Origin of the sequence: Treponema sp., assembly GCF_052169735.1 — a bacterium.
Lineage (GTDB): Bacteria > Spirochaetota > Spirochaetia > Treponematales > Treponemataceae > Treponema.
In genome coordinates, this window is record NZ_JBQNBW010000006.1 from 1 (window position 1) to 57671 (window position 57671).

Here is a 57671-nt window from a genome sequence, read left to right on the forward strand (position 1 = left end):
AAGAAAGAAACCGCTAAAAAGGACACGGCAAAGGCTGAGACGGCTAAAAAAGACATCGGAAAGAAAGAGACAGTAAAAGCTGATACAGCCAAAAAAGAGACGGTAAAGAAAGAAACCGCTAAAAAGGACACGGCAAAGGCTGAGACGGCTAAAAAAGACATCGGAAAGAAAGAGACAGTAAAAGCTGATACTGCTAAAAAAGAGACGGTAAAGAAAGAAACCGATAAAAAGGACACGGCTAAAGCTGAGGCTGCCAAGAAAGACATCGGAAAGAAAGAGACAGTAAAAGCTGATACCGCCAAAAAAGAGACGGTAAAGAAAGACACCGCTAAGAAGGACACGGCTAAGGCTGACACTACAAAGAAAGAAACAGTGAAAAAAGAAACTGCTAAAAAAGATACCGTGAAGGCTGACACAAAAAATACGGCGCAGGAGCAAGATGCATCACGCCAGAATGCTGCAATGTCTGATGCCGTAAACACAAAGACTCAGGAGACTGTGCAGAAAGAAGAGGCTCCATATATTGCTTCGGCACAGATTGTTGATGCCTCGTGGATGATTGAGCAAGCAGATGTTTCTTTTGTATCCAAGCAGTATAAGGGCAGCGGAAAGATGTTTGTTACCATTCTTGCGCAGTACAAGGGAGAGTTAACAGCTAAGGATTTCCAAGAAGCAGCTTTTTTCTCGCCCACCGATATCTGGAGTCTCGATGCGGAAACTGCACAGACTTTAATGGAAATTGATACCAAAAACAAACTGTTGACCTTTAAGCATCTTGCAGCAGGAGATGGGGAAGGGGCCGTTTCTTTAGGAAAATGGTTTGTGTCGATCACCCTTGCAGGACAAAAGCCTTTTGAGAAGGAACTGAATGTTACCGGTATTGGCGGTCAAACGATCACTATCGACTCAAGTGCCAGTGCGGGCAACACTACAAAAAAGATCGTTCCGATGGTGGTACCGGTTGTACAAGCTGCCGGTGAACAAGCCGCACTTGAATTTCCGGTTATTCAATCTGTTTCCCGCGATACTGAAACAATTGAAATTATTTTTTCCATCAACGATGAACGGGTAAAAAATGCTTACTTTTATTTTGACATTCCTGATGAAGAATACTACCGCGACTCCGGTTCGATGATTGATCCGGCTGGACTGCCGGTAAACGGATGCCGGGTGTTTTCTACCGATGGAAAAAAATGTCAGTATATACTGCGGAAGGACGAAAACAATAAAAGCTGGTTCAATAAGGCAACACGCTGTTTCCTTGTTGTTTCCGATGTAAATCGTGTAGCGTCCCCGTGGGAAGAGCGGCACCGGACAATCGGAGCTGCAGCACAAATTTCACGGTAAGGTTTTGCGGACGCGGCAATGCTAAATTCACCGCCGCGTTCAATTTGTTCGATAACTGCGTTTTTGAACAAGTTGACGAGTTCTCAATCGCACAAAGAGTTCGATTGAGAACATCGCATTTCAAGATAATCTGTTGTCACCAAACGGCAGTTTCCGTTAGGGCAAATACTCGGTATTGATGTTCCGTAGCGCATCGAAGAACTTGCGCTTGAGTTCATAGCTGCCGCCGGTGAGTGCCTCAAGCCGGGAGCGGGCGCTCTTTCTGCCTGAATTTGCCTGATAATTGCAAGTGCAGGTAGAAGAGATATACCCCTGCATTTCAGCATGGCGGACAATCATAGGAATGTCTGCAAGACATAGCGGGCGGATAAAGGTAACCGGAAACTTTTCGAACGTGAGCACCGGCGGCATTGCTGCCAGCTCTCCCTTGGTGAGGGCATTCATCAGAACTGTTTCCAGTATATCATCCAGATGATGCCCAAGCGCAATCTTATTAAATTGATGTTCCTGAGCATATCTGCTGAGTTCGAGTCTGCGCTGACTTGAGCACCACCAGCAGTTCATTTTTTTTCCTGCCTTTAGCCGTTCTAGTACGGAAATTGTTTTAATTGTTACATCTATTCCCCAGTCGCGAAAACGATCTGCCAGTGCCGGTGCAAAAGGCGAGCCTATATCTGTTGCAATATGCAGAGCTGCTGCTTCAAATACGGGATGTTTTCGTTGAAGCCGTGCAGCAAAGTACTCGGCAAGAGCTGTTGAATCTTTTCCGCCTGATGCAGCAATGAGTATTCTATCACCGGGTTCTATCATGTTATATTCTGATACAGCCTTATCAATTGTTCTAAAGAGCTTTGGATTCGCCATAAGTAGCCGGTAGTGTATAGAACCTGCTGCTAAAAAGCAACAGGTGATCCCTAGCATGAGCTTTTGAGCACTGATGGTTTCGGATTTCCCGCTGCCTTTACTTTTTCAGCATATCATAGTATAATGAGGCGAATTTTTGGTTTATCAACAACAGTCTGTAAGGAATCCTGAACCGTGGAAGAGATAAAAACGCCGGAAGGCGGGGTATTAATCCCCATTCCGATTGAAACTGAAGTAAAACGTGCATATATAGACTATTCGATGTCGGTTATTGTGAGCCGTGCCCTGCCTGATGTGCGGGATGGCTTGAAGCCGGTACACCGCAGAATCCTCTATTCAATGGAAGAGAAGAGTTTGCGCTATTCGGGACCGACGCGCAAATGCGCTAAGATTGTCGGTGATGTACTGGGAAGTTACCATCCGCACGGCGATGCCTCCGTATATGATGCACTTGTCCGCTTGGGGCAGGATTTTTCCCTTCGGTATCCGGTAATCCATCCGCAAGGAAACTTTGGTACCATCGGCGGCGACCCGCCTGCAGCCTACCGTTATACGGAAGCAAAGATGGCACGGCTTGCAGAGTCGATGGTAGAGGATATCAAAAAAGATACCGTTGATTTTATTCCGAACTTTGATGATTCTACGCAGGAGCCAACCGTTCTGCCGGGCAAATTTCCGTTCCTATTGGCGAATGGTTCAAGCGGTATTGCCGTCGGTATGGCAACCAATATGCCGCCGCACAACCTACGCGAAATTGCTCAAGCGGTATCCGCCTATATCGACAATCCTGATATTACCATTGATGAGCTTGCCAAGTATATTAAGGGACCTGACTTTCCGACCGGCGGCATTATCTTTGGTAAAAAGGGCATCCGGCAGGCGTTTAAAACCGGACGCGGGAAGATTTTAGTCCGCGGCAGGTTCAATATCGAGGTTGATAAAAAGGGCAAGGAAACGATTATCTTTACCGAAGTGCCTTATCAGGTAAACACCACGGCGCTCGTTGCGAAGATTGGCGACCTTGCCCGTGAAAAAGTGATAGAAGGGATTGCAGCAGTCAACGATGAAACCTCAGACCGCGCCGGCTTACGGCTGGTTATCGAGCTGAAGCGGGGAGCAATCGCAAAGGTGGTGCTGAACCAGCTCTTTTCCAAGACGGCGCTCCAGTCCTCCTTCGGCGTTATCAACCTTGCGTTGGTGGATGGGCGTCCGCAAACGCTGACGCTCAAGCAGCTGGTCGGCTACTTTGTTGCGCACCGGCAGGAGGTTGTTACCCGCCGCGTCCGCTTCGACCTCAAAAAAGCTGAAGAGCGCGCCCATATTTTACGCGCTCTTATCGTCGCCATCGACAACATTGATGAGGTGATTAAGATTATCCGCGGCTCCCGCGATACGGCAACAGCGAAAAATGCATTGATGGAGCGGTTCTCGTTTGACGACATACAGGCGCAGGCCATCGTTGATATGCAGCTCAAGCGCCTCACCAGCCTCGAAATTGAAGACCTCCGCAAGGAATTGCGGGAGCTTGAACTGCTGATTGAGCATTTGAAAGACCTCTTAGCGCATCCTGAAAAGATTCTTGCGCTTATTAAGCAGGAAACCTCTGAGCTTGCAGAAAAATTCGGCGACGACCGCCGTACCGATATTGTCAGCGATGAGGTAGAAGAGATTAACATCGAAGACCTCATCAAAAAAGAGCAGATGGTAGTGCTGGTTTCCAATCTCGGCTACATCAAGCGGGTGCCGGTTACCGCCTACAAGCGGCAGAACCGCGGCGGCAAGGGTTCCAACTCGGCAGCCTTGGTTGAAGATGACTTTATCGATCAGATTTTCACCGCTTCTACGCACGACTACATTATGTTTATCACCAATGAGGGGAAGGCGTACTGGGTTAAGGTACACGAAATCCCCGAATCGAGCCGCTCAAGCCGTGGTTCTCATATCAAATCGTTGCTCGCCGTATCTTCCGACGAGGAAATTACCACGATTGTGTCCTTAAAAGAGTTTAGTAGTGACACATACCTACTGATGGCGACAGCAGGCGGTATTGTGAAGAAGGTGCAGACCGATAGCTTCCAGAATGCCAAAACCCGCGGTATTATCGCGATTAAGCTGGATGAAGGGGATAAGCTGGTGAGTGCAATCCTTACGACCGGTAAAGATGAGCTGATGCTGGTAACCCGGCAGGGGCAGGCGCTCCGTGTTTCCGAAACCGAAATACGCGATCAAGGACGTGCTTCGCATGGTGTTATTGGTATTCGGCTGTCCGGCGGGGATGAGCTGACCGGAGCGCTCCGTGTGAATGACGGCAGACTTCTCGTGATGAGCGAGAACGGCTACGGCAAGCGGGTTGACTTTTCCGAGTTTTCTCCGCATGGGCGCGGTACCGGCGGGCAAAAGGTGTATACTATTACTGAAAAAACCGGCGAGGTTGTCGGGCTGCTTGCAGTTGCCGATGATGACGAAATTGTCTGCATCACCGGGCAGGGAAAGACTATCCGTGTGCAAGTTTCTTCCATCAATGTGATGGGGCGCGCCGCACAGGGTGTTAAAATTCTTGATATTGAAAGCCCCGATCTGCTCATCGGTTTGGATGCTGTTGCGCGAGAGGATGAAGACGATATTGTGCCGTCCGCTTCGGAAACGTCTATGAGCGGAGAGCTTGACCTCGACGGCGGAGATGCGGAATAAGAAAAATGCGGAAAACTCGATACTGTTTGGAACCACTGCCATCTTGTCAGTACGCGATGGATTGCGCTCCATTCCCCATTATTTTAGCGCTTCCACTTCTGCTTGGCTAAGGCCGGTCATTTTTTCGATAAACGGTATTTCACAATTGGCTTGCTTCATCAACCGCGCTGTTTCAAGCTTTGCTTGGCGGGAGCCGCGTGCTTCACCTTCATCAAAGGCATCCATCAATACTGCCGGTAATATATGGTATTCTTTCCTCAGTTGTTCGTTGCGTTTTACGGTTTGTATCATCTGTTCTATCCTCCCTGTATATGCTGTCGTTACTTTGCCTGTTTTTACGTACAGTAAAAAGCCTTGTAATTCTTTATTACCTGTTTCTTTAAATGCACCCGCATTTAGTATAATCTTTTTAGTTCCATCTTGTAAGAGAAAATCAGGGGAAGACCTTTCTTTTTTTTCGATAAAAAGAAAGGTCTTCCCCTACGACCCCATCTAAAGAAAAATGGCGACTTAGGGTTTCACCCTAAGAACCCGCCGTGGTTCTAAAGCTTATTCTAAAATAAAAGCTGAGCAGGTATGCTTTTTACACAACTCCGTTTCAGTACCGCCAAGGATGGCGGTGATTTCAAGCAGCAGCGACGTTTTGCCGAATGGCAAAACTCGTGTTCTCCGCTAGACACGGATGTCTAGCGGAGAACGACATCTCAATATCGTAGGATGTATCCGAACCGTCTTTTACCAGTACATCCAGCCGGACGGTTTTTGCTCCGGAATTGGCTGTAACGGTGTTCTGAGACGATAGATACGTAATTTTCTCGATCTTAGCACTAAAAAGCATTTCAAGAAATTCTCTACAAATAGGCTCATATTCCATAACCTTGCAGAACATGAAATCATCGGAAATAGTTAGTTCTTCAAAAGGTTTTTGTGTCATTCACACCTCCATGCTTCATATAGCTTGTATATACAGCACGGATGGCAAAATGGCTAAGAAAATCAGCAGATAATCATGTTTTTTCTATAAATTCGCCTTAGAGACGCCAAGAACGCAGCGTATAAGTGCTGAGGGGAACTTGGTAATGCAATAACGGGAAATTAGACCGGTACGGCTGCTGTTGCGCACATATACGGGCGGGCTTCAGCATTCACCGAAGCCCGCCCGCGTGCTTTTGAAGTAATAGGTGTGTATGATCGCCTACGCAGCTTATTTTAGTGTATAGTCAATTTTAAGACTGCCGCTCTGTAGGTCTGCAGCCCGTACGGTGTAATAAAAGCTAAAATAATGCGGTCGCTCGTTTTCTTTCATATTATCGTTGACCGTCCACTTGTCAATCTCCTGTCCGCTAGACAGTATCGGCGTAAAGATCAGCTCGTCATTTTCATAAACTTGGGCACCGGGGGCAATGGGGTGATCGTTTTGCGTGCAAGTCATTTTGCTCTTATCAAATTGAACAATTCCTTTCGCTGCTGGTTTTGTCGTATAGTCAATGGTGAGCAAGCCGTGTTCCGCATCCTGAGCCTTTACGATGTAATAAAACCGCTGCCCTGTTACAGGCTGTTCCTTGGTACCGATCTTCCACGCGTCAACCTGCTGTCCTGTAGACGGTGTCGCAATAAACTCCAGCGCGTCACCTTCCTGAACTTGGGTGCCGGGGTGAATTTCGGAACCGAGAGTTCCACCAGGCTTCCAGCACCACATTTTGCTATGATCAAAGTGAATGGTAATTGACGTAGTTTGCCATTTTGCATACAGCGTAATATCAGCAGTAACGGTATCGGTCGCAAAGTTCCACCGCGTTGTACATTCTCTTTCTTTATACCAGCCGCCGAAAGTAAAAGAAGCTTTTACCGGATCAGCCGGTTTCGTAACTGCTTTACCATGTTCTACTTTGACAGAAGCTACCGTAGAGCCTCCTTGCGTGTCAAAGTTTACCGTATATTGGTTTGCCGCATATTGTTTTATAAACATTACCGTTACCGAACTGTTTGCTGTTACAGTGAGCGTTGCAGTCTTCTTATCAGGGCTCGCTGCTGCCCCTGTCCATGTAGAAATATCATATCCGCTATTCGGTTCGGCGGTAAACACAAGATTTGTTCCTGTTTCTATTTTTCCTCCAGAACTAAAGGCCGTACCGTCTGAATATTTTGCACTTATTGAACCGCCTGCGGCAGGTTCGGCTTTATAATCAACAGTGAAAAGTTGTGTTTCCGGAGCGCCTTGTGTTTTAAATTTAACTATTGCCGTTATATTTTTATCAGCTTTTACCGTAACGGTTGTACCGGATTTTTTTTCTCCGTTAATCAATAAATAATCAACTTCGTACCCGGTGCTCGGGGTGGGTGTAAAGGCAACATCGGTATCTTTTTTTACCGATGCGGGTGATGTCAATTCCGTATTACCGGCTTTTGCTGTAAGTGTACCATTCCCGCCTTTCACCGTAAATGTTACGGTAACGGTTGCAGGAGGAATCGGCGTCCATTTTGCATACAATGTAATGTCTGCGGTAACGGTATCGGTTGTAAAGTTCCACGGCGTTGTACATTCTCTTTCTTTATACCAGCCGCTGAAGGTAAAAGAAGCCTTTATCGGATCAGTCGGTTTTTCAATTGTTTTACCGTGTTCTACCGTAAGCGACTCTACCGTAGAGCCGTCTTGCGCGTCAAAGCTTACCGTGTAGAAAGTTGGGGTGGAATTGGAAGCGGGCCCTTTACAATTCAGCACAAGGCTTAATCCCGACATCATAAGAAGCAGGAAGGGAATGCTTCGTAACAGGTTTCGCATTTTCATAGTGATACTCCTTATCATTTCTTTGTGAGGCTGCATACAATTCCGATTAATCGAAGCAAGTAACCGAATCATTTGCATGACGCTCTTAAAGAATAAACTTTCTTCCATAATACCCCCCCCCCCCTTCAAAAGTCAAGTGTGCAATTTCAATTTAGTTTAGTGTTCGATTTTGTATACTTTGTGATTATGGTTTTGATTTAGATGGGACAGTGTATGCAGGGATGTATGTTGCTCACCAGCGATTCTTGCGTGAAACTAAAAAATGCGCGTGTGATGCGTTAGCCTACTTGTTTTGAAATAGAAAGAAGCTGTAAGTCTTTTGCAAAGCGGTAACGCAGATGTACGTGTATTTACAAAAGACTTAAAATGCAGCTGTTTTGTTAGAATAGTTCTCTTCTATGCAAAAAGAGATAAAGACTATTGATGATAATCAGCGCAGATGCAAGCAACATTACGGTTGGTTTTGTATAAACATTGCAGTGCATCGCAGGATTCTTACAGGTCCCGATTACAACCGTTGTCAATAATAGTAGGCAAATACCAATGCCGATATGTGCAAATGCAAGACCTATCCTCGATTTTTGAATAAGTACAAAGATAATACCGAGTGCTGCAGTCAGTCCTCCGAGCATCCGGACGGCTTCTCCCATCCAATGGCACTTCATAAAGCTGCCGTCAGTTTTGGGAAAGCACACGTGTGTAAAACCGAAGGGAGCAAATAATAGCAGCAAGCCAATAATAATAATGAGAACACCGGTGATATACTTTTTCATGATAAATCCTCCTAATAACAATTTTTTATAACCGTGATCATAAAATGGCAAAACTTTTAAAAATAACAGTTTTTAGTCATATATTACAATTTCAAAAAATATGCTAGATAGCGGCTAGTATACTATGGTAGGAACTGTATGTGATATTTCTAGTGGGATTGTCCTGATCGGAATCTAATCGTACCTTTTAGTTTTATTCAGGATATGGTATAGTAGTAAACCTGTTCGGACACTTCCGTTTCTGAACAGGGTACCTTGAAATGCGATGTTCTAAATCGTGCTATTTGTGCGATTTAGAACTCGTCGCCCTATTCGAAAACGCAGTTATCGAATAGGGCTAGTGTGTCGATGCGGCAGCGCGGCAATTACGGGACTCGGAAGGCTGTGTTACGGGCTGCTCTCACGAAAGCATGGAAAAACTTTTTCAAAAGCCATTCACTATGGAGGAATACTATGGTTAAAACAGTGAAAGATGTAGATCTGCATGGCAAGCGTGTTATCATGCGGGTAGATTTTAACGTACCGATGAAAGACGGTGTTGTACAGGATGATACGCGAATTGTAGCGGCTCTTCCGACAATTACCTATATTTTAGAGCAAAAACCGCGGTCATTGGTGCTGATGAGCCACCTGGGCGACCCTGCAAAAGATTCAAAAAAAGCTGCTGAAAAAGCGGCAAAAGACGGCAAACCCTTTGATAAAGATGCCTATATTGCCGGCAAGCACAAGATGAAGCCGGTTGCGCTGTATCTTGAAAAGCTGTTGGGAAAACCGGTGCAGCTCGCAGATTCCTGCAAGGGGCAAAAGGTTTGTGTTGATTCTCTGCCTGAAGGCGGTATCTTAATGCTGGAAAACACACGGTTTCACCCGGAGGAAACAGCAAAAGACTCGGCAGAGCAGGAGATACTTGCCAACGAGCTTGCTTCCTACGGTGATGTCTACGTGAATGATGCCTTTGGAACAGCACACCGTGCGCATGCCTCTACTGCAACCATCGCTCAATTTATGAAGGTAAAGGTTGCCGGTTTCTTGATGGAAAAAGAGGTACGCTATATTGAACCGATGGTAACCAATCCTCCAAAACCGATGGTTGCGATTATCGGCGGAGCAAAGGTTTCATCAAAAATTGCGGTGTTGGATAGCCTGCTAAAAAATGCTGCTGCCTTGATTATCGGCGGCGGTATGGCATATACCTTCTTAAAAGCTCAAGGACATTCAATCGGAAAGTCTTTGGTAGAAGATGATTTTATCGACACTGCAAAAAAACTGTTGTCCGATGCCAAGGCAAAAAATGTGAAAATCATTTTACCGGTTGACCATCTCTGTGCTGAAACCTTTGCTGCCGATGCAAAACCCGTAGCAATAGACGGCTGCGATATTCCCGATACCCTTATGGGTATGGATGTCGGACCCAAGACGCTGGAACTCTACAAAGCTGAAATCCTCAGCGCAAAATCCATTGTATGGAATGGACCCGTCGGTGTGTTTGAATTTGAATCCTTCGCGCACGGCACCGAGGCAGTAGCACATCTTGTTGCAGAAGCAACCGGAAAAGGCGCTGTTACTGTAGTAGGCGGTGGAGATTCTGTGGCAGCAGTCAATAAGTTTCATCTTGCTGATAAAATGAGCCATGTTTCCACGGGCGGCGGTGCATCTCTTGAATTCTTGGAAGGTAAAACTCTGCCGGGCATTGCCTGTCTCGATAATTAAGCCCTCAAAAAAACTGCCTGCTGCTGCCGGAAGCGATCGGTCTTTGGTAGCTAGTTTGTACTCTTGCTACCGTTGTATGCTTGGAGTGTTTTTGATATACTCAGCCGTATATGAATCGTATTGTGTTTACCGGCGGCGGAACGGGGGGGCATATTTTTCCCGGAATTGCCGTTGCAGAGGTGCTGCAGCAGGAGCGCCGTGTTGCTCTTTTCTGGATCGGTTCCAATAACGGCACCGATCAAAGCTATGTGCGCAGCGCCGGCATTCCTTTTTATGGAATACCAGCGGGAAAACTTCGCCGCTATTTCAGTTTTCAGAATCTCGTTGATGTGTTTAAAATCATCGGCGGTTTTTTCGCATCGCTGATTATCCTATTAAAGCTCAAGCCTGATTGTCTTTTTTCAAAGGGGGGCTTTGTCTCCGTGCCTCCATGTGCAGCTGCGCGGCTCTTAAAAATCCCGGTTATCACGCATGAGTGTGATTTTTCTCCGGGACTTGCCACCAAAATCAATACACGCTTTGCATCACGTATCTTTGTGTCATACGCAAAAACCGCGTCGTTTTTTCCGGCAGCGCTCCAAAAAAAGATTACGGTTACCGGTAATCCGGTGAGGATGCAGTTTTATGCAGCAAATTCTGAAGCGGGCAAAGCGTTTATCCGCTATTCAGGGGATAAACCCATCCTATTTGTGCAAGGGGGGAGTCTCGGCGCTCTGCAAATTAACCTGCTGATAGAGCAAACTATTTCTTTTTTAGCCGAGCATTTTTTTGTAGTGCATCAAACAGGCGCTCAGCACCGTTTACAGGGAGAAAATATTGCAGCACGCTTGGCTCAAGATCACCCCGAATTAAGCGGCCAGTACCGTGCTTTTCCGTTTATCGGTTCACAAATGCCGGATGTGCTTGCTGCGGCTGATCTCGTACTGGCGCGGTCGGGAGCAAATACTATTTGGGAAGCTGCCGCTGCTGGAAAACCGCTTATCCTTATTCCGCTTGAAAAAGGCAGCAGTCGCGGTGATCAGATTGAAAACGCTGCTTTTTTTGCCCAGGAAGGAGCCGCTCTAGTACTTTCTTCTCGTGATGCTGTCCCGGCTGTTCTCTGCGAAAAGCTGACACAGCTGGTGGAGCATCCTGATCAGCTGCGTGCTATGGCACAGGCTTCTGCAGCTTTGGCTGGTGATAAACCGGCAGCCAAAATTGCGCATCTTTTAGAACAGTGGGTATAATGATGAAACTCAGTGCATTCGATATTATGCTGCTTATTATTGCAGCTGTTATAGTGATTAAGGTATGTATGCGGGGCTTTGTTGCAGAATTTTTTTCGCTTGCTGCCTTTTTAGCGGGACTTGGTCTCGGAATCCTCTTTTTCCGTCCGTTTGCAAAGCTCCTTCCTTTGACCGGTATGTCTCCAGCCCTACGGCAGATAATCGCATTTTTTATCATATTTATCTCCGTATTTCTGGTAACCAAACTGATTCAAATGCTGATTGCTGCCGTATTCAAAAATCAGATTTTAGCAAGCCTTGATCATGCCTTAGGCTTCTTTCTCGGTATTTTTGAGGCATATATTATTGTTGTTATTCTGCTTGCAATTTTACAGCTGCAGCCTTTTTTCACTTTGGATGATCTATTTTCAAAAAGCATCATTGTGCGGGCAATAGCTCCCTTTCCCATTGGGGTTGATGATGTTCTCTATATGATCAAGGGGAGCGGTATTCTCTAAATCATAGAGAATAGACCTGTCCGGAAACGGAAGTTTCCAAGCAGGTTTGATAAAGCAAGGAGTTTCCGGTTTTATGTTTGAAAACGTCCTCGGTCAGCCCGCTACCAATCTTTTATGTGAAGCGATAAAGCGGAATAATCTTGCTCCCGCCCTTCTTTTTATCGGGCCTGATGCAAGTGCAAAACTTACTACAGCGCTTGAAACTGCCCGTGTTCTTTCGTGTGAAGGAGACGGCAGCTGGACTTGTATGTGCGGCTCTTGTAAACGGCATAAGGATTTAGCCTCCGCTGATCTTTTGATCATGGGAACACGCGATACCGTGCTGGAAACAAAGGCTGCTGCCCGTGTCCTCTGCACACATAAAACACCGGCAGCCCGTTACCTTTTTGCCCGGGCTGTGCGCAAGCTGACAAGCCGTTTTGATGCCCGTCTATGGGATACCGATGAATCGCGTTTTTTGAAGGCGGCGCCGCTTCTTGCTGAACTCGATGAAGAGCTTTCCGGTTTACTGGAATATTATGATCAAATTACAGCATGGTCAGCCGAAGATGAAAAAAAACTGGAAAAGCAGACAGGAAAGATTATCGATCTATGCGGAAAACTCCAAGATGAGTGTTTGTATGACTCCTTACCCGTTAATCAAGTTCGGAAAGCATCTGCATGGGTACGCCTGATGCCTACCGGTAAAAAGAAGGTATTGATTGTCGAAAATGCTGATAGGATGCAGGAAGCTGCACGGAATGCTTTTTTGAAAATTTTGGAAGAGCCTCCTGAATACGCGGTCTTTATTTTAACTACAACGAGGCGTGCTGCTATCATTCCGACTATTTTATCTCGTGTTCGTCCCTATACGTTCACTGAACGGGAAGCAGTGCATCAGCAAGCGGTTATAGAGCGGGTTTTTAGAGATACATCGTTTTGTGCAAGTCTGCCCCCAGATCAGCAGCCTCGTATTATGACCTATCTGCGGAGCTTTTTGCCGGTCTCAGCCGAGCAGCTGAAGGAAGCCGCTGCATTGCTGTGGGGTTATTGCGTGCAGCGCATGGAGCGCGAAAATCGTCCGTCGCTTCCCGTTTTGACCGAGATGCTAAACAGCGGCTTTGGCGGTGTCTCTTCTGTTGAGCCGAGTCTTGCTGCCGTACTCAAACTCATACACAATGGGAAACCGCACTGTGTGTATACGCTTTTTTTAGAATCGGTTATCTCATTTTTGCAAGCAGCTTTACATACCGGCAGCTGTAGTGTTGAAGAGCTGGAACACTATGCAGTATTTTCCCGTTTTATCCAAGCGGCAATTCAGTCTGTTGATGTCTTTAACAGCAGCCCCCAAGCTGCATTGGAAACATTGGCAGAAGAAATCGTTACATCAATGGAAAACTAAACAAACATGATGCAGCCGTTAACAAAAAACTACGCACAGTACTTATTGGAAGAATCCTTGAAGTTAAATCCCGGAAAATGGGGTGCGCATTCTTATAATGTAGCAAGGGCTGCTGCGTGCATAGCTGAAAAGATAGTATATTTAGATAGTCAGACAGCGTATATTTTGGGACTATTGCATGATATCGGGCGAAGATTCGGTGTTGGACATATAAAACATGTATATGATGGAATGATGTACATGGAAGCGCTTGGATATTTTGATGTTGCAAAAGTTTGCCTTACTCATTCATTTCCTATCAAAAACATAGCATCCTATAATGGTGCCTTTGATTTACCGCCGGATAAGATACAGTGCTTAGAGCACCGATTACAGACGGTAGAATATGATGATTATGATAGACTGATACAGCTTTGTGATGCAATTGGTGCAGCCGATGGTTTTTGTGTATTAGAAGTCCGTTTGATTGATGTTGCAATAAGAAACGGCATCAATCAGTATTCAGTAGAAAAATGGAAACAATTTATATATTTGAAACACTACTTTGATGAAAAATGTCATGAAGATATTTATACGTTATTAGGTGTATAATGCTTTGGTACGCATTCCGAAGCTTTTAAAGCCTTACGGCTGTCTTGCCTCTTACTGCTCGCTATAGAAGATTGCTTTTCCTTGTGTTTTCCTTTATACTTACTTTCTATTATGACAGTGAGTGCGCGGCTGAAGTCGGTATTTTTTGATAGGCAGTTTCTAAAAACTGTGTCAGTGATAGCGCTGCCTATAATGCTCCAGAATTTTTTGAGTGCCTTTGTTAATATTCTCGATACTGTGATGATCGGTAAACTCGGTACTATAGAGCTTGCCGCCGTCGGTTTGGGTAACCAGCTCTTTTTTTTATTGAATCTCATTTTATACGGGATTGGGTCGGGCAGTATGGTGTTTACGGCACAATTTTGGGGAAAGAAGGATTTTAAGGGTGTTCAAAAAACATTTGGAATCTCGCTGATTGTTGCCGTATTTTTTGCTCTGGTATTTACTGTCTGCTGTATCAGTATGCCGGAAAGAATTTTATCGCTGTATACAAAAGACCGTGCGGTTATTGACACCGGGATAGCGTATCTGAGGATATCGGCATTATGTTTTTTACCGTTTGCAATCAATTTTATGCTGATGATTACCCTCCGAGCTATTGAAAAAGTAAAGGTTGCTGTTGGTTCAACCTTGGTTTCTATTATTGTGAATACAGTACTGAATGCTATTTTGATTTTTGGTCTTTTCGGAGCGCCGGCATTGGGAGTCAAAGGGGCTGCGATTGCGACGGTTGCCGCCCGCTGTGCTGAAGTCGGTATTACCTTTGCTATTACAAAGTACCGGAAATATCCCGTTTTGGGATCCCTAAAAAACCACTTCAATTTTGACGCAAAGTTTCTCAAGATATATTTTTTAGTGGTAATGCCGGTGCTGTTAAATGAATCGCTGTGGTCGTTCGGTATTACATTTCACCATAAGATATTTGCCGGCATGAATACCTTTTCTTATGCGGCATTTAATATCACAAATACCATTTCTCAGCTGACCTGGGTTATTTTTATTGGATTTGGAAATGGTATTAGTGTGCTGATTGGGAAAAAAATAGGGGAGCGCAGGTCTGATGATGCACGGCTGTACGCAGGAAAGGTACTTTTGTTTATTCCGGTGGTTGCTGTCTTTGTCGGAGCAGCCCTTATCCCGATTTCCTATCTGGTGCCGTTTATTTTTAACGTGGAACCGGTCGTTTTAGCAACTGTAGAGAACCTTTTTACTGTGTTGGCTTGTTGTTATCCGCTCAAAGCATGTAATATGTGCATTCTCATCGGCTTATTGCGGGCTGGAGGAGATACCCGCTTTGGTATGATCTGCGATACCTTTATCATGTGGCTCATCGCTATTCCGCTTGCCTTCTTTGTATCTACCCATACAGCACTGCCGCCGTGGGTTGTGTACATCTGTTTATTTAGTGAAGAACCGCTCAAACTGCTGTTAGGCTTGTGGCGGATCCGATCGGGTAAATGGCTTCACTCTGTAACCGATTAGTAAACCTATTCTGAACCTTATGTTTCTGAACAGGTCTAGTATACTGTGATTCATTATTGTCATATTTGCTTTGCTATGATATGCTTATGTCCTATGAAAGATATACGCCGAATGCTTCTGATTCCTCTCATTTTCTTATTGACGGCAGTGTTCTGTTTTAGTGATGCTCTTACTGACGGTATCTATGCCCGTGAACGGCTTATGCAGGTTTACCGTGATGAAATAGCAACGGCATCTGCCAACGAAATTACTGCAAGTGCAATCGGCGAATGGTATGAAATTATCGAAACCTCTCTTTTTATGTTGATGCGGAGAACTGAACTGTTCCGCGGCTCTATGCGTCTTATTATTACCGATCAGCAAAATGCCCGCTGTATGCTCTACCCGGACGGTACCTTTCTCATTAGCACGGGGTTGCTCGACTATATCGATTCGCTTCTTTTTACTGATATATCAGGTTCTGCACGGCGGATACGGAGTTTTAATACTGAGCGGGAAAACTTTTTTGCCCCGATTGCTGCAGTATATGCAGCTCAATTTGCATTGAATTACTATAGCACAGCACAAAATACTGCGCTTTCTCAAGAAAATATTTCTACCATTGACATATTGGCAAGTGTTTTACTTGATATTGCGGGCTATCCTCAAAGCTTACTTGAAGTATGGCTGAATAGGCTTGTTGCTATTCAAAAGGATAGCAGTACGGCACGGCTGTTCCGCTCATTTGAAACAAAGGGGGTAAGCGCTCAAGACCGGCTGGATCAGCTTTATAATAACAGCGAAGCGGTAACACATCTCTATGAAGAGGTTTCAGGCGTTCTTTTTGCACTGCAAAACCGAAAGGGTACAGCCGATGCGCGGACTGTACTGGAGAATTTGCTCCAGCTGTTTCCGGATAGTCTCTATATCAATAGATTAAATGCTCTTATTTCCCATCAAGCGTGGCTTGCTAGTCTTGATAAACGGGATCAGGAATTAGCTACTATTTTGCCGGCAGCCGTATACGACAATGCTGCCGTATTTTCCTTCTTTCAAGCTGCGGATTTTATGCGCGAAGATGAAGAAACTGATGATGAAGAAAGTGATTATTTTTCTAAAACGATGCCTGCAAAAGGAAACTCAAAGATTTATAGTCAGGCAAAAAAAGCCTATAATGACTATTTGAGTTTGATGTACGAAGCAGGTACCGCATCAAGTTATGCGCATCTGCTTGCCTCATCACCGCTTGCTCATGAACGGGCAACGGTACTCAGTATTGCTGAGCAGGCTGATCTTTTTCATGCAGGGGCGGATGATAAAAGTGCGCGGGCAAATTATGCGGCATTGCTCTATCTTGTTGGAAAAGATTACACCAAGGCGCAGCTGCTGTTGACAGATTGCTTGACCGGTTCAGCTAAAAAAAATACTAAAAAGCTGTTCTTAACTACCGGTTTCCCAGCAGACGAGCGGCTGATTCGCTGTAATTATTTCCGCATTTTGAAAAAAGTAAAGGATAAAACCGGTGCTGCAGAAGAGCGGAAATGGCTTGCCGATATTTTGAAGGAGCCGGAAGAAGAAACCCCGATTATTCTCCGAAATGTTTCATTAGATACCACTGTTGATGATCTGTTGCTTGCGTGGAATCAACCCTCAACCATTATCTACAATTATTACAGCGAGCGGTGGCTCTATCGCCTCCTGAATACCGAAGTTATCATCCGTGCAAAAAACGAAGGCGGTGTTGTACTGCAAATAAGTGTCGGCTTTCCATCTTCTTTAACCCTCTTTAATGATATACGCACCGGCGATACTGCTGAAGCTTTTGAAAAACTATGCGGAAAACCGCTTTATCGCAGTTGTGATGCACTTGTATACCACCGCAAAGGTAATGTGCTTCACGTGATATACGGCAATAGTAAGATACGGAATGTAACTATTCGGAAGATAAATCAATGAAAAAAAACAACCTTGTCCTTTATAAAAATCAACCTGCACTCATTACTGATGTTCAAATTGATAAATTTGAGATTACTCTGGAATCCGGCACAAAGCGGGTACGGGGGAAAGACGTGGTACTGCTCCATCCGGGAGAGTGCCGAAGTCTTAAAGCAGCGCTGGAAGCGTCGGTGCCTCCCGTAGACTTTGCGGAAGCTGCTGAATTTTTTGCAGGAGAAGCGCCTTCTTTTTCTGAATTGACTGAACTGCTGTGGGGAAATTATGCAGCAGAACAAAGTTGGCAGTGCTGGCAGGCGCTATGTGCCTCTCCGTATTTTATCTGTACTACGCCGGCTGAACCTATCGGCATCCGTACTCAAGAAGAAATTGAGCGGCTGCAGCAAAAGCAAACAGAAAAGGAACAGACGGAAAAGCTGCGGCAGGTCTTTATTGATGCCCTTCATGCTTGTATGCAAGGTGCTTCTTTCCCTGCTGATATGGCAGGAGCTGTTCCTTTTTTTCAAGAAATTGAAGCGTTGGCACTCGGCAGCGCTTCCGTGTCTAAGCTCTTAAAAGAAGCAAAGATTGAACAGACTCCGGAGCAAGCGCATGAGGTACTTTTAAAGACCGGATTCTGGCAGATCGAACGGAATCCCTATCCCTCTCGGTTTGGGCATTCGCTGCATTCTTCAAAGGTGGACATCCCTGCACCGGTACAGCCGAAAGATGTACTCGATTTAACCGCTGTTCCTGCATACGCAATCGATAATCCCGGAAGTACCGATCCTGACGATGCGGTTTCTTTTGACGGCACCTATCTTTGGATACACATTGCCAACCCTGCCGACACCATTCAGGCTGATACACAAAGCGATAAAGATGCGTGTGCCCGCGGCGCTACCCTGTATACCCCGGAAGGCGCATCCCGGATGCTGGGTGAACAGGCGGTTGACTATTTTGCGCTTGGGCTGAAACCGGACTCCTATGCGCTTTCGTTTAAGCTCTTGCTGGATGCTGATGGTACAATTCAAGAGGTAGCAATCCATCGTACAAAGCTGAGTGTTATCCGGCTGACGTACGAAGAGGCTGACCGGCAAAAGGATACACCTGCCTTAGCGCCGCTTTTCGCCATAGCGGAAAGGAACCGCATCAGGCGGGATGATGCCGGAGCTGTTACCATTGATTTCCCGGAAGTAACGATTCGATTGGAAGAGCAGGACGGCAAAAAGCTGGCAGATGTGCGCCCGGCGGTACCCACCGAAGCTGCTGCAATGATAAAAGAGATGATGCTGCTTGCAGGAGAGGCTGCCGCACGTTTTGCATTCCGGCACAGTATTCCGTTTCAATACATCAGTCAAGAATCGCCGGAGCTGCCCGCATCGCTGCCGTCGGGACTTGCCGGAGAGTACAAAAAACGGCGCGCCATGCGTCCGCGCAGCGTGGGGACAATCCCTGCGATGCACGCTGCGCTCGGGCTTGCTATGTATGGTCAGGTAACAAGCCCGCTCCGCCGCTATGGAGATTTGGTAAGTCATCGGCAGCTTTTAAACTTTATTGACGGCAAACCGCTGACACCTGCCGATGAGCTGATTTTAAAAATAGCGGCGGGGGACGAAGCAGGGCGCGCCTGTGTTGCTGCTTCCCGTGCATCACGGCAGCATTGGACACTGGTGTATCTACTGCAGCATCCTGAATGGCAGGGTAGGGCAGTAGTGCTTGATACAATGGGAAAAAAAGCCCATATCTTTATCCCCTCCATCGGCTACGAAGGGGATATCAACCTCAATGCTGAAGCGGAGTTAAATCAGGAATTTACGGTGAAGGTGCGCCGCATCCGCTTGCCGTATCTGCAAGCTGTTTTTGAGCAGGTGTGTTGAAAACAAGCTCTAAAAGCGGGCGTGCTGCTTATTTTCAGGCACTTATACCAAGGATTTTATTCGTACGGAGTATTTATAATGGGGATCAGTATGCTTTTTCTACCAGGATTCAATTCTTGAACCTAAATTATGAGGGACACCAACAAGCTGAATATCAAATTTTAAGGACGGCTCAACCCATTCGCTTGCATTATGAATTCTAAGCGAAAGAGTCCAACCATTATCACAGATTATCTGAACAGTATTTGTAGAATTCTTCTTAAAATCCATTTTTAGAATTTCGGTTGGCATTTTTAAACGAGTGATTTTATATATTTCCTTTTGGACTTTTGTAGAGAGACCAAGCGTACCATAAATATTGAACGGTTTTACTTCTGTTGTTCTTTCTTTTGTATGTTTTATTACCTTATAGAAGTCATTCCTACCAAGCAAGTAATTTAACAATTTTTCAGGAACATCGGAATATAATGTATTCAAAGATGATAATTCTTCTACGAAAGCTTTTAAAAGCGGAATATAAAATTTCTCATCTTTCTTGTCGATTTCTGCCCAACGTACCTTTTTAGATTTTAATTCGTCAAGTTCATCAAAAAAATGATTTCTACACCGCGTAACGCTGCGAGTAAATGCTCTTCTTTTTCTGATTCGGTAAGTTGTTCAAACGCTGATCTGGTATTATTGAAATTTACATCTTCTAATAATTGTACATCTGTTTGAGTTCTCAGTTTGTCAAACAATACTTTTATACAAGCATATTCAAAAGCTTTTCCTGCTATTTCCTGACTAGGCATAATTTTTCTCCAAAATAGGATAAAGAGATTGTGCAACAATTTCTGCAAGTTTTACAGGTACTGCATTTCCAATCTGTTTGTATTTACTTGTCAAATCACCTTTGAACTCCATGTTTTTGGGAAAAGTTTGAATTGCTGCCGCTTCTCTGTAACTTAATCGACGTGTTTCGCCATCATCACCAAATCGCCATAAATTGCTTTCAATTTTGACCATATCTGGAGATCCTGGATATAAAGTAACTTGTTTAGCCATTGCAGGAATTGTGAATGACTGTTCGTCCCAATTTCTTTTTCTATTGCGGCTCATATAACGAGAAGAGTATGGATCATTACAAACTTCATCCTTTGTGGGTGAACAAATATCTTTTAAAACTTCTTGCAATGTTATTCGTTTATTCGAAGGTTTGGGAAATGTATATTTTATTCCTAAGTCTTTTTTTATACCAACTATGATTATTCGATGTCTATCTTGCGGAACACCATAATCAGCGGCATTTACAAGTGTAGGTACAACCTCATAACCTTTTGACGAAAAATCTTCTAAAATTGCCTCGATGATTTGACCCTCTCCGAGCGTTAAAATGCCTTTTACATTTTCCGCAACAAACGCAAGCGGTTGTTTTTTCTCAATAAGTTTTACAAAATAGCGGTAAAGTAAATTCCTCTTGTCGTCTAATTTTCTTGGACCTGCCAAAGAGAAACCTTGGCAAGGGAAGCCGCCAATAATAAACGGTGTTTTAGGAATTGAATTAAAGTTTATTTGTCCGATGTCTCCTTGTACAACTTCCGCATCAGACCAAGCCCGGTGAGTTTCACAGGCATCTTTATCGAAATCGTTTGCCCAAATAGTTTGAAAACCTTGATTTTCAAATCCCATATCTAATCCGCCGGCACCACTAAACAGTGATACCAACGGAATTTTCTTTTTGTCCATACAAATACCTCCATTCGAGTATAAACATGACAAACTGAACTAATATTGTTGATTCCACGGTCTTTTCAACTGCGGGCAGCTCGAAAGACTGTCTGCAGTTTTGAACTATCCATGCTGCATTTAAAAACAATCCCCCTCTATTTCTGCGTCAGGCTGAATACGCCGTCCCAGTTGTCTGCCGGAGGCTTTTGGATAAAGGTTTCGCACTTACGCAAATAGGCTTCGGAAGGACCGTCAGTAGGCCGTTCTTTGTACAACGCTTGGAACATTTGAGAGGCTTTTTTCCAATCCTTTTGGTTAAATACGGTGAGCGCTTCTTCAAAACGGCGCAAAAAGTCAAGGGTTTCAGCATCGACAGCCTCTTTTAGCTCCACTAGTTCCCATAGCTGCACCGGGGTATTGATACCGACAACCCGTACACGGTCAAGCCGGCGGGTAATAAACTCATCTCCCAGTTCATTTTTTGTCATATCGGAAATCAAAAGCCACGTTCCGTATTGTTTATTCACTCCTTCAAGCCGTGCTGCAAGGTTTACTGCATTTCCCATGATGGTGTAGTCCATTTTCCGCTCGGTTCCCATGTTCCCGACAACCATGTCGCCGGTGTTAATACCGATACGGGTCAGCAGCGGATTGGGAGTCATTCCTTCGCGCATAAATAATTCGTTGAGTTCTGCTTCTTTGTGCTTCATCAATACCGCAGCACGGCAAGCGAGGCGGGCGTGTTCTTTATAATCTACCGGCGCTCCAAAAAATGAAATAATGGCATCTCCTTCATACTTATCAATGGTGCCTCGCTGCTCAAGGATAATATCGCTCATCCCTGAAAGGTAGATATTGAGGAGTTTTACGAGCTGCTCAGCATCAAGGGCTTCGCTAATTGTTGAAAATCCCCGGACATCGGTGAACATTGCAGTAATCCATTTTTTCTGTCCGCCGAGCTTGAGCATCGAAGGGTCTTCAATCATCTCATTGATAACATCGCCTGAAAGATAGGTTCCGAATGCCTTGCGCAAAAAGCTCTTTTCCCGCTCGCTTACGAGGAATGACATCAAGGAATACGTGAGAAATGACACAAAAAGAGCTAACACCGGAGAAATAATCAAAATATAGACACCGGTAGCGCTAAAGATAATATGATTAAGAATGAGAACAGCAAGAGATAATGCAAATCCGGCAATAATTTGCACAAGGGTACTGAACGGATGGATAATAAAAATGATACTAACTGCAAAAAATAATGCAAGGAGCGCCGAGACCCACAACGGAGCTTGGCGTAAAAAGTCTTGCTGCAAAATTGTGTTTGCTACTGCGGCATGTGTTCCGACATTCACGTATTCGCTATGGAAGGGGTTGACTCCGATATCGGTTGTACCGGTACTCGACCAGCCGATAATACAGAATGCGCCTTTGAGTTTTGATTCCAGTAGTGTTTTCAGTTCGGTGTGGGCATTGTAAGCTGCGGCAGCATTTGCATACAGCTGCACAAAATCAGCTTTGACTTGATCATATAATGCTGCATCTTCGGGATTACCGGCTGCCTTTGCTTCATCAAATAAGGCTGCAACCGCTGTATCATAGTCTGCCGCTAAAAAAGAAGCTACCGTGTCCCAATAGGAGGCTAAAACGGTCAGCCACTGCTCTTTATCTTCCGCAAGACCTGATTCAAGGGCTTGATGCCGTAAGTCTTCAGCGGTAGTCCAGAGTTCCAAACAGGTGTCGATGGGCGCATAGCCGGGACCGAGATTCCAGCCTTGGTTTGCCCGTAAAAGCCTGAGTTGTGTTGCTGTTTTCTCTCCGCTTGCAGCATAATCGATCAGTAAATAGAAAGGAACATGGGTAAAGCTATCCTGGTATGTCTTTTTCGGCCAGCGGATAAGCATTCGCCCTTTTGAATCGAGCGGAATCGATACATTCTGTTTCTTTCCATTGTATAAAGCATTATTCAGGGTGATATTGCCTTTGTTAAATACTACTTCGGGAGAACCGAGCTTCCGTAACAGCGGGGAGAACGATAGCTGCATAAATACTGTGTCTCCAATATGGTTAGCAAGCTTAATCCGCCGCCGCACACCATCACTATCGATATGTACATTGGTAAATCCGGCTCCTGCTGCCATGCGGCTGATCTCCGGTATCGGGATTAATGCGCTTGAATGCTCATCCGGGAGCGGAGCGGCAATTTTTATATATGGATAGATAAAATGCTCTTTTGCAATCGTATACAGCTCTTCACTTTCTTCGGAAGGGGGATCGGTTTGCATATTTACCGTAATAAAGGTTGATCCGAACATACGCATGGCTTTTCCCAGATAGCTGTCGTTTTCTATCGCAACTTGTTTCGTATGTCTATAGAGCGTATCTCGTGATTGGTCAATCAGTTCTACTAGTTCTCCGCCGTAAATACCGGCCTCCGGTAAGGTAATCTGATTATTGACAAGGGCTGCAAAAATATCCTGCACATTTGCCCCTATTTCTTCAAAAGAAGCGGCAAATTCTGCCTTTAACGCCCCGTTTAAGTAGGAAAAATCGACACTCATAGGGCTTTTGTCGATATATTCAATATCGAATACGGCAAATTCCGCTCCAAGCTGCGTCAAGGCTTCCGTGCCCTGTCCGATGGTATTCCGCGGCCATGGGTATAAACCTACTTGTTCGATGGAAACATCATCTATGTCGAGCAATACGATAGAAGAATCTTCCTTTACATCGGACTTTAGACCTAAAAAGAAATCGTAGAAGCGGTTTTCAACGCCAACCCAAAAGGGAAACAGATAAAGTCCCGCACATAAAAGTCCAATGGCGCAGGCTATCACAACAGAAGGTATATATGTTTTTTTCTTCACTCTTTACTCCATTCCAAATATATAGTAAAATAGAAGTGATACGGTATCTTTTTATAGAGGTTACTAAACTTTCAATGTTCTTTAAAGATGACCTTATAGTAGCTTATATTGCTTGAGTATACAAGAGCAGTTGCTGAAATACGCAAAATCGGAAGAGTGTCTCAGAAATTCAAGCTATGTTTTAGAGAAACACTAATATATTAAATCTGTTCGGAAAATTTCGTTTCTGAACAGGTTACCTTGAAATGCTTTTGATAAAAGATACATTGTACGGTAAAAAGAGTATACTAACAACTGAATGAAAAAAAAGGAGGATGGGGATGAAAAGGATCGTGTGCGGCGTTCTTGCAGCCTGTGTATTTGTTGCAGCGCTTTTTGGTCAATCAGCCCAACGTATTGATGAGATTTTAGATACAAATGCGGCAACATTCGGACAAGCTGCATATTTGATTTTAACATCTCTTGATGCTATTTCCGATGATACTGATTTTCAAACGGCTTTTGCCGAAATGTGTCAGTTTGCCGAACAGCAAGGGTTCAAAAAAGGGAGTATTCATAGCTCAGCCGCGGAAGCAAAGAGCATCTCTATGAAGGAGTATGCTTTTTTGCTTATGCAGGCATTTAAGGTAAGAGGCGGTGCAATGTACCGAATGTATCCATGTCCGAGATATGCGTACCGCGATCTACGGTATTTCGGTGTTATTCAAGAAGATATCGATCCTGATTCGGTTCTGTCGGGAAGAATGATGCTGCAGCTGCTCGGACAAATTGATACGGTACAAGGCGGTGCAAAATGAAACGGATTGTCTTATTGATTGCTGCAGCGGGTATTGCTGTACATGCAGCTGCATTTGAATTCGGTCTTGATATGACGAACTCTCACGAATTAAGCGGCGGAGATAAAACACTGAGCCTTTTTGATAACCACAGGCTCAGCGGTTTTTTGAAAACTCCAATGGGGTCGAACGGTTCGCTTTATCTTTCAGCTGACGTGGGGGCTTATACATTGTTTCGGTTCTTGCCGAAAGCGGATCCAATATGGCAGCCTTTTCCTGAAATACTGAAAATTAAGCGCACTGATTGGTCCGGCACTGTTGCTTTCAATAGAATCGGCATCGAGTGGGCACTAGGACGGACGAACTTCAATGATTATTCCAATAAAATACTGTGCGGTTTATTCGATGGCGGACGGATTAAGTTTACTATAAAGCACGCGAATCTCGGATTTGCAGCAGGATATACAGGCTTGACTCATAAAAGTGATGCAAAGATACGGATAGATGCTGATGATACAACGCGGCTTGCCTCAGCAGATGAGCTTCTTGCTCCGAAACGTATGTTCTTGTTGGGATCGGCTTCTTTCCAAAATCTTGTACCATCCCATACCTTCGGTCTTGATATGTTAGCGCAGTTTGATGTTTCGGCATTGACAAGGCGTACGCATACGCAATATGTTATTCCGTACATCTACGGCAGAATAACCAGTAACCTGAGTTGGAAATACTGGGCTGCTGTCGAACTTGGGCAAGATCCGGCATTTTTTTACTCTCTTGCATCAGGAGCTTCACTGACATACTTTAATCCGAATTGGCGCTCATTTACGCTGACAGGTATGGCTGACTGGGCTGCTGGAGATTATGACGGCAGTGGACGGATGCGTGCATTCATCCCTCTCACTGATGCTAAACACACACGGATCGTGGATGTTCGCTATCGTAATATGTTGACGGCAGGGCTTACTACAAGTGTTCTTCCAATTCGAGGACTCAAGACAGAACTTTCGTATCTTGCGGTTCTCGAACCTAATACCAATAAAAAGCCGATGTACGCCGGTTCTGAAATTGTCGGTAAGCTTTCGCATCAGTTGAATAATGATGTAGATGCATCACTAACAAGCGGCATATTCATAGCTAACAAAAAAGCTATGGGCTACACCATACGGTGGTTGGCCGAGTTAAGCTGTACGATGCATCTGTAAGGTGTGTTGTTTTTAGATGTGGTTCAATGGGATTGTTCCCTTTATATTTGGCATTTCTAAAAAACTGATTCGCAGTCCGCTTTAGCGGATATGATGAATCGGTTCCTTACAGAACAAGCCGGGAGGCTTGCTGTTTTTAGAGATGCAGTATATTCTCTACAAGGAGGGTTATCATGAAAAAATACTTAGGAATGCTCATACTGTGTATCATAGGGATTTCCTCTGTATCAGCTGTTGAATTGACAGCTACTATTACGGAAATTGCAGGAAAGGTAGAATGTAAATTGCCGCAGAAGGAATGGCAGCCTGCAAAAATTGGCGATGTACTTCCTGCCGGTTCGCTTATTTCTACCGGTTTTAAGAGTACGGCAATTTTAAAAACAGAGTCTGCAACACTTACGGTAAAACCGGTTACCCGCTTATCGCTGGACGATTTGGTGAAATCGGAGGGAACGACGAAAACGCAGATGTTTTTGATGGCTGGGCGGGTAAAAGCCGAAGTTACTCCCAAAACCGGAGAGAAAGCCGATTTTAAAATTAAGAGTCCGACTGCAACCGCTTCCGTCCGCGGAACCGGTTTTGAATTTGACGGCAAAAACTTGTTAGTTGACCATGGCGCTGTACAGTTCGAAACTGATACCGGCGTAGGTGTTGCACAGGTTGTCTCTGCAGGGGAATTGAGTTCGGTCACTAGTTTAGGCTCCGTGTCTGTCCCAGTTGCGGTTGCACCCGGAGGTTTGGCTGCAAATGCGGTTATGTCAGCCGCCGCTTCCTTTTCTTTCAACAGTAATGAATCAGCAGGCGCAGCTCTGTCAATTGATGAAGTGTATCAGCCTGAACTACAACCGAAAACAGGAGATATTAATATCAAAGTAGAGTGGGAATAATGAGGTTTTATGCCGGCGGCTGTATTTAAGAATTTAATGATGCTGCCGGCACTGTTGATTCAAAAAACAAAGAAGTGCTAAAAATATGCCTATTAAGATCATTTGTGCGGATATAACCACACTGGCAGTAGACGCTATTGTAAATGCAGCAAATACAACGCTGCTCGGTGGCGGCGGGGTTGATGGTGCCATTCATCGGGTTGCCGGACCTGAATTGTTAGAAGAATGCCGTGCTCTTGGCGGATGTCTGACAGGGGAAGCAAAAATTACAAGAGGGTATAAGCTCCCTGCAGAATATGTTATTCATACTCCTGGTCCTGTGTATCAAGATGGTAAGCATGGTGAAGCTGTATTACTGGCAAACTGTTATCGGAATTCGCTTATTGCAGCCCAGGAATTTCACTGTGAGACCATCGCATTCCCTTGTATCAGTGCTGGTGTGTATGGGTATCCGATGGAAGAGGCAGCCTATATCGCACTTTCTACTGTTTCCGGCTATCTGAAGGAAACAGCTGATCGTCTGACAGTGTATCATGTTTGTTTTAATGTACAGACCGAGTGGTTGTATAATAGTATTTTAACCTCGCTCGGTATTCATGGGGGGAGAGGGTAGTATATCGGCAGCAATCATGTTTGAATCGGAGTTTTTTACAGCATTTACAGCAGCATGAGTGGGGACCCTTTGATCTTACTTCAAACATTAGACTATATGCAGCAGATGGGCGGCAGTTTAGAAAACCTTTTGCGGTGAAGCTATGTGCTAATGCCGCCGCCTACTATATGGCAGTATGTTGTGCCCATAGATGCGACGGGATGCCGGAAAAAATTAAAATATCGCAGCCGTTATAATACAGAATCTCTGCAAATAATACAAAGCATAAAATATAATGAATCGAGTGGCTGAGCAAGTAACGAGATTACGATTTTATATACCGTATTTTAATTAAAATATCGGGCAAGCCGGATTTGAACCGGCGACCCCAAGTCCCCCAGACTTGTACGCTAACCAACTGCGCTATTGCCCGTTTCGTATTAAAAAGACAACATCGGAAAAAGAATGCAATTACAGAAGTGTCTTAGTAAACAACAGTAAAGATAATAACGTTAAATGAGCTGTCTGTCAAGCCTCTTTCTGCGGTCTTTGTGCCGTGGTGCTTTATTCGTGCGGAAGGTTAATATTCACAAGCCGCAGCGGTAGTAAATGTCGAAATGGGGGCTGCTGCATTTATGAGAACAGCTCGGTTAGTTCCTTATTGCTCATTTTTGCAATCCACGATTCGCCGTTTTTGACCGTCATGCGTGAAATCTGCCGCTTTTTCTGAATCATTGCGTCGATTTTTTCTTCAAACGTTCCTGCACAGATAAAGCGGGAAACAAAAACCGTCTTATGCTGCCCGATACGGAAGGCCCGGTCTGTTGCCTGATCTTCTATCGCCGGATTGTACCAAAGGTCAAAGTGAATAACTCGGCTCGCTGCGGTTAGATTGAGTCCCGTGCCGCCTGCTTTGAGCGAGATAAGAAAAATACGCTGAGACGGATCAGTTTGAAAGGTGTCAACCGCAGCTTTTCGTGTATGCAGCGGCATCTGCCCATGCAATAAAAGACATTCGGTGTTGAGTTCTTGCCGTATCAGCTGCTGGAGGAGAAAGAGGGTTTGCGTGTACTGGCTAAAAATCAGTACCTTTTCCCCTGTTTCCAAAATTTCCGCTAAGAGCTGTATGAGGGCTGCCGTCTTTCCTGACAACGCAGTATCTGCCGGAAGGCTTGTGTCATAGACATGGGGATGATTGCATACCTGTTTGAGCGCTGTGAGCAGTTTGAGCATCAGGGCATTCCGCTGTAACCCGCCATCCGCTTTCAGCACATCGCCCAGCTGTGTTTGAATGAGGCTTTCGTACAACGCCGCTTGTTCGGGACTCAGCCGGCAGTACTGCGGGCTGATAACCTTCTCCGGCAGATCGGAGATAACCGCCGGATCGGTTTTAAGGCGGCGGAGTAAAAACGGCGCTGTTATTTTTTGAAAGTTTTCCGCTGTGCCGGTATCTCCGTGCAGCTCAATAGGAATGCGCCACTTTTTCCGGAATGTTTCTGCAGAGCCGAGGTAACCGGGAATGATAAAGTCAAAAAGGGCGCGCATATCCTCCAGACTGTTCTCCACAGGTGTACCCGTCATAGCGATTCTGGATGCTGCGTGCAGCTGCCGCAAGGCTTGAGCATTTTTTGTTTGCGTGTTTTTAACTGCCTGTGCTTCATCAATGATTAGACAGTCAAAGGTTCTTTCTGCCAGTTTTTTTGCATCCCGCTGCAGGGTTTGGTATGTGGTAATGTGGATATCCGCCTTGGATGAAAACCTCCGCCCCTGCCCGTGGAGGATAACACAGCGTAAATCCGGTGCAAATTTCTTAATTTCGTGTTCCCAGTTGGGTAAAAGGCTTGCCGGAGCTGCAATAAGAATACCGCTGTGCGCAAAGCCCTGTTCTTTCAGTTTTAAAATAAGGGTGATCACCTGCAGTGTTTTTCCCAACCCCATATCATCGCCGAGCAGACAGCCGAAGCCGCTTTTGATCGTGGAGTACAGCCACTGAAATCCTTTTTTCTGATAAGGGCGCAGTTCTGCTTGCAGCCCTGCCGGTATGGCTGTATCTGTTTCTCTGAACAGCGAATAGGAAAACGGCGCACCGTCTTCCGTTACCGTATTGCCCGTCAGTGTTCCTTGGATAATATCATGGATGGTCGGCTTTTCATCCTGCATTGTTTCAAGAAGATGAGCCGTGTATTCTGGATCGACAAGGAGATACCGGTCATTGAATTTTACCAGCCCCGTGCTGTGCTGCATCAGTTTTTTGAATTGAGCAATGCTGATTACCGTATCGCCGAGCATAATGCTGAGGTCGTAGTCGGTCAGGCTTTCGAGGCTGAGATATGATTGTACCGCACCGGTGCCTTTTGTTTTTTTGATTTGAAACACGGGTTTCGGTTTGAGTGTCCGCTGGAGGCTTTTGGGGACGATGACTTCAATACCGAACCGGGAAAGGAGCGGGGCGGCAGTGCGTAAGAAAAGCGCGGTTTCTTCTTGCGTAAGCGGAACCCATTTTTGATCGAGTAAGCCCATTAATTGCGGAAGATATGCTGAAAGGCTGAGTACAAATTGTACGGTTTTACTGCCGGTTTCGCCAGAATGCTTTATACGGGAAAAAGGAACAAATCCCGTCTCCGGTTCGTCCGGGCGGCTTACTTCGGCGGATATTTTAAAATCAGCCTGTGCTGCTTCTTCTAAGATGAGCCGGAATCGGAGCCTATTGTTGCTGTACTGCAATGCGGCAAGCCATTGGGTAATTGCCGCGGGGAGCCGATGATTGCCGGGGCTGCGGGTGTCAATCTGCGCGCCCCGGAAAAAGAGAGCAGCAATTTCCTGTTCAGCAGCACGTATGCCGGAAGGCATAAAACCTGCGGAGCGGACATATTCAGTGAGAAGAGCCGTCAACAGCAGTTCGGTACAGTAGCGCTTGCCCCACTGCAGTATCTGCGGAAAAAAGCCTTCGGTTAGCATGAGTGCGCAGCGGTCAATCGCGTCTGAAACTGTTTGGGCTGAGGTAAGCGGTTTCCAGAATATGCTCAGCTGTTGTGTTTTTTTATCAAGAAAGACTGCGGGGATCAGCGCTGACTCACTGATAAGCCGTTCACCGAGGGTGAGTACTGCGTATAAGGCTTTCATCTCGGCAGGTGAATCCGCTGCCGGTACAATTCCGCGGAAAAGGCTGAGCGATTCTGCGAGGGTCAAGCCTGCTTCTGTGCCATTGGGGCATTTGAGCAGGATGCGAAACCTTCCGCTCTTGTGCAGCGGAAAGGAAGGCTCTTTTTCTTTCCGGCGGGGAAGGGGAGCCGTATCCATTCGTACCGGGGTGTATAAAAGCCGGTTAGAGCCGCAGAGTACCGCTGCTGCGCTGCCGTCCGGTGTTGCCATGATAGCACGGATGTGCTGCTCCAGCGGACGGTCAAATGCTTCGGTTTGACGGGCTGCCAGCCGGTGATACAGCTCTTTAAATGCTGCCGGCAAGTCTCCGCTGTAAAAGGGGGCTGTGGGAGGCAGCATTGCGGTAATAAGCGGGAAAAAAGATTCTTCTATTGGGAATGCAGGCAGCGCGGTCGGTGTTTCTGCCGGCTCTTCATCGGAGCGGCGCAGCGAAAGCGGCACCGGATGTTCGTACTGCAGCTGGGCTGCCGCTTCGGTTTTTGCAGCTGTTTTACGTGCAGTACCGGTATTGCCGGCAGCCGGTATCTCGGCATACCCGGAGCTGCTGCGCGCTGCATCCTGCATTGATGCGGATACCGTAGGAGCGCTAAAAGCCGCAGCGGTTGTATCGGTTATATTGGAGTTTTTTTTACCGGTTGTTGTATGAGCCGCTGCCGGCGTGTCTTCCGCTTGAGCCGCTGTTGTTTCAGCAGCTTCGCCGATCGTTTTCCGCAGCTCAGTCAAGTCGAGGCCGGCAAGCTGGAACAAGAGCCGCGGGTCGTTATCAATTTCTTTTGAAAGAATATACAGTACCGCGGCAATGTGTTTGCACAGCCGGGCGCTGTCCGGGCAGGTGCAGTCACTTTCAAGTAAGCTCTGACGGCGGGGAATAAACCGGATATCCTTTGCTTCAAATGCGGCTACGAGCCGTTCTGTCATAACGCCGTTTTCTAAGGCAAGGCAGTCGGCAGGATAGCTTGCTAAAATCTTTTCGATCTTTTTCCGGTTTGGAGCAGAAACCGGCGGAAAGGTAAGGGTGATGTAATACCACGGATCATAATGCCCGGCAACGCGGGCAGCAACCTTATTTCCTGTAATAGTTAGGGAATCCACCTTGCCGATATTTGCATAGCTTTTTCCCCGTGAAACCCTACCGCCGCTATTATAGGCTTCCAGCATCCGTAAAAACCATGCTCCCCACGGGGTTATCCCATAGTTACTTTTTGCCATCTGTGCTCCTCCGGTATCGGTGTGCGGTATTTACAGCTGTACTTCGATCGGGGTAACTGCGCACAGCAGATCAATGAGGGGAATTTCTACCATGGCACGGGATCCTGCCGGTGTTTTCTTCTGTATTGTAAGGGTACCGGCAGGGGTAATCTGCGTATTTTGTACGGCATACGGGACATCAATGGTGAGCGTAAAGACAGCACTGCGGAGTTCTGCTGCAAGCTTTTTTCCGTATGCAGAGCCGATCAGTTCTTCATACTCTGCAGGGCTGAGCGCATCACCGGTAAACAGCGGCGCCATGAGCATATCGATAAAATCTTTACTGTCCTGCGGCAGACTCGTGAGAAACGATGCAATACTTTCGGATGAAATGCGGAGGGTTGTGCGCTTGTTTTTCCGGTCATAACTGATAAAACGCTTGAGTGTTTTATGATTGCCCGGTACAGTACCAGCAATCCGTAAGCTCATAGCGCCGCGGAGGGTAATACCGGTTACTTTAATCCCCGCTGCAGTCAGCGAGTCTTTGAGCTCCTGTGCATTAAAAATGGAAATTCCCTCGCTGTGCTCATCTTTTTGTTTGAGCAGATGGGTAATATTCTTTTCGAGGAGGCTGCTTGCAGCAAATTCAACCGTCAGATTGTAGTCGGCCTTATCCCGAATGACGATATGAGCAGAAGAAGAGCAAGCAGCAATGCTGAAAACGGCGCAGCAGCTGATGATAAGTCCGATAAACCGGCGTATCGGCAGCCGTACTTGAAATGGCTGGGAATGCAGCCGCTGATTATGATGCGATAACGTATGCATAGTAATAAACTCCTTAAGTAAACCTGTTCGGAAACTTCCGTTTCTGAACAGGTTACCTTGAAATGCGATGTTCTAAATCGTGCCATTTGCGTGATTTAGAACTCGTCGACCTATTCGAAAACGCAGTTATCGAATAGGTCTAGTATTGAAATAATGAAAAAGCTGTTTCAGCTGTTCTATGATTTTTTCGGTACTTTTTGTACTGCTTCCGAAATCACTTTTTCTATAACGGGATTAAGAGGGCAATTTTCTTGTGTCCGTGAAAAAAATGGAATAGCTGATTCAGCAAAAAAAATCTCCTCCGGTTTGAGGATGCTTCCTGCAAAACGGTAGGTTTTCTTCCAATAGGATTCTTGAATGTTTGAAATAATGACCCCTGTGTGTGGACCATCCGATGCGGAATGAATAAATTTCCCGCCGCCGATATATATTCCTGTATGGGATATACGGCTGGTTGTTTTAAAAAAGAGTAAATCGCCGGGCTGAATTTCGGCATCGGTTATTCTTTTGGTATATTCAGCAATGGCAGCAGAGCTACGGGGTATCTTCAGATCAAGGATAGCTGCAACGCTGCAGGACACAAAACCGGAGCAGTCCATTCCCTTGATAGAGCGTCCGCCGTAGCGGTATGGGGTACCGAGATAGGTGAGGGCGTGAGTCACCAAATGTATCCGTTCAGATTGCCCGTATTGCTGTTCCGCTGTCAATGCAGTTAGGATGCAGCACACAAGTAATACAACGGAGAAAAAACGCCGTAAGTCTTTCCAAATCATGTAAAATAGTTATACTAAAAATAGAATAAAATTGCAATTTGAGAAAGGAGTTGCATTATGGATGAAGTACGGAAAACACCGTGGGCTTTTTTAGATTCTTGGCGAGGCAAAAAATTTACCGGCGAATGGCCGACTCTGCCGGAGATGTTTGAAATAACGGTAGAGCGCTTTCCTGACCGGAATTGCTTGACGGTTTTTGAGCCTGACCGTATTACGCTTACTTACAGCCAAACACTCGCTGCGATACAAAAATTAGCAGGATGGCTGACTGCTCATGGGGTAAAAAAAGGAACCCATGTCGCTGTTTCCGGTAAAAATTCTTCGGAATGGGCTATTGTTTACCTTAGTGTTCTGTATGCGGGCGGTATCATCATTCCAATTGATTATGGACTACACGATTACGAAATCGTATCTCTTTTAGAAACAGCAGCTCCTCTTTTCTTTTTTGTTGATGAAGAAAAATATCCTTACTTTTTAGAAGAATCAAAAAAGCAATCCTTTATAGGCGAGGTGTATTCCCTCAGTGCAAAATATCAGGATCGTTTTATGCGTCATTTGGATGCAAAACCTCTTTCTACATATATTCCGCTGCAGGAAAACGACACGGCTGCAATCTTGTTTACTTCTGGAACGATGGGGCATCCGAAAGGTGTTATGCTATCTCACAAAAACATTGTTTCGGATTGTTATATTGCCCAATTGAATTTAAGCATTTTTGAAACCGATGTCTTCTATGCCTTATTGCCGCTGCATCATTCCTATACAATGGTTGCCGTATTCATCGAATCTATTTCTGTCGGTGCGGAGATTGTATTCGGTAAATCTATTGCAGTCTCGCGTATGCTGCACGAGTTAAAAGAAGGAAAGATCACCATGCTGCTCGGTGTTCCGCTTCTCTTTAATAAACTGCTTGCCGGTATTATGAAAGGAGTACGCAGCAAGGGAATTATTGTGTACGGTATTATCCGCTTTTTGATGGCTATCTCATATCTTGTCAAAAAGACAACAGGAAAAAATATCGGAAAAACGCTCTTTAAAAGCGTGCTGGAAAAGGCAAATCTTACTACGCTGCGTATTGCAATTTCAGGCGGAGGACCGCTTTCAAAAGAAGTTTTCCGGGCATATAACGAGTTTGGAATCGACTTTGTGCAAGGGTACGGCTTAACCGAAACTTCACCGATTATTGCGTTAAATCCGAAAGACCACTTTAAAATCGAGAGCGTTGGGCGCTATTTCCATCCTTATATGGAGATGAAAATCCTTGATCCTGATGAAAACGGACGCGGGGAGATTTGTGCAAAAGGACCGATGATTATGCAAGGCTACTACAATATGCCGGAAGAAACAGCTGAAGTCCTCTCTGAAGACGGCTGGTTCCGTACCGGAGATATCGGCTGGCTTGACAGCGAGAAATACCTGTATCTATGCGGTCGTGCAAAAAATCTCATCGTTACATCAGGCGGCAAGAATGTATACCCTGAAGAAATAGAAAACGCATTCCAGATGTATTACAATGATATTGAGCAAATCACTGTCATGGGATACCACCCGGCAGCTGATTTAACCAGCGAGGAAATTGAAGTGCTGGTATATCCTACAGATGAACTGTATAAAACGCTCAATTTTGATCGAGGTACATCGGCGGGCGACAGCGCTGCTTATAAAAAGATAGAAGAGATTGTCGAAATTGTGAATAAAAATCTGCTGCCGTATCAGCGGATAACGAAGATTACGCTTTTGGATACACCGCTGGAAATGACTACAACCAAAAAGGTTAAGCGGTACGATGGCCGTCTCTAAAAACTCACGTTTGAACTCAGCATCCTGTTGTTCTTGCTCCGAAGATGCGGTGTCGTATGCAGCCGTTATCGGCGGAGCAAATATTGATATTGCAGGTATTGCATCGGCAGCTTTAATTCCGGGTGATTCTAACCCCGGTATTGTCCGTTTTTCGCCGGGCGGTGTGGCACGGAATATCGCAGAGAACCTTGCCCGTCTTGGTGTACCGGTGCGCTTTATTACCGCGTTTGGCGATGATCCCTATGCGGGGCTGATTAAAACCGGTTGCCTTCAGGCAGGAATCGATATTTCTGCAGCAAAAATATGCACCGATTATACAACATCTGTGTATCTGTCTCTCCATGATCCTGGAGGAGAAATGCAGCTGGCTGTTTCTGATATGCGGCTGTATGATATGCTGACACCAGAATACCTTGCAACGCAGCTTGCGCTTATCAATTATGCTGCGGTCTGTATTGCCGACACCAATATTCCTCAAGAATCACTCGCCTTTTTAGCTGAACACTGCACTGTCCCCTTGTTTATCGACCCTGTTTCGGTAACGAAGGCTGCAAAAATACGGGATTTGCTGCCGTTTATTCATACGATAAAGCCTAATAGGCTGGAAGCCGAGTTTTTGACGGGAATTTCTCTCAGCGATGAATCCGGCAGCGATGGAGACGAAAGCGTAGACGAATCGCTGCACCGGATTGCCGATGTATTTTTGCAGCGGGGGGTACGGCAGCTCTTTTTATCGCTTGGAAGCCGCGGTATTTTTTGTGCTGATGCCAGCCGCCGCTTTGTACTGCCTCCGGAACAGCTGCAGCCGGTAAATATGACCGGTGCGGGTGATGGTCTGTTCGCCGGACTGGTATGGGGCTTTATGTATGGGCTTGATCTTGAACACTGTGCACGGGCGGGGAGGGCTGCTGCCGGTATCAGTATTGAAAGTCCCAATACGGTAAGCCGCGCAATGAGTGCGGAATTACTGTGTAGGCGGGCGGGAATCAGCTTATCAGAGCAAACAGATAAAACTACTGTAAGTATCTCTGCAGAATACAGGCAGTCAATGGAAAGTACATTTGTCAGCGAAAATATCCCGTGCCGAAAGTCTATACGGGGCGAATAATTGAGCGTTGTACCCCGCGCTGCTCCTGAGTTGTTTATGCGTGCAGCAGGTTAATGCTCACATGCCGCGTCGTAACAAAGGGTATTAAAGCCGGCTGCAGCGTCGGGATTATTAATTACTTGTTAAATACGCCGATGATGAGTATACTGCTAAAATTGTCGGTGTAATGAACATGATAAGCTGTGGCTGGTTTGTTGCTTGCGTGTGTGGAACACCGGAAGTCTCAAGGAGATTCGGTATGAAGAAAAAACGCTTGATTAGTGCCGCAGACGGTGCTGAACGAAGCTGCGGCGCTTACACTACCGCACAAGGGTGTGTTGTAAAGGAGAGGGCATGACCATGCGCTCTAAAAAGAAGCGGACAGCGCTTTCAGCATTCTCTATTCTTTATTTCATTCTTTTCACACTCGCTGTACTGACATGGATTATCCCGGAGGTGCGAAACGCAACTTTGGGTACTATTGTGATGGCATCGTACAATGGTTTTGCTGATGCAGTAGATGTTTGTTTTTTCATTATGGTGCTCAGCGGTTTTTTTAATGTGGTTACTAAAACGGGAGCGCTCAATGCCGGTATTGCGCAGTTGGTAAAGCGGTTCAAAGGACGGGAATTGGTGCTGATTCCTATCCTTATGCTGCTGTTTTCTATCGGCGGCACCACATTCGGTATGGCGGAAGAAACGATCGCCTTTTACAGTCTGATTACCGCAACGATGATTGCTGCAGGCTTTGATTCACTCGTAGGAGCGGCAACGGTATTACTCGGTTCCGGTGTCGGCGTTATCGGTTCAACCGTAAATCCTTTTGCGCCGGGTATCGCAGTCGATAGTATCAATAAGAGCTGCCGTGAACTCGGTATTGCTGCGGAAGTGAATACCGGTATCGTTATTATGCTTGGAACGGTGATTTGGCTTACTTCGTTGGTGATTGCATGTTGGTTTGTTATGTCTTATGCCGCAAAACTAAAACGAGATAAAGGCACAACGCTGCTTTCTACAGATGAACAGCGCATTATGCAAGAAAAATTCAATACAGCTGCAACAGCCGATGCCCCTATTTTTACCGCCAGAATGAAGATAACAATGTTCATCGTAGCTCTTTCATTTGCAGTGATGGTGATTGGCGTGGTTCCATGGACAAAATTTCATATTACCTGTTTTGACAGCTGGTCTGCCTTTTTAACCGATACCCCGCTTGGCAGCTGGTGGTTCGGCGAACTGGCAATGTGGTTTTTTCTGATGGCTATTGTGATCAGTGTGATTAACAGACTCTCCGAACGCGACACGGTAGAAGCTTTTGTCGAAGGCTCTCAAGGTGTGATGAGTGTTATTTTTGTTATTGCTGTCGCGCGGGGTGCATCCGTACTCATGGGGCAGACAGGTCTGGACAAGTATATCTTAGAACATGCCGCTCAAGCGCTGCAAGGAATGCCTGCCGGTATTTTTGCTCCGGTTCTCTATCTATTATATGGGCTGCTATCCTTTGTTATTCCTTCCAGTTCGGGACTCGCAACCGTATCAATGCCGATTATGGGACCGCTGGCGTATAAACTTAATCATAATCCTGCTGTTATGGTAATGATTTTCACCTCAGCTTCGGGTTTACTGAATCTTTTTACGCCGACAAGCGGTGTTGTGATGGGCGGTATAGCAATCAGCGGGGTAGAGTACCGAACATGGCTGAAATTTATGGGAAAAGTGCTCGGTATTTTGTTTATTACCACGGTGTTTATCCTCACTGGAGCAATGTTGATACTATAGAGCAACCACAGCGGCTTTCTTATACAAAAATACATTACACCACCGCGGTATGTTGAGCTTGCATTTTTTCTCAGAATATACTACTATGCGGAAATATTTATGGGGTGCCGGAATAATGAATGCGGCAATGTATCTTTAGAGATACTACGTTTTTTTATTCTGTGCTGAGAGCATACCCGCAACAGATGTCCGTATGGATGTCTGATACCTGATCCGGATAATGCCGGCGGAGGGAATAATGAAATTACGTCTTTATTTCTTTTTGTTTATTGTATGTTCAATCATACTGCCTTCAACCGCTTTTGCAGGCGGAAAAACTGATACTGCCGAAAAAACAGTAGTCGTTTATACCTATGACTCCTTTGCTTCAAAATGGGGACCCGGTGCAGAAATTGCAAAAAGGTTCAATGAACAAACAGGCTATACGGTACAATATGTAGTCTGTGAAGATTCAGGAGCGGTACTTTCAAAAGCCATTGCAGAGAAAAAAAATCCGCGTGCCGATGTGCTGGTGGGCATTAACGCATTTCTCACCGATAAGGCACGCAGCGCCGCTGTGTTGGAGCCGTATACCTCTCCTAATTTAGACAAAGCAGTGCCGCAGCAGGTTATTATGACCGAAGACAACTTGTTGACCCCATACGACTGGGGCTATTTTGCAATTATGTATGACACCCAATCAAAATTGCCTGCTCCGCACTCTTTGGAAGACTTAACCAAACCGGAATACGCGAAGAGCCTTGTTATCATGGATCCCCGTACCAGCGCTCCCGGTTTAGGCTTTGCTGCATGGACAAAAGCAGTGTACGGAAATAACTATCTTGCATACTGGAAGCGGCTTGCCCCATCGATTTTAACGATGAGTCATTCGTGGAGTGCAGGGTATGGACTTTTTACCGCTGGAGAAGCTCCGCTCGCTGTAAGCTATACTACAAGCATGGCGTACCATATCCGTTATGATAAAACAGACCGCTATCAGGCATTGGTTTTTCCAGAAGGAAATATGATTGCCCTTGAAGGTATGGGTGTAGTAAAAAATGCGCCTCACCGGGCTGCGGCACAAGCTTTTGTCGATTTCATGCTGAGCGAGAGTGCACAGGAAGTATTGCCCGAAACACAGTGGATGTACCCTGTGAATACAAAAACAGCCTTGCCGGAATCTTTTAAAAGCGTACCGATGCCGGAAAAATCTTTAAACCTTTCAGGAACCGAAGCAGAAGCGGTTGCAGATTCAATCATGTCGGTGCTCGGTAAATAATCACCACCCCCGATGCGGTACACCCGATACCTGCTGATTATTAGCAGTGCTTGTGCCTTTTGTGCAGTGCTTGCGGCGTTTTTTATCCCGATGGGTGCAGCAGTGCTGCCGGTGTTTAACTCCGGATTATCCGAAACAGCCTTGCGTTCTATCCTGAGGGTTGCTATCTTTACCATAGTGCAGGCTTTCCTATCTGCAACAGGAGCCGGCTGCATCGGATTGTGCGCTGCATTTTTTTGTGCCCGCCGCAAGTTTTTCGGCAGAAAGTTTCTACTTGCTCTTTCAGCAATCCCTTTGAGTGTGCCGCCGGTGGTGATTGCTCTTGCATTTATCCTGTTTTTTGGAAAAAACGGAATGCTGAACCGCCTCTTAGCTCAGTTTTCAGCGGATACGGTTTCTATCGGTACCTTTTTATACTCGATGGGCGGTGTGCTGCTCGTGCATAGTTTTTATAACTTCCCTATCACGATGCGGACTGTTGCCGTTGCCTGGGAAAAATTACCGGAAGAACCGGAGCAAGCAGCCTGTCTCTTAGGAGCATCGCCCCTCCATATCTTTCGGACAATTATTTTTCCGGCGCTCAAAGTGCCGTTTTTTGCCTCATTTGTGATTATATTTTTGTACTGTTTTTTCAGCTTTGTGATTATCCTCCTCTTGGGAGGGCTCGGGGTTACAACGCTTGAAGTAGAGCTGTATCAAACCGTTCGCAGAGAGATACACGCACAGGCGGCAGCCTGGATTGCGCTAATTGAAACAGTGATTGCAGCAGCAGCTGTTGGGCTGTATGCCTATTTACGGAGCCGAACTGCCGATCATACTGACAATGCCCAATACCTTCGTACTAGAACCCGTATATGCGGCAAACTTGAAAAACTCATGTTTTGCTGCTTAGTTTGCATCATCGGCTGTTGTTTAATATTACCGTTGTTTTCCTTGCTTGCGTATTCGTTTTCTACAACCGGAGGAGCCGCGCAGTCGTGTCTGCCGCAGTATGCCGGGTTGAAAGCATGGCAGCAGATTATACAACGTCCAGCCTTTTGGTATGCGCTAAAGAATACAGTGCAAACCGGTATTGGAACAGCCGCAATGTCGGTGCTTGCAGCCCTTTTGTTTGCCGCCATCAGTGTTTTCACCCGGCTGCATTGGTTGAAAAGCCTTCCTTTTTTGCCTTTTACTGTTTCTTCCATTGTTATCGGTTCAGGATGGCTCCGGCTCGATGCAGCGCCGTCTCCCTTTTTGCTTATTGCTGCACAAAGCTCGCTTGCGTGGCCTTTTGCTTGGGCGCAAATAGAAGCGAGTCTTGCTAAAATTCCGCATTCAGTCCTTGATGCCGCTTTTATCCTGTCGGCATCCCGCAGTGAAGCTTTTTTCCGTACTGTACTTCCCTTATGTAAAACAGGTATTGTATCGGCATTTTGCTGCGTTTTTGCTATCAGTGCAGGGGATGCCTCTCTACCGATTTTGCTGCATATCCCAAATTTTGAAAATTTAGCGCTGATGTTGTTCCGGTTTGCAGGCTCATACCGCTTTACGGAAAGTGCAGGTATTGCGGTTATTTTGGCGATGATAACAGGATTTCTCTTTTTTGTACAAGATACTGTGAAGGAGTCTGTATGATGCTGTTTCACCACCGGGCAAATCGATCGGATGCCTTGCATACTCAGGCAATTACTAGAGAAAAAAAGGGCGGTGATCAGCATTTTCTCTGTCTGCAAAATTTAACAAAGTACCGAGGAACAAAATGTATCACACTGTCCTGTTCTGTGAAGAAAGCTGGAACCCTTGCCTTACTTGGTCCCTCCGGCTGCGGTAAATCTACTATTCTCAAAATGATTGCCGGACTATTACCTCCCGATTCGGGAAAAATACTATTGAACGGGATCGATATTACCGGGATACCGGCAGCACAGCGCAGTATCGGGATGGTATTTCAGGATTATGCATTGTTCCCGCATCTTTCTGTGGAAGATAATATCGGCTATGGTTTAATTTCTCAAGGAAGTTCCAAAAGAGAAAGCAGGAGGGTTGCTGCCCTATGGCTTGAGCGCCTCGGACTAACCGGCATGGAAAAGAGGGGTATCGAAGGTCTTTCTGGGGGAGAAAAGCAGCGAGTTGCCCTTGCCCGCACGCTTGCAGTACAGCCGCTCGCTGTGTTATTTGATGAACCGCTCTCCGCCTTAGATACTCCGTTGAGAGTCAAACTCCGTGCCGAACTCAAAAAACATCAACAGGATATGCGGTACACAGCAATCTACGTTACCCATGACCGAGATGAAGCAGTATACCTTGCCGATCATATCATCGAAATGCCTGGGCTTTAATTCATACAGAATACCGCTTTCTGTACCTACCATGAGGGCATTAAAGCCGCGGCAGCAGTACCTATGAGAACGATCATACTCCGGTGCAGCAACTCGGTGTCTTGATTATTCTATTGCAATACCATGCCGTTTTTTAGAATAGAGTTTCTGCATAGCAATGGAATTACGTTTATCGCCGAATATAAATCCGCCGTTCCAATATTCGAGTGCGGCAAACAGCGCATTCCCGCCGTCATTATCATCGCTCATGGTTGTTCTAAAAGAAACGTATGCTTCCAAATTGGTAAAATCTTGATTATGCAAGCATTCGAGCCGTTTTTTATTAAACTCATTCCATTTCTCAAGGTCTTTGAACCCTTCACCTTCATCTTCAACAATAAGATGAGCATGCTCAGAGTCAAATTCATACCATATTTTTACCTTTTTTGAAAGATCACATTTATTACCATGCTTTACCGCATTTTTGATGATTTCACTAATTTGCTGTTCCAAAAGGTTAATACCTTTAATTTCCAGCGGAGCAGATTGTACAATCAATAGGGTAAAGTAACGGATTTGCCGAAAATCCGAAGGAAATTCCTTATACAGCATACCGGTTTTGTCGAATAAGGGGTCTTTTCCATCAACACGTAATTCTTTGATCATAGAAACGCTCCTCCTATTGACTATCCGCTAATTTCTGCAGCGCTTCTTCTAAGCTATTTGTTATAGGGAAAAAGCCCATTAACTTTGTTAATTCGATAACCTTTTTTACTGAACCATGAATATTTGTGATATATAATTGCAAGTTCTTCTTCTTTAAGGTTGAGCAAATATAGATCAATGCACCGATACCGGAAGAATCGATATACTCCACCTCTTCAAGATTGAGGACAATACATTTAACCTGCCGTTCTATCATTTTAGCAATGAGGTCTTTCAGCTTATACGAATTGTATAAATCCATCTCGCCGCTCACATCTATAATGTACACCTCTTTGTTTTTCCGAATTTTTAGCTCCATATTCGGTTCTCCTCCGTATTTACTTTATCTTAATGATCATTACAGTTTGATCATCATGGGGTAATGTTTTACCTATAAATGCCTTTATCTGCTTATCAATCTTCGCAGTTATTTCTTTTGCCGGTAGTTTTGCATAATCAACCAACAGTTCAGCAAGCGCTTTTAACCCGAATGGTTCTCCATGCTCATTCAGTGTTTCTACGATACCATCTGTAAATAGCACGGCAATATCGCCCTGCTCAACCGGGATTTTCTTCGCTGTATAAACTGACTTACTGTCAACACCGATAGGATCTGATTTTTGCTCAATCCGGGTGAGTTTTTTTGTTTTATTCTTCCACAGTAACAGGGAGTGGGTACCGGCATTGACATATTCAATTGATTTTTCCGAAGGAATATACGCCAATAACGATACGCTTGCATAGTGGTCTATCGAAATTTTACCGGTAATTCCCTTGTTCAAAATATCCAAAACTCCTTGTGTTGTTTGCACAGTATTGGTAATAAGGTAGAGAAGTGAGCGTATCATCGCCATAACGATACAGGCATGGATACTCTTACCGGTAACGTCCGCCGTAACACAGAACAGCCGATCCTTTTGATTTTGGATGATATCATAATAATCGCTGCATACCCCTCGTGCCGGCTTAAATAAAACCGATAAATTCAGCTTTGTTGTGTCGATAAGTTTCTTAGGCAACAATATTTTTTGAATGCGGCTTGCAATATCCGTCTCATTTTCAATCGTATGCAGTTCCGTTTCTTCCTGCAGATCATATACTAATTTAAGTGCTGCTGTGGCATAACTTGTTAATATTTCTCCTATTTCTATATCGGATTCAGTAAAAGGATCCCGTTCAGGGCTTCTTGCAAGCGAAATAAGTCCCGCAACAGTGTCGTGATACACCATTGGAAGCGTAAGCAGAGAGCCTGGCTGGAGGAAGGGTTCCTCGCCATTCACCACGATTCTCTCATCATTCCGTGCATCCTCTATCAGCATCGGCTTTGCTGACCGCACAGCTTCCCCAAAAAAGGAATTATTGAGGGGAAATTCTGCATACTTAAAATTAGTTGCTACCCTATCTTGCTTATGAGGAACATCATCCGGTAGCTTATACGGCGGAGGGTAGTTACCGCTATAGGCCTTGACGCTCAGCACATCTTCAAATTCCCCGATTGTAAGGATAACACCGCCGTCTGCAAAGAGACGTTCAATCATAATTTTATTGATAAATCCTAAAATGCCCGCAATATCCGGCTTTTGGCGGATTGCCTCGGCAGCTTTAATCAAAAAAGTATTCCCGACGGGTAGTAATTCTTTTGCCCGCAAAGAGGTTTCATCCGGACGCCGCGCTTCAATAAGTTCTTCTTGTACCTGCTCCAGCTGTAATTTAAGGGCAGCATATTCTTTTTTGTGTAGGGAATCGGCAGAAGCAATTACAGCCAACAAAAGCAGACACAGAGTACTGAATGCAAGTGTTACAAAGGGAGCGGATACCATATGCAGTAAAATACCGGCTGCTGCAAACAAAAGCAAGATAATGAGTAAACCTTTATTGTAACCATTGATCGCGCCTGTGTCTTTTTTATGCTTAAAAACCTGCACTCCGAAGAAGATAAAGCAGATTATGCTGGTAATAAGAAAAACCGTTGCAGCAGAAACTATTATCATATCTCTAATTCTATCATTTATTGCCGGTATCGTCAATTCTAAAAATACCGCAGCACTGCTGAGGGACATACCGCTGACTCCCATGCAAGAAAGTTGGTTTGCGACGCTGAAAAAGGAAAAGATATATCAGCTTGATACGACAAAACTGACCGTTGAGGAAGTCAAGACAATCGTCTGGAGATACACGTTTGCTTATTACAACACGAAACGTGTAACGACGGTAAATCCCGATGGCTTACCTCCACTGGTATACAGGAAAACAGCAGCTAAAAAAAGTGCGGCTTAAATACATTTGGGATGTTTAGGCATTGAACTACTATTGACCATTCCCTTTCAATAATCGAATATGTTAGACCGATTCCAGCAAGAATATTTTCTATTTGACTAATCGTCGTACGGCAATCAACATCTTTTCTCATCTTATCTATGTCCTTTTATGTATAATAATGCGTTAAATTCCTATAAAAAAAACGAATAACAAGATATAAAAATAAAATCGTAATGACAAAAGCAAATAAGCACATTTTGATTAAATTTAATCCCCAAAATATATGATTTTCTGTGAGTGCAATTGCCGGAAAATTATAAATGATAATTGATGGGATTATAGAAACACCAAGGCAATTTATTACTGTAGGATAAATCGAATGCGGATTATTTCCAATACCTACTATTGACCAAAAAATTTGGATTAAGCCGTTTATCTTTACAAATCGTAATGAAAATGTAATCATAAAAAATAAAATACAATATAACAGTAAAACGCTGCATCCAATCAAGAAAATATAGCCGATTATAAGTTGTATTTTTATAGGAAGTCCTAATTTTACTATTGAATACAGTAATAAGCCGAGTCCAAAAAAACTGCCTAAAAAGAGCCCTCCATTAAAATCGCGGCACGATATATAAAAAATAGTATTCACCGGTTTTAGAAGTAGATAATCCAAGTCATATGTTTTTACTTTTTGGGGTATCCGGATCAAGTTAAAAAAGAACATACCTCCAAAAAGAGAATTAATAATAATCACTGTGGCAACTAAGATAAAAATTTCATATTTTGTCCAGCCTGCTATGGTGTCAATAGATTCATAAAGAAAATGATAAAATAATATATTAGCGAACAAGCCGGTACTTATCGTAACAAAATAAAAGAGTAAATGTACTCTAAATTGAAACTCTCGTATCAAATTAATTCTTAAAAATGATACATATAAGCGAATGTATTTCATCACACATCTCCTATATTCCATATCCAGAAAAATCGCGCATTGCCTTTTTCCAAAGCAGAGAAAATAGAGCCATCAATATGAGTATCCATAGTATTTGCAATGCAAGTTGTACACTTGTTTGTTGTACTGATAGATTTCCCAGATATAAATTGATTGGCGTAAAAAACATATACTTAAACGGTAAATAGGATATGACAGTAAAAACACTACTTGGCAGCATTGATAAAGGAAAAGCCCCTCCTGCAAGTAAAAAGCTGATATTTTTCCATACATCAAGTAACGAACTTATTTCTTCTATCCATACTGTCAATAATCCTAAAATCAAATATATTAAAAAATGCAAAATTCCTGCAAAAATTGTTGATAAAACAAATAAAATGATTCGCTGTGAATAAAAAAATAAAAAATTTTGCATCAACGCTATAAATAATATAAGAGGAATACATATATTTACAAAGTAAACTACTTTATTTGCTGCAAATATTGTAAAATAATATCTAAAAAAACCGATAGGCTTTAAGATAAAATTGCTTATTAAGCCGTTTCTGATTGTTTCTGATAACTCAACAGCAACACTTCGTGCACTGGTAAGGCAGTCAATAAAAAATACAAGCAAGAAATACGTAATCATTTTTTGTAAGTCATATCCGCCAATGGTTCCGTTTCTTACTGTAAAAACGGTTTTCCATAGGAAAATATTGATTACAAGCGGAAAGAGTCCTACTATAAAATTAATTAAAAAGTTTTCACGGTAAACCCTTGCTTCACTCCATTTAATTTCTAACGCTGCTTTTAAGAAGGTCATCATTGTTCCTCATTTAGCATTATCTCTAGAATTGATTCAAACGATAAAGGCTCTATGGAAAACTCTCGCACTCCTTCTATTTTCATGACTTTTGTTTTAATTAAATCTATAGCGGTATTTTGTACTTTTACTCTTACTTTATTTATTGATTGGTTTTTCATCTCGAATGGTAAATCTTTTAATGCAACCGTTAAGTTTTCTAAAATGGTAGAATTATCAAATATAAGTTTTACAATACTATAATTATCATACTTTCTTTTTAATGCACCAACGGCACCATCATAAAGAATAGAACCTTTATTGAGAGTAATTACACGATCACAAATATCATCAATATCATTCATATTATGACTGGTGATAATAATGATTGCATGCTCCCGATCCCGATAATCACGTAAAAAATTCCGAATATTTTTTTGTGAAATAATATCCAATCCTAAAGTAGGCTCATCTAAAAGTACTATTTTAGGGCGATGCAGTAGGGTCAAAATAAATTCCATCTTCATCCGCTCTCCTAAGGATAACTTTCTGACTGGCGTAGTAAGTAACTCCGTCACATGCAGCAGCGAAGACAGGTTTGCTAATGTTTTTTCAAATGTATCATTTGCTATGTCATATAGTGCAGCTTCCAATCGAAAGGAATCTACGGCAGGTATATCCCAGGATAATTGACTCTTATTCCCCATTAAAAAGCTGATGGTTCTTAAAAAATCGTTTTCTTTTTTCCAGGGATCAAAACCATTAACGACACTCGTACCGGATGACGGTTTAATAAGACCGGACAGCATTTTTAATATCGTTGTTTTTCCAGCCCCATTAAGACCAATCAATCCGACAATCTCGCTGTCCAGTATTTCAAAACTAACATCAGCTACGGCTTCAATTTCTTTATAACGGCGACGAAATAATCCCTTAAAAGCATTTTTCAGACCTTCTTCTTTTTGTGCTACTCGATATATTTTACTGACATTCTTTACGGTGATCATAACTGGCTTGCGATTCCTCTACTTCCGGAATTCTTTTACTTTTTCAGCAAAGTCCCGCAATGCAGCAGACACCGCAGCTGTAACCGTAGCCGTCTCAAGCCCGCTTAATAGCTCGATTCCTTCATCAATATGTCCAACAGCCCATATTCTAAACTGCTTTTCAGCGATTGCCTTGATCACCCGTTCCGGTAAAAAAAGATTGTTTTTATTCTGCTTTGGAATGAGCACTCCTTGAGTACCGGTGAGACCGAGTATTGTACAGGTGTCGAAAAAACCGGTAATTTTTTCCGAAATACCGCCTACCGGCTGCACCATCCCCAGCTGATTTAAGCTGCCGGTTACCGCAATGTCCTGCCTAAGCGGTATCTTCCCGATTGCAGAAAGCAGGGCAAAAAATTCAGCACAGGATGCAGAATCTCCGTCGATCATCCCATAGGACTGTTCAAAACAGATAGCAGCAGAAATGGAAAGCGGGAAAGTTAGTGCATATTTTTGCCTCAAGAGCGAGCTGATAATGAGGTGTGCCTTATCATAAATCTCTCCGGAAAGTCCTGCTTCTCGTTCAATATTGATAATCCCCGCAGTACCCGGTGAGGCTTGAGCGGTAACACTGACCGGAATCCCGAAGGTATGAAAGCCTCGCTCTTCAACCGCAAGCCCGTTTACCTTTCCGACTGCGGTGCCGGAAGCATCAATTAAAATCTCCTTGAGCTGCACCATCTCCGCAAACTTTTCTTCCGGCAGTGCAGAAAGATAGTGCCTTCGCTCGATGGTTTTTGCGATAACCGCATCGGTAATGCAGTCAGAGCCGGCAGCTTTTGCTGTGTAATTTGCCTCTGCAACAAAATCCGCAATCTTCGTAAATTGAGCGGAGATTAAATGCCTGCTCTCCGAAAGCTCAACCGTATATGCAAGCAGTTTAGCATACCCTGAATCGCTGAACGGCAGCGAATGCCGGTTTTTCACAAAGGTTTCAATCAGTGAAAGCACCGCTGCCAGGTTCTCATCCGTCAACGGCATAACCGAATCAAACTCGGCGCAAACCTTAAAGAGCTTGTAAAAATCAGGATCCTCTTGATAGAGAATCTCGTAGGAATATTCCCCGCCGATGATAATCACTTTAAACCGCGCCGGAATAGGCTCCGGTTTTAAAAGAGCCGGGCTATGCGTACCGGCGGGAGGCATCTGTATGGTAATTTGCCCTGACTGCAGCACTCGTTTGAGGTACACCCACGAGTCTTCTTCCTCCAGTAAATCCTTGAGCCGCAGTACTAAAAAACCGCCTAATGCACGGTGTACTGCACCTCCGCGCAGATGGAGATGCCCGTTTATCAACCCGTCATCATCATCTCCGTGCCCTTCAACCGTGCCGAATAGATTAGCAAAGTTCGGCTGGTTTTCATTGATAACGTAGGGGGTATCATCGGTATTTTCACAGATAAGATTGATTGCATAACGCCCGAAAAATACCTTCTTATGCCGCGGAGACTTAAAAGGAACCGCATAGCTTACTGCACGGGCAATAAGATCAGATTCGGTTTTCTTTAAAAACGCCATAATCTTTTCGTTATTTTTTTGCTGGGTTTCCGTTTCTGCAGGATAGGTGCCGACAATCGCACGGGGAGCTTCAAACTCAGCTGCAATAATCGGTTTTAATAAATCAAGATACAGCTGTTTGAGCTTTTCTTCAGACTCTGCCCGTTTCCGCTTCAACATAGCAAAAAGATCACTGAGTTCATCAAGCGAAGCATAATATACTTCCCGCAAGCTATTCAACGCTTTTTCCGAAAATTTCTTCCGAGACACGAGGGCCTGCAACTCCCCAAACGGCATTTCTTTTCCCTTAATGATCGGCACTAAGTCGATGGACTGATTTGCATCCTCTTTAATCTGTAACAGCTTAAATCCCTGCTCAAGCATTTTTACTTCAAACTCTGCAAGCAAGGAATTTTCTTCGCTATCGACGGCTGCCAGCACTTTCTTTTTTGCAGATAAAAAGCTCTCCGATTTTTCCAGCTCTACAGCCTGTTTATAAATCGAGTCGATGGTATGTTTTACCGTATGCTGAAATTTTTTGCCCGCTCCCGCAGGAAAAAACAAGGCAATAGGCTCGGAAGGACGGCGGTAGTTATACACATACCCAATATCTTGCAAGTCAGCGGTATTTGGTTTATAGTCCTTGAGCAGCGAAGAAAGAACTGTCCGGCGGCCTGTTCCGGGTGCTCCCATAATAAAAATGTTATAGCCCTCGTCCCGAATACCTAAGCCGAGTTCAAGCGCAGAAACCGCACGGAGCTGTCCGACGATCGGTTTATTCGGCGCTTTTGCTTTTAATACTGCGATTTTTGATTCCGGTATATCAAATTGAATATCTGAAAGAGCAAGTTCCTGTGCAAAAACCTGCGGAACGGCGCTAGATGTTGATGACGTATTCAATGGTTTCAAAACTCCTTTTATGCATTTTGAGGAACCTCATCAGCCTTGAGAGGTACCCATATTTTCATTGAGTTGAGGAGAAATATGACTGATCTCTTATTGAGCCAGCTGTTAGTGCTGCTCATTTTACTCCCGGTGCTGCTGCGTCCTTTTTCAAAAAACTTACAAAAAGGCACAGCAATTCCTATCTTACCCTTTATCAGTCTTTTTGTCTGTATCTGTACCATTATTGGACAGGATATTGTGCTTTTTTCGGCGCTTTTGTTTTTATTTGTTGTGATTGTCTGTTTGTCTGAAATCATCCGGCTCATTGCATTTTTTCAAGGGGTCCTTAATGATTTTTATGGAATTGCTTCTATTATATTCCGTATCGTGCTGCTGCTGCTTTTTTGCGGAATGGTATATGCGGCATTCAGATTTGCCCCCGAAGCGCACACAAAAACAGAGCATCAGCTCGTGGTACGGTCTATTGATTTAACAACAGACACACCTCAGCGGCTGCAGCAAAAGCGGCAATTCTTTGAAGGGCGGTTGATAGAACGGCAAGGCGGCGCCGATAAAAAAGCGCTGGTGATTGTAACGGAAAGCTATCCGGATTCCGGTTATCCGGGAACTATTGCCGCTCTGCTGGCAGATCAGGGCTATACGGTAGCGGAATTATACACAACCCCTCACCGCATCATATCCCGTATGGACTTATACGTCCGGCTGTTCCGCATCATCGGTAAAAAAGACGCACGCTATCTTGCCAAAGAAGCAGAGCCGCACATCAGTTCGGCTTTTTCAGATAGTATCGAAACAATCCTGAACCGCTATGGAAGCAACAAACGGCTTTTTTTGTATACGGAAGGAATCTATACAGCACTTGCCGAACACTTCTGTGCTGCGCATCAAGGAGCCTTTACCGGGGTGTTTTTTAACCTCTCCGCTGAAGAACCCCTGCCTGCCATTCCCGAAGAGCGTATGCAAACTGTGTATACCGATGCGGATGACGGAGCTATAAACTCCGCCGCGTACAATCCTGTCGGTACGGACACTACAACTTCCGATGCCGTATTAAGTACCACTGCCGGCTCTGAATCCGGCGGCACTGCAGAACAGTATACCGATGCGGTTTCCACCCAAAATACACAGATGGAACTTGACGCGGCAGCCAAGCCGAATCCGGCAGCAAATACGAATTCCGCAGCAGATACGAATCCGGCAGCGGAGGCAAATCCCGCAGCAGCTGCGCCCGGTCTCCCGTTCTATTGCCGCATATGCCCCTACCGCCTCCTGACAGGCTTCGGTTCCCTGCGTGCGGATGATGTGTTGGCAGCGGAGCTGCTCGGCAGCGGGCGCAGCATCGGACGGAAAGACAAAGCCGCAGCCGCCGCAGCATTTCAGCGTTATGTACTATCTCTTTGAGCTGTGTACCCCAGCGAATATCTATGATGCGGCTGCATTCGTGCAGCAGCACGAATACTGCTGTGTCAATTTGGCACAGCAGGTGCGGCTTTGTCTGTACCCGGCATACACCGCGGGGTATAAAAAGGCAGCGCTCCTGTATGCTTGCCCGGATCAGTACCGTCAGGAGAAGACCTGCTGCGGAGTTCTCCTTTTCAGCACGAACGGAGCCCTGCTCCACTGCATCGGTATGGATGTTCCGCAGCATATACGTGAAGACTTCGGCAGCTTTTTTTTAGGAGCAGGGTTCGCGTATCGGAGTTTGCACGCAGTTATCGGCAGCAGAGCCTATACACTCGTGTTGGAACAGCTCATAACACAAGCTGCGAACGCAAACCGTGTGGGAACTGCGGAAGCCGCAGGAGCAGCGCTGGATGCCGCTGTTGATTATTACCTCATGCGCCATACCGGAATGTGCAGCGAGGCTTTTTGTAAAGCAGCAGAACGGAAACTGGGAGCGCCGCTTTCGATTGAACGGGCGCAGGAAGCGGACATTGATGCACTGCTTCCGCTCCAGTTGGATTATGACAATTCAGAAGTCGCATACGGCGGGCGGTCAATAGAACCTGCTGTTTCCCGACTCATCCTGCGTTCCCGGCTCCGCAGCGAATACCTCTATACGGTTTCATCTCAGGGGCGTATTCTTGCTAAGGCGGGAACCAATGCGCAAGGACTGCATTGGTTTCAGATCGGCGGCATCTATACCCTGCCGGAATATCGCAATAAGGGACTTGCGGCAGCAGCGGTTGCTCATCTGATCAATACCCATAGTGCGGAAGCCCACGGCTTTGCCCTCTTTGTCAAGACAGAGAACGCCGCCGCACTCGCACTCTATACAAAACTCGGCTTTGAGCAATGCGGTATGTTCAGAATGAGCTACTGGAAAGAGGCTGAATAAAAGAGGCTGCCGCTGCGGTTACAATATATCTTCCCATATAGGATATTTTATGCTACTATTTCCGGATGGAGTACCAAGTAACTGCAACGCGGCGCAGACCTCAGCGATTTGAAGATTTATTAGGACAGGATTTTGTGGCAGCAACGCTGCAAAAATCCATCGAAGCGGGAAAAATCGCTCATGCGTATCTTTTTTCTGGACCGCGCGGATGCGGCAAAACCAGTTCAGCCCGTATTTTAGCTAAAGCTCTGAATTGTGAAAAAGGAACCGTTGCAACTCCGTGCGGAACCTGTACATCATGCCGTGAAATTACAATGGGGTCGAGTATCGATGTCATTGAAATAGACGGTGCATCCAATACCAGTGTCAATGATGTACGGCAAATAAAGGATGAAATTCTTTTTCCGCCCAATATCAGCCGATATAAGATTTACATTATCGACGAAGTACACATGCTTTCCACCAGTGCCTTCAATGCCTTGCTAAAAACTATTGAAGAGCCTCCCCCGTATGTTATCTTTATTTTTGCTACTACAGAACTGCATAAGGTGCCAGCAACAATCAAAAGCCGCTGCCAGCACTTTCATTTTAAGCTTGTTGATGTAGAAGTCTTAAAACAAGCCCTCGCTGATGCAGCTGCGGAACTGCATATTGAAGCAGATGATGAAGCCCTCTATTGGATTGCACGGGAGGCAACTGGCAGCGTTCGTGACTGCTACACACTTTTTGATCAAGTTGCAGCCTTTTCAGACGGTCATATAACCTTCGACAAGATACAAAAAACGCTCGGACTCACAGGTTCGGATTCTATTGCCGCATTACTCACTGCCTGTGTCAAAAAAGATGCGGCAGCGGCACTGCTCACACTCGATACGATTCTGCAAAATGGAGTATCAACAGAGCAATTTACCGTTGACTGCACGAATTATCTCCGCAGCCTCCTGTTTATACAGCATGGCATTACAAAGGAAGCGCTGATTGGGCAGAGCGTTGAACGTTTCCCGCAAGAGATACTGCAAAACTGGCAGGCACAGCAGATTGAGCGTGCGCTCTATCTATTTCTCCAGCTCTTTAAAGATATGAAGTTTTCGCTTAACCCGCGATATGAATTGGAATTAGCTATTTCCCGCCTTGCATGGCTCTCTGACTATGTTTCTCCACGGGAACTCAAAGAAGCCTTTGATGCAGCTCAAGCGATGCTCACAGGCGGAGCCAGCATACCGGCACCGGTAGGGCAGCGTACATATCCTGCGTCAGGGATGCCCCTACAAGCTCAAAAAAACGTGAATGCAGCCCGGCAGTTCAATGCAGATACCGGTTATCAAAACACAGGTGGCAATGCTTCCACGATTTCACGCAGTAAAAGTGTGCAAACTATTCCTACAGGAGAAGCTGCGCCCCCTTTTCCTAAAACCGGCGGTGTTTTTGCAGCGAAGACCGCCGGCTTCCCTTCCACTACAGCGCAAGAACAAAAGCCGGCAACGCCGATACGTACAACCAGCGAAGTACAGCCTGTAAAAGTGCCGCAGACACCGCAGGTGGAAACCATCCAAGAACTGAAAGAAGTGCTTATTCAGCAGCTGCAGATAGAACATGCGATGCTGGCAACTGTACTGAGCAAAACTGCTGACTGGCACAAACAAGATGATCGTTTGTGCATCTCGGTATATACACCGTATGAGGCACAGCAGCTGCAGCGCGAAAAGAAATTCCTTTCGCAAAAAGCCGCCGCTCTTTATGGACAGACTCTGGAAATTGCTATCGAACTGATAGAAAAAAAAGCCGCGCCTAAAATTTCGGTACCTGCACGGGTAGAGATGGTACTGAGAAATTTTAAGGGGACTATTATTGATATACAAAAGAAAAATATTGAAGAAGAAGCGGAGGAGGGTGAAGAATGAATATAAATCCGTTTGAATTGATGAAAAATGCAAAAGAGCTGCAAGCTCAATTTGGGAAAATGCAGGAAGAACTTGCTGTACTGCGGGTACAAGGAGTTTCCGGAGGCGGTTTAGTAAAGGTAACATTGAGTGGAACCTTCGAAATGGTTAAACTTGAATTAGACCCTATCGTCGTTGATAACCGTGATATTCCTATGCTGCAAGACCTTATTAGATCAGCTCATACCGATGCCGTTGAAAAAATTAAAGATACATTAAAAGAAAAGCTCGGACCGCTTGCCTCTCTCACCGGAGGACTGCAGCTTTAATGGATGCACTTGAAGACTTAATTGACAATTTCTCACGACTGCCGGGAATTGGAAAAAAAAGCGCTGCCCGCCTTGCGTATCACATTTTAAAACAGGATCAGCAATATGCCCGACGCTTGGCAGAAAGCCTGCTTAATCTGCATGAGCGTATCCGTCCCTGTCCCGTATGCGGCGCTTTTACGGATAGCGGTACATGCAGTATTTGCGGTGATCCCAGCCGTGATGCTTCGTGTATCTGCGTGGTAGAGCAGCCGCAGGATGTCTATACCCTCCTCAATGTAGGAGAGTTCCGCGGGCTCTTTCATGTCCTCGGCGGCGTTATTGCCCCGCTGGAAGGTGTAGGACCGGAGCAGCTCCGTATTGCAAGCCTCGTACAGCGGGTACGTACTGCAGCCGTTAAAGAGGTTATTCTTGCAACAAATCCTACTATCGAGGGAGATACTACGGCGCTCTATATTCAAAAGGTACTGCAGGATTTACCGGTAGAAGTAACACGCCTTGCCTCCGGGCTTCCCGTCGGAGGCGACCTTGAGTATACCGATAAACTAACATTAATGCGCAGTTTTAAAGGGAGGTATAACTTCGGCTGCTAACATTGCGCAGCCTCGTTAACCGATGAGTTTGCTCATCGCAAACATCACTTATTGACGTATGCGCGTTCCGCGCACCAATGCAACAGTCTTCGAGAATTGACATTCTCTCAACTGTTGCATTTTGAGGGGGGTATAACTTTGGCTGCTAGCATTGCGCATCTATCAAACAATGGACATCATTTTGTTCATTGTTTGATGGCGGTATTGAGCGATAAGTTTCGCATGGATATGATGTTATTTGCCGGTTTTCAGCCCTAATTTTTCAGCCGCACGGGCATAATCAATCTTTGCGAGTTTATAGTAGTCCGGCGGTAAATACATACCCGTTTGTCCTTCATATTTGCTTAACACCGTTTCAAGTATGGTATACGCATCCCGCCACTTTTTCCGCTTAATATAAATATGGGCAATTTCATAGTCGGCAGCAGTACAAGCGCTTTCATCAGCAGCAAACCGCTTTAAAATCAAGCGGTAGTAAAACTCCGCTGCACGGTAATTTCCGCTATCAAAGGATTCTTGCGCCTTTTGTGTTAAATCAGCTGCAGTTGCATCTTCCTGAATATCTGCCTCTTTTGGAACGGTCATACAAGAAACAGAAAGCACAGCGCAAAGTGCAAGCAACAGTATTTTTTTTACTTTCATACCATAATCTCCTCATAGAATAGAAGTGAATATATTCGTAGTGATATGCACGGATATTAGACCTATTCGATAACTGCGTTTTCGAATAGGTCGACGAGTTTTAAATCGCGCAAATAGCACGATTTAGAACATCGCATTTCAAGGTAACCTGTTCAGAAACGGAAGTTTCCGAACAGGTTTATTAATTAGTTAAAAACAAGGCTTTTCCTGCAGATAATACCCTAATCTTTCAGAATAGTAATTTCTACCCGGCGGTTTTTTGCCTTATTTTCAGCAGTATCGCTGGGTGCGATAGGACGGGTTGCTCCATAACCGGCTGTTTTCATCCGGTGTGCCTCGATACCGCGTTTTGCCAACTCTTCTGCGATCTTATCAGCCCGCTGTAGAGAAAGTATCTTTTCCGATTCAGGGCGGTTGAGGTCTGCCGTATGCCCCTCAATTAAAAAGTGCGTATTTGGACCGACCCGTTTCAAAGCTTCAGCAATCAAGTCAAGCCGGACTGTTTCATCCGGTAGAATTGCAGGTGAATCCGCAACAAACCGTATATCATACATCGTAATTTTAATCACATTTCCGGGAGCTTTTACAGCAATTTTTTCAGGTTCATGGTCTAAAAAAAGCTTTTCTATATCACGGTATGTAAAGTAAAACTGTTCATCCATAAACGGATATATGGGCGAAACTTGCAGACTACCTTTGTCACAGATAACAACAACTTTTCCTTGGCGTAAAAGTTCCATATTTTCTTTTTTAGCAAGAATACGTTCTGCATCATCATTACTGATAATAGGATCCGTCCTGTTATCTCCAAAAACCCCCCGTGCAATAATCCGCAACGGTTCAGTGCCGATACGGTCACGGTACCGGCTTTCATCGAGTGTACTCGTATAGAATACAATTCCCTGCTTCTTTGCCTGCTGAGGATCCATAATATTTTTCTCGTAGATAAGATTCATATTCTTATTCCAGATTTTTGGAAACAGACAAGGATTGAGCTGTTCGCTCGAGTATTCGCCGTGCACCGGCAGCTGACCTCGTGCATCAATCAAAATACCCGTATATACTTTACTCGCTGTTCCAAAGGGAAAGAAGGAGGGTGTATACGGAGCATTATGTTTGACAAACAGATTAGCCAACTCTTGCAGGGAATTTTGATGGTATACAATGGCTGTTTGCAGCTCTTGAGACAATACAGGAGGTGTACTCTTACCGGTATTAATGACATTATTAACATCATTCAGCGATATTTTTTCTTCAGCAAGATAAGAGCCAACCCGATGCGATGAATCCACTAAAACGGATAGATACGCATTTTTTAAAAGGGAGAATCGGTTTTGCTGAATAAGCCGTATAGCAGCAGTCCGGTCGGTGGGCAAATATAAGCCGCTTTTGTGTAAATCTACAGTGATTTTCGAATCGACTTGGGCTGTTTCCCAATTTTGTACAGTCTGTGACTCCATTCCCGAAGGATATGCAGTACATACGGCGGTAAAACACAACAGAAAAACAGCAAGCGAAAATGAATATTTCATCGGTAACATCCTTATCATCTCTCATGAGAGGAACCTTTAGTCTTTTTTTCCTTTTCCTAGAGCAGCAATCCACTCTTCTTTCCGAGCAGGGCGCATAATCCGGATGCCATCCATCCCGGTTCTAATAGCCTCCGAAAACAACTCTTTTGCAGACCTATCAATAATCCGTACGATGGGGAAACGGGGATCATCGGAATTTGTGTCGATCACCTGCCCGACAAGATTATTTGAAAGATATACAAAACTGCCTATCGGGAAAAAAGAAAGGGAATTTAAAAGGGCGCGCAGTACTTCTTCATCATACTGCGAAGGTTCTTTCCGTAATATATTCAGTAAACCGGCTGCGGGTTCGTCCGCCTTTTTATACTTCCGCTGACCGGTCATTGCCTCATAGGAGCAAACAACGGCAAGGATTTTTCCATAGAGAGAAATCTTTTCTCCGGTTAATTTTTGCGGATAGCCGGTACCGTTTTCCCGCTCATGATGATCAAGCGTACCTAAACAGATCGGAAGCGGGAATTTTGCTTTTTTGAGAATTTTGCATGAAAGTACCGGATGAACATGCAAATACTTCTTCTCCTCATCAGAAAGTTCGGTTGCGCGTGAGTAAATATCTTCTGAGATATGGATCAGTCCAATTTCATGCATGAGGGCTGCAACAGCCAATTCAACGAGCTGATGACTTTGTAACTTAAGTTCAATTCCAAGCACAATAGCAAAAACTGCTGACCGCAGCGAGTGCGTAACCAAAAAATTGTCTGCATCATAGTGCATCAATGATTGAAGAATGAGTATTGCCTGCCGGTTATTCTGTACAAATGCATGCAGTTCCTTCATTTTGCTCAGAACTTTTTCCGT

At 44.9% G+C, this 57671-nt stretch carries 46 protein-coding genes, 1 tRNA gene and 1 pseudogene (1 of these 48 running past the window's edge); 26 read left to right on the forward strand and 22 right to left on the reverse strand.

Annotated features, from left to right (window positions below):
• A partial coding sequence (locus ACTTJ8_RS01845) for a hypothetical protein (protein WP_442720162.1) occupies positions 1-1347 on the forward strand: 1347 nt, incomplete at its 5' end.
• Positions 1348-1503: 156 nt separating this feature from the next.
• On the opposite strand, the gene ACTTJ8_RS01850 is transcribed toward ACTTJ8_RS01845, so the two are convergent.
• Positions 1504-2211 (reverse strand): tRNA 2-thiocytidine biosynthesis TtcA family protein, encoded by a 708-nt coding sequence (locus tag ACTTJ8_RS01850; RefSeq protein WP_442715476.1) that lies wholly within the window; start codon positions 2209-2211, stop codon positions 1504-1506.
• 174 nt (positions 2212-2385) lie between these two features.
• On the opposite strand from ACTTJ8_RS01850, the gene gyrA reads away from it, so the two are divergent.
• Positions 2386-4902 carry a DNA topoisomerase (ATP-hydrolyzing) subunit A gene (gene gyrA / locus ACTTJ8_RS01855; RefSeq protein ID WP_442720163.1) on the forward strand — a complete coding sequence of 839 codons (2517 nt, stop codon included), beginning with the start codon at positions 2386-2388 and terminating at the stop codon, positions 4900-4902.
• Between the two features lie 78 nt (positions 4903-4980).
• Here gyrA and ACTTJ8_RS01860 read toward each other — a convergent pair.
• The 3 genes and pseudogenes from ACTTJ8_RS01860 to ACTTJ8_RS01870 all read right to left on the reverse strand — a co-directional run bounded on the left by ACTTJ8_RS01860 (position 4981) and on the right by ACTTJ8_RS01870 (position 8463).
• Positions 4981-5836: pseudogene (locus ACTTJ8_RS01860) on the reverse strand (nuclease/transposase family protein).
• 270 nt (positions 5837-6106) lie between these two features.
• Complete coding sequence (locus tag ACTTJ8_RS01865) at positions 6107-7690, reverse strand: InlB B-repeat-containing protein (RefSeq protein WP_442720164.1); 1584 nt, start codon at positions 7688-7690, stop codon at positions 6107-6109.
• Positions 7691-8070: 380 nt separating this feature from the next.
• Positions 8071-8463 carry a DUF4418 family protein gene (locus ACTTJ8_RS01870; protein ID WP_442720165.1) on the reverse strand — a complete coding sequence of 131 codons (393 nt, stop codon included), beginning with the start codon at positions 8461-8463 and terminating at the stop codon, positions 8071-8073.
• Positions 8464-8916: 453 nt separating this feature from the next.
• Between ACTTJ8_RS01870 and ACTTJ8_RS01875 the strand changes: the two genes are divergently transcribed.
• From ACTTJ8_RS01875 to ACTTJ8_RS01910, 8 genes are all read left to right on the forward strand, one after another.
• On the forward strand, positions 8917-10173 hold the full coding sequence (locus ACTTJ8_RS01875) for a phosphoglycerate kinase (RefSeq protein WP_442720166.1): 1257 nt from the start codon (positions 8917-8919) through the stop codon (positions 10171-10173).
• A 110-nt stretch (positions 10174-10283) separates the two neighbouring features.
• Positions 10284-11399 (forward strand): undecaprenyldiphospho-muramoylpentapeptide beta-N-acetylglucosaminyltransferase, encoded by a 1116-nt coding sequence (gene murG, locus ACTTJ8_RS01880; RefSeq protein WP_442718386.1) that lies wholly within the window; start codon positions 10284-10286, stop codon positions 11397-11399.
• Positions 11399-11896, forward strand: coding sequence for a CvpA family protein (locus tag ACTTJ8_RS01885; protein ID WP_442720167.1), 498 nt, complete (start codon positions 11399-11401; stop codon positions 11894-11896). The genes murG and ACTTJ8_RS01885 overlap by 1 nt, the downstream gene beginning before the upstream one ends.
• A gap of 73 nt (positions 11897-11969) precedes the next feature.
• Positions 11970-13277, forward strand: coding sequence for a hypothetical protein (locus tag ACTTJ8_RS01890; RefSeq protein ID WP_442720168.1), 1308 nt, complete (start codon positions 11970-11972; stop codon positions 13275-13277).
• Between the two features lie 6 nt (positions 13278-13283).
• On the forward strand, positions 13284-13868 hold the full coding sequence (locus ACTTJ8_RS01895) for an HD domain-containing protein (protein ID WP_442720169.1): 585 nt from the start codon (positions 13284-13286) through the stop codon (positions 13866-13868).
• A gap of 111 nt (positions 13869-13979) precedes the next feature.
• Positions 13980-15350 carry an MATE family efflux transporter gene (locus ACTTJ8_RS01900; RefSeq protein ID WP_442720170.1) on the forward strand — a complete coding sequence of 457 codons (1371 nt, stop codon included), beginning with the start codon at positions 13980-13982 and terminating at the stop codon, positions 15348-15350.
• Positions 15351-15443: 93 nt separating this feature from the next.
• A complete protein-coding gene (locus ACTTJ8_RS01905; protein ID WP_442720171.1) occupies positions 15444-17285 on the forward strand; it encodes a hypothetical protein in 1842 nt (613 codons plus the stop codon).
• Entirely contained in the window at positions 17282-19141 is a 1860-nt protein-coding gene (locus ACTTJ8_RS01910) for a ribonuclease catalytic domain-containing protein (RefSeq protein ID WP_442720172.1), read from the forward strand. Before ACTTJ8_RS01905 ends, ACTTJ8_RS01910 begins: the two co-directional genes overlap by 4 nt.
• Before the next feature lie 99 nt (positions 19142-19240).
• Here the strand turns inward: ACTTJ8_RS01910 and ACTTJ8_RS01915 are convergent, their stop codons facing one another.
• From ACTTJ8_RS01915 to ACTTJ8_RS01930, 4 genes are all read right to left on the reverse strand, one after another.
• Positions 19241-19786 carry a HaeIII family restriction endonuclease gene (locus tag ACTTJ8_RS01915; protein ID WP_442720187.1) on the reverse strand — a complete coding sequence of 182 codons (546 nt, stop codon included), beginning with the start codon at positions 19784-19786 and terminating at the stop codon, positions 19241-19243.
• Positions 19711-19932, reverse strand: a complete 222-nt coding sequence (locus tag ACTTJ8_RS01920; protein WP_442718389.1) for a HaeIII family restriction endonuclease — start codon at positions 19930-19932, stop codon at positions 19711-19713. The genes ACTTJ8_RS01915 and ACTTJ8_RS01920 overlap by 76 nt, the downstream gene beginning before the upstream one ends.
• A complete protein-coding gene (locus ACTTJ8_RS01925; RefSeq protein ID WP_442715518.1) occupies positions 19925-20866 on the reverse strand; it encodes a DNA cytosine methyltransferase in 942 nt (313 codons plus the stop codon). Before ACTTJ8_RS01925 ends, ACTTJ8_RS01920 begins: the two co-directional genes overlap by 8 nt.
• 137 nt (positions 20867-21003) lie before the next feature.
• Positions 21004-23712 (reverse strand): CHASE2 domain-containing protein, encoded by a 2709-nt coding sequence (locus ACTTJ8_RS01930; protein WP_442720173.1) that lies wholly within the window; start codon positions 23710-23712, stop codon positions 21004-21006.
• A 320-nt stretch (positions 23713-24032) separates the two neighbouring features.
• Here ACTTJ8_RS01930 and ACTTJ8_RS01935 point away from each other — a divergent pair, with 320 nt between their 5' ends.
• The 4 genes from ACTTJ8_RS01935 to ACTTJ8_RS01950 all read left to right on the forward strand — a co-directional run bounded on the left by ACTTJ8_RS01935 (position 24033) and on the right by ACTTJ8_RS01950 (position 27190).
• Positions 24033-24509 carry a hypothetical protein gene (locus ACTTJ8_RS01935; protein WP_442718391.1) on the forward strand — a complete coding sequence of 159 codons (477 nt, stop codon included), beginning with the start codon at positions 24033-24035 and terminating at the stop codon, positions 24507-24509.
• Complete coding sequence (locus ACTTJ8_RS01940) at positions 24506-25690, forward strand: hypothetical protein (RefSeq protein WP_442720174.1); 1185 nt, start codon at positions 24506-24508, stop codon at positions 25688-25690. The genes ACTTJ8_RS01935 and ACTTJ8_RS01940 overlap by 4 nt, the downstream gene beginning before the upstream one ends.
• Positions 25691-25863: 173 nt before the next feature.
• Positions 25864-26577 carry a FecR family protein gene (locus ACTTJ8_RS01945; protein ID WP_442720175.1) on the forward strand — a complete coding sequence of 238 codons (714 nt, stop codon included), beginning with the start codon at positions 25864-25866 and terminating at the stop codon, positions 26575-26577.
• 85 nt (positions 26578-26662) lie between these two features.
• Positions 26663-27190 (forward strand): O-acetyl-ADP-ribose deacetylase, encoded by a 528-nt coding sequence (locus tag ACTTJ8_RS01950; RefSeq protein WP_442720176.1) that lies wholly within the window; start codon positions 26663-26665, stop codon positions 27188-27190.
• A 338-nt stretch (positions 27191-27528) separates the two neighbouring features.
• Here the strand turns inward: ACTTJ8_RS01950 and ACTTJ8_RS01955 are convergent.
• From ACTTJ8_RS01955 to ACTTJ8_RS01970, 4 genes are all read right to left on the reverse strand, one after another.
• Positions 27529-27602 (reverse strand) — tRNA-Pro (locus ACTTJ8_RS01955).
• A gap of 200 nt (positions 27603-27802) precedes the next feature.
• On the reverse strand, positions 27803-31540 hold the full coding sequence (locus ACTTJ8_RS01960; protein WP_442720177.1) for an SNF2-related protein: 3738 nt from the start codon (positions 31538-31540) through the stop codon (positions 27803-27805).
• Positions 31541-31570: 30 nt separating this feature from the next.
• Entirely contained in the window at positions 31571-32344 is a 774-nt protein-coding gene (locus ACTTJ8_RS01965; RefSeq protein WP_442720178.1) for a hypothetical protein, read from the reverse strand.
• Positions 32345-32520: 176 nt separating this feature from the next.
• The gene (locus tag ACTTJ8_RS01970; RefSeq protein WP_442720179.1) at positions 32521-33117 is read right to left on the reverse strand and encodes a C40 family peptidase; all 597 of its coding nucleotides are present in this window, start codon (positions 33115-33117) and stop codon (positions 32521-32523) included.
• Between the two features lie 57 nt (positions 33118-33174).
• Between ACTTJ8_RS01970 and ACTTJ8_RS01975 the strand changes: the two genes are divergently transcribed.
• From ACTTJ8_RS01975 to ACTTJ8_RS02000, 6 genes are all read left to right on the forward strand, one after another.
• The gene (locus ACTTJ8_RS01975; protein WP_442718398.1) at positions 33175-34917 is read left to right on the forward strand and encodes an AMP-dependent synthetase/ligase; all 1743 of its coding nucleotides are present in this window, start codon (positions 33175-33177) and stop codon (positions 34915-34917) included.
• 10 nt (positions 34918-34927) lie between these two features.
• Complete coding sequence (locus ACTTJ8_RS01980) at positions 34928-36025, forward strand: carbohydrate kinase family protein (protein WP_442720180.1); 1098 nt, start codon at positions 34928-34930, stop codon at positions 36023-36025.
• A 333-nt stretch (positions 36026-36358) separates the two neighbouring features.
• Entirely contained in the window at positions 36359-37783 is a 1425-nt protein-coding gene (locus ACTTJ8_RS01985; RefSeq protein WP_442715507.1) for a YfcC family protein, read from the forward strand.
• 238 nt (positions 37784-38021) lie between these two features.
• Entirely contained in the window at positions 38022-39041 is a 1020-nt protein-coding gene (locus tag ACTTJ8_RS01990) for a thiamine ABC transporter substrate-binding protein (protein ID WP_442715506.1), read from the forward strand.
• Positions 39042-39053: 12 nt separating this feature from the next.
• A complete protein-coding gene (locus ACTTJ8_RS01995; protein ID WP_442715505.1) occupies positions 39054-40658 on the forward strand; it encodes an ABC transporter permease in 1605 nt (534 codons plus the stop codon).
• Positions 40655-41362: an ABC transporter ATP-binding protein gene (locus ACTTJ8_RS02000; RefSeq protein ID WP_442715504.1), complete on the forward strand. Its 708-nt coding sequence runs from the start codon at positions 40655-40657 to the stop codon at positions 41360-41362. Before ACTTJ8_RS01995 ends, ACTTJ8_RS02000 begins: the two co-directional genes overlap by 4 nt.
• 105 nt (positions 41363-41467) lie before the next feature.
• Here the strand turns inward: ACTTJ8_RS02000 and ACTTJ8_RS02005 are convergent, their stop codons facing one another.
• From ACTTJ8_RS02005 to ACTTJ8_RS02015, 3 genes are read right to left on the reverse strand one after another with little or no spacing between them, the layout of a single operon-like run.
• Positions 41468-42007, reverse strand: coding sequence for an ATP-binding protein (locus ACTTJ8_RS02005; protein WP_442715503.1), 540 nt, complete (start codon positions 42005-42007; stop codon positions 41468-41470).
• Positions 42008-42020: 13 nt separating this feature from the next.
• Positions 42021-42365, reverse strand: coding sequence for an STAS domain-containing protein (locus ACTTJ8_RS02010; protein ID WP_442715502.1), 345 nt, complete (start codon positions 42363-42365; stop codon positions 42021-42023).
• A gap of 19 nt (positions 42366-42384) precedes the next feature.
• A complete protein-coding gene (locus ACTTJ8_RS02015; protein WP_442715501.1) occupies positions 42385-44037 on the reverse strand; it encodes a PP2C family protein-serine/threonine phosphatase in 1653 nt (550 codons plus the stop codon).
• Here ACTTJ8_RS02015 and ACTTJ8_RS02020 point away from each other — a divergent pair.
• A complete protein-coding gene (locus ACTTJ8_RS02020) occupies positions 43994-44323 on the forward strand; it encodes a hypothetical protein (RefSeq protein ID WP_442715500.1) in 330 nt (109 codons plus the stop codon). The genes ACTTJ8_RS02015 and ACTTJ8_RS02020 overlap by 44 nt on opposite strands.
• 148 nt (positions 44324-44471) lie before the next feature.
• On the opposite strand, the gene ACTTJ8_RS02025 is transcribed toward ACTTJ8_RS02020, so the two are convergent.
• The 4 genes from ACTTJ8_RS02025 to ACTTJ8_RS02040 are packed head-to-tail and all read right to left on the reverse strand — an operon-like array spanning position 44472 to position 49493.
• On the reverse strand, positions 44472-45266 hold the full coding sequence (locus tag ACTTJ8_RS02025; protein ID WP_442715499.1) for an ABC transporter permease: 795 nt from the start codon (positions 45264-45266) through the stop codon (positions 44472-44474).
• 10 nt (positions 45267-45276) lie between these two features.
• Positions 45277-46074: an ABC transporter permease gene (locus ACTTJ8_RS02030; RefSeq protein WP_442715498.1), complete on the reverse strand. Its 798-nt coding sequence runs from the start codon at positions 46072-46074 to the stop codon at positions 45277-45279.
• Positions 46071-47057, reverse strand: a complete 987-nt coding sequence (locus tag ACTTJ8_RS02035; RefSeq protein ID WP_442715497.1) for an ABC transporter ATP-binding protein — start codon at positions 47055-47057, stop codon at positions 46071-46073. The genes ACTTJ8_RS02030 and ACTTJ8_RS02035 overlap by 4 nt, the downstream gene beginning before the upstream one ends.
• Before the next feature lie 18 nt (positions 47058-47075).
• Positions 47076-49493 carry a Lon protease family protein gene (locus ACTTJ8_RS02040; RefSeq protein WP_442715496.1) on the reverse strand — a complete coding sequence of 806 codons (2418 nt, stop codon included), beginning with the start codon at positions 49491-49493 and terminating at the stop codon, positions 47076-47078.
• A gap of 84 nt (positions 49494-49577) precedes the next feature.
• Between ACTTJ8_RS02040 and ACTTJ8_RS02045 the strand changes: the two genes are divergently transcribed.
• From ACTTJ8_RS02045 to recR, 5 genes are all read left to right on the forward strand, one after another.
• A complete protein-coding gene (locus tag ACTTJ8_RS02045) occupies positions 49578-50900 on the forward strand; it encodes a hypothetical protein (protein ID WP_442720181.1) in 1323 nt (440 codons plus the stop codon).
• On the forward strand, positions 50884-51837 hold the full coding sequence (locus tag ACTTJ8_RS02050; RefSeq protein ID WP_442720182.1) for a GNAT family N-acetyltransferase: 954 nt from the start codon (positions 50884-50886) through the stop codon (positions 51835-51837). Before ACTTJ8_RS02045 ends, ACTTJ8_RS02050 begins: the two co-directional genes overlap by 17 nt.
• A 65-nt stretch (positions 51838-51902) precedes the next feature.
• Positions 51903-53738, forward strand: coding sequence for a DNA polymerase III subunit gamma/tau (gene dnaX, locus ACTTJ8_RS02055; protein WP_442720183.1), 1836 nt, complete (start codon positions 51903-51905; stop codon positions 53736-53738).
• A complete protein-coding gene (locus ACTTJ8_RS02060; protein WP_442715492.1) occupies positions 53735-54046 on the forward strand; it encodes a YbaB/EbfC family nucleoid-associated protein in 312 nt (103 codons plus the stop codon). Before dnaX ends, ACTTJ8_RS02060 begins: the two co-directional genes overlap by 4 nt.
• Positions 54046-54639, forward strand: coding sequence for a recombination mediator RecR (gene recR / locus ACTTJ8_RS02065; RefSeq protein WP_442719904.1), 594 nt, complete (start codon positions 54046-54048; stop codon positions 54637-54639). The genes ACTTJ8_RS02060 and recR overlap by 1 nt, the downstream gene beginning before the upstream one ends.
• Positions 54640-54873: 234 nt before the next feature.
• Here recR and ACTTJ8_RS02070 read toward each other — a convergent pair whose 3' ends face one another.
• The 3 genes from ACTTJ8_RS02070 to ACTTJ8_RS02080 all read right to left on the reverse strand — a co-directional run.
• On the reverse strand, positions 54874-55281 hold the full coding sequence (locus tag ACTTJ8_RS02070) for an outer membrane protein assembly factor BamD (RefSeq protein ID WP_442719903.1): 408 nt from the start codon (positions 55279-55281) through the stop codon (positions 54874-54876).
• A gap of 221 nt (positions 55282-55502) precedes the next feature.
• Complete coding sequence (locus ACTTJ8_RS02075) at positions 55503-56813, reverse strand: OmpA family protein (RefSeq protein WP_442720184.1); 1311 nt, start codon at positions 56811-56813, stop codon at positions 55503-55505.
• Positions 56814-56849: 36 nt separating this feature from the next.
• Positions 56850-57671 carry the 3' portion of an HD-GYP domain-containing protein gene (locus ACTTJ8_RS02080; protein WP_442720185.1) on the reverse strand. The gene runs 351 nt beyond the window's last position, so the window shows 822 of its 1173 coding nt (coding positions 352-1173); the start codon falls outside the window, past its right edge — the gene reads right to left on this strand; it ends in the stop codon at positions 56850-56852.

Excerpts from the sequence above, each read along its gene's own strand:
- ACTTJ8_RS01850 (WP_442715476.1), bottom strand. The coding sequence starts at position 2,211 with ATGGCGAATCCAAAGCTCTTTAGAACAATTGATAAGGCTGTATCAGAA.
- ACTTJ8_RS01865 (WP_442720164.1), bottom strand. The coding sequence starts at position 7,690 with ATGAAAATGCGAAACCTGTTACGAAGCATTCCCTTCCTGCTTCTTATG.
- ACTTJ8_RS01870 (WP_442720165.1), bottom strand. The coding sequence starts at position 8,463 with ATGAAAAAGTATATCACCGGTGTTCTCATTATTATTATTGGCTTGCTG.
- ACTTJ8_RS01875 (WP_442720166.1), top strand. The coding sequence starts at position 8,917 with ATGGTTAAAACAGTGAAAGATGTAGATCTGCATGGCAAGCGTGTTATC.
- murG (WP_442718386.1), top strand. The coding sequence starts at position 10,284 with ATGAATCGTATTGTGTTTACCGGCGGCGGAACGGGGGGGCATATTTTT.
- ACTTJ8_RS01885 (WP_442720167.1), top strand. The coding sequence starts at position 11,399 with ATGATGAAACTCAGTGCATTCGATATTATGCTGCTTATTATTGCAGCT.
- ACTTJ8_RS01890 (WP_442720168.1), top strand. The coding sequence starts at position 11,970 with ATGTTTGAAAACGTCCTCGGTCAGCCCGCTACCAATCTTTTATGTGAA.
- ACTTJ8_RS01895 (WP_442720169.1), top strand. The coding sequence starts at position 13,284 with ATGATGCAGCCGTTAACAAAAAACTACGCACAGTACTTATTGGAAGAA.
- ACTTJ8_RS01900 (WP_442720170.1), top strand. The coding sequence starts at position 13,980 with ATGACAGTGAGTGCGCGGCTGAAGTCGGTATTTTTTGATAGGCAGTTT.
- ACTTJ8_RS01905 (WP_442720171.1), top strand. The coding sequence starts at position 15,444 with ATGAAAGATATACGCCGAATGCTTCTGATTCCTCTCATTTTCTTATTG.
- ACTTJ8_RS01910 (WP_442720172.1), top strand. The coding sequence starts at position 17,282 with ATGAAAAAAAACAACCTTGTCCTTTATAAAAATCAACCTGCACTCATT.
- ACTTJ8_RS01920 (WP_442718389.1), bottom strand. The coding sequence starts at position 19,932 with ATGCCTAGTCAGGAAATAGCAGGAAAAGCTTTTGAATATGCTTGTATA.
- ACTTJ8_RS01925 (WP_442715518.1), bottom strand. The coding sequence starts at position 20,866 with ATGGACAAAAAGAAAATTCCGTTGGTATCACTGTTTAGTGGTGCCGGC.
- ACTTJ8_RS01935 (WP_442718391.1), top strand. The coding sequence starts at position 24,033 with ATGAAAAGGATCGTGTGCGGCGTTCTTGCAGCCTGTGTATTTGTTGCA.
- ACTTJ8_RS01940 (WP_442720174.1), top strand. The coding sequence starts at position 24,506 with ATGAAACGGATTGTCTTATTGATTGCTGCAGCGGGTATTGCTGTACAT.
- ACTTJ8_RS01945 (WP_442720175.1), top strand. The coding sequence starts at position 25,864 with ATGAAAAAATACTTAGGAATGCTCATACTGTGTATCATAGGGATTTCC.
- ACTTJ8_RS01950 (WP_442720176.1), top strand. The coding sequence starts at position 26,663 with ATGCCTATTAAGATCATTTGTGCGGATATAACCACACTGGCAGTAGAC.
- ACTTJ8_RS01960 (WP_442720177.1), bottom strand. The coding sequence starts at position 31,540 with ATGGCAAAAAGTAACTATGGGATAACCCCGTGGGGAGCATGGTTTTTA.
- ACTTJ8_RS01965 (WP_442720178.1), bottom strand. The coding sequence starts at position 32,344 with ATGCATACGTTATCGCATCATAATCAGCGGCTGCATTCCCAGCCATTT.
- ACTTJ8_RS01970 (WP_442720179.1), bottom strand. The coding sequence starts at position 33,117 with ATGATTTGGAAAGACTTACGGCGTTTTTTCTCCGTTGTATTACTTGTG.
- ACTTJ8_RS01975 (WP_442718398.1), top strand. The coding sequence starts at position 33,175 with ATGGATGAAGTACGGAAAACACCGTGGGCTTTTTTAGATTCTTGGCGA.
- ACTTJ8_RS01985 (WP_442715507.1), top strand. The coding sequence starts at position 36,359 with ATGACCATGCGCTCTAAAAAGAAGCGGACAGCGCTTTCAGCATTCTCT.
- ACTTJ8_RS01990 (WP_442715506.1), top strand. The coding sequence starts at position 38,022 with ATGAAATTACGTCTTTATTTCTTTTTGTTTATTGTATGTTCAATCATA.
- ACTTJ8_RS01995 (WP_442715505.1), top strand. The coding sequence starts at position 39,054 with ATGCGGTACACCCGATACCTGCTGATTATTAGCAGTGCTTGTGCCTTT.
- ACTTJ8_RS02000 (WP_442715504.1), top strand. The coding sequence starts at position 40,655 with ATGATGCTGTTTCACCACCGGGCAAATCGATCGGATGCCTTGCATACT.
- ACTTJ8_RS02005 (WP_442715503.1), bottom strand. The coding sequence starts at position 42,007 with ATGATCAAAGAATTACGTGTTGATGGAAAAGACCCCTTATTCGACAAA.
- ACTTJ8_RS02010 (WP_442715502.1), bottom strand. The coding sequence starts at position 42,365 with ATGGAGCTAAAAATTCGGAAAAACAAAGAGGTGTACATTATAGATGTG.
- ACTTJ8_RS02020 (WP_442715500.1), top strand. The coding sequence starts at position 43,994 with ATGCTGGTAATAAGAAAAACCGTTGCAGCAGAAACTATTATCATATCT.
- ACTTJ8_RS02015 (WP_442715501.1), bottom strand. The coding sequence starts at position 44,037 with ATGATAATAGTTTCTGCTGCAACGGTTTTTCTTATTACCAGCATAATC.
- ACTTJ8_RS02025 (WP_442715499.1), bottom strand. The coding sequence starts at position 45,266 with ATGAAATACATTCGCTTATATGTATCATTTTTAAGAATTAATTTGATA.
- ACTTJ8_RS02030 (WP_442715498.1), bottom strand. The coding sequence starts at position 46,074 with ATGATGACCTTCTTAAAAGCAGCGTTAGAAATTAAATGGAGTGAAGCA.
- ACTTJ8_RS02035 (WP_442715497.1), bottom strand. The coding sequence starts at position 47,057 with ATGATCACCGTAAAGAATGTCAGTAAAATATATCGAGTAGCACAAAAA.
- ACTTJ8_RS02045 (WP_442720181.1), top strand. The coding sequence starts at position 49,578 with ATGACTGATCTCTTATTGAGCCAGCTGTTAGTGCTGCTCATTTTACTC.
- ACTTJ8_RS02050 (WP_442720182.1), top strand. The coding sequence starts at position 50,884 with ATGTACTATCTCTTTGAGCTGTGTACCCCAGCGAATATCTATGATGCG.
- dnaX (WP_442720183.1), top strand. The coding sequence starts at position 51,903 with ATGGAGTACCAAGTAACTGCAACGCGGCGCAGACCTCAGCGATTTGAA.
- ACTTJ8_RS02060 (WP_442715492.1), top strand. The coding sequence starts at position 53,735 with ATGAATATAAATCCGTTTGAATTGATGAAAAATGCAAAAGAGCTGCAA.
- recR (WP_442719904.1), top strand. The coding sequence starts at position 54,046 with ATGGATGCACTTGAAGACTTAATTGACAATTTCTCACGACTGCCGGGA.
- ACTTJ8_RS02070 (WP_442719903.1), bottom strand. The coding sequence starts at position 55,281 with ATGAAAGTAAAAAAAATACTGTTGCTTGCACTTTGCGCTGTGCTTTCT.
- ACTTJ8_RS02075 (WP_442720184.1), bottom strand. The coding sequence starts at position 56,813 with ATGAAATATTCATTTTCGCTTGCTGTTTTTCTGTTGTGTTTTACCGCC.